Below are 47,020 nucleotides of genomic sequence, written 5' to 3'. Positions count from 1 at the left end.
AAAGTACCTGCAGTGAAGCGTAGAACCTCTTGTGTTTATGCAGATTTAAGAAAGCTTTATGTAGAAGTAAATAACTTAAAAGCGGCATAAATGCAGGCAGATATACAGCGGACTACCTGTAATGTGGAAACCAGCCGTATCCGGCATGGGAAAAGTGCGTATCCGCACGAATTCTAAGTTACTGGCGTATCCGCCGATATTTAGTCTTGCCGTTTAAAACGGCCGAGAAGCACGTGACTTTAGCCATGTGAGGTTCGCTGGCGTTGAGCATATTGTTAATACCTTTTTCCGTTTCTGCAAGCTGCTTTTTCAAAAGAGGCAGATCGGTGCTTTCTTTCTTCTGCAACTACATCAGCGTATCAATCAGTCGTTCCATGACTTCATCATTCATAATTGCTTTCATACAGTAATTGAGCGTACATATAAATTAGAGGAGACCGAGGCAGTGATGCAGGAACAGATCCGGGTAGCAAACCATCGGATCGCAGATTTGGAAAAGCAGATGGAGGGATAAGGTATGCAGATTAAAGATTATGTAAAGCCGGAATTACTTGTAGTAGCAGTAGTGCTGTACTTTATTGGGATGTGGCTGAAGCAGAGCGAGACAGTGAAAGACAAATACATCCCACTCATTAATGGGCTGATTGGCGTTGCGATTTGTGCCATCTATGTGTTCGCTACCTGTGCTTGCGGCAGTGGTCAGGATATCGCGCTGGCAGTTTTCACGGCACTTACACAGGGCGTCCTTGTGGCGGGATTGTCTACGTATGTAAACCAGATTTTTAAGCAGTCAGGAAAAGAAGAGTAGAAGGAGGTGCTCCGACTATCTCCCGCGGCAGTTCGGGGCATGGCTGCCGTTGCGGCATCGCAACAATAGGGGAAAATCGACGAAAGCCGATAGTAGGAATAAAAACCCCCAAGGAGTCGCGATCCTTGGGGGTTTTGTCGTTGCCTGTGATGGACAACTACTATCTCTTAGCCTATCGGCATTATAGCATATGCGAAAATTCTTTGCAAGATACCCCGGAAAACAAAATGTCATATTTTTCATATCATAAAGAAAAGAGGACAAATCTATGAGAGATATCACATTATGCCATCCGCGTCTCCAGCGCATTGCGTCCGCCTGGATCAAAGCCTGTGCGACCGAGGGTATCACAGTAGCCATCGGAGAGACACTGCGGACGGTGGCGGAGCAGGACGCTCTGTACGCGCAAGGACGTACCAAGCCTGGCAACATTGTAACCAATGCCAAAGGCAGTAGATATAGCAGTCAGCATCAGTGGGGGGGTGCTTTTGATTTTTATCTTAAGATGGATGTGGACGGCGATGGCAGCGTGTCAGACGATGCCTACAATGACAGCACAGGTATGTTTAAAAAGGCCGCAGAGCTGGCAAAAGCTTTAGGACTTGCCTGGGGCGGAGACTGGCGTAGCATCGTAGACAAGCCACATCTTTATCTGCCGGACTGGGGCAGCGGCACCAATATTCTTAAACAGCGTTACGGCACCTTTGAGGCGTTTAAAAAGACCTGGCCTAAAATGGATGTAGCGACAGTCAAAGCCGACAGCGATGCCGGAGCGGCGGATCTCAAGGACATCAAGAGCGGCGCACACGGCTTGAGCATCACTGCGTCCTCACTCATCATCCGGACAGCTCCGGCAGGTGCTGACTCTGGCAAGCGATACAGTAAGGATCAGCAGGTGCAGCCGATCCGGAAGTGTTTTGTCAGCGGAGCACCGTGGATCCAGACTGCGGACGGCTGGGTGTCTGGCAAGTATCTTAGTGGCTGGGTGTGCCAGGACGGGCGCTGGTGGTATCTGCTGAGTGGGTACACCTACCGGTACGATGCAGTCTGCCAGATTGACGGGCAGGCGTATGCGTTTGATTCGGATGGCTGGATGATTACCGCAGATCGGATAGCAGAGGACGGACATATACGATAAAATATGATGAAAAACACAATATAAGCGCATAATAAGGGGCTGTCATTCCTTGAAAATAAAGGAAAAACAGCCCTTTTTCGTGTGATATTTCCCCAGAAAAAGGGGTTCTTTATACTGAAATATGCTTTCGTGGTAGATGCTCCAAAAACACCGGAAACCCTTGTAAATAAAGGAAAAATCCAGCATTTACAAGGGTTTCTGCATCCATCAAAAAAAGCAGATAACGGGAATCGAACCCGCCTTTCCAGCTTGGGAAGCTAGCGTTCTACCGATGAACCATATCTGCAAATATATATTAAGTATACTGTTTTTTCTGAAAAAGTCAAGAAATTTATCTTGCCAAAAAGGGAGGAAAGTTACTGTACACGGGTAGGCACTTTTGGGATCGAAAGAGACAAATATATTCAAAACGCCCACAAAATCCCCTCTTAACACAATTTATATTTCAAAAACTCGCAGAAGGTGTTATAATAATTCCGTATAGATTAGGGCGCGGTTTTCAGGCACCCTTTTTCCGTCATAGGAAAGTGTTAAGGCACATTTTTTATTTTGTATATAAATCTGTATCGGTATGGCGGATAAACAGAAAATAACGGAGGAAACTATGGATATAATCATTATCGGATGCGGCAAGGTTGGTACGACGCTGGCGGAGCAGCTTGTCCGGGAAGATCACAATGTGGTGATGATCGATACGTCTGCGGAGCGGATGCAGCGGGTGTCAGATGATATCGATGCGATCAAGCTGGTGGGAAATGGTGCCAGCATTTCCATGCAGATCGAGGCAGGTGTGCAGACGGCGGACATGCTGATTGCCGTGACAGGGTCGGATGAGATGAACCTTCTCTGCTGCCTGATTGCGAGAAAAGTGGGGCATTGCCACACGATTGCGCGTGTGCGGAATCCGATTTACAGCAACGAGCTTACCTTTATCAAGCAGCAGCTGGGAATTTCCATGATTATTAACCCGGAATATGCGGCGGCGACGGAGATTTCGAGAATTCTGCGCTTCCCGTCAGCGATCAAGATCGATCCATTTGCCAAGGGAAAGGTAGAGCTTCTGAAATTTAAGGTAAAACCGGAGTTTAAGCTGGACGGGCTTTCGGTCATGGATATTGATAGCCAATTCCGCTGCGATGTCCTGATCGGCGGTGTTGAGCGCGGCGATGAGGTGGCGATCCCGGATGGTAAATTTGTGATTAAAAACGGGGATATGGTGTCGATTATCGCTTCCCCGGCAAATTCGGCAGAATTTTTCCGCAAGATCGGCATCCAGACGAACCAGGTCAGAAATACGATGATTGTCGGAGGCGGTACGATTGCTTATTATCTGGCGAAACTTTTGGCTGCGATGAAGATCCGGGTTAAAATTGTGGAGAAAGATAAAGCGCGTTGCGAGGTTCTGACAGAGCTTCTGGACGATGCGTTGATCCTCAACGGTGACGGAACGGACCGGCAGCTTCTTCTGGAAGAGGGGCTGATGACGGCGGAGGCATTTGTCACCCTGACGAATATGGATGAGGAAAATGTATTCCTTGCGCTGTATGCGAAGGAAAATTCCAGCGCGAAGCTGGTGACAAAGGTTAATCGGATCGCCTTTGACGAGCTGATCAGCAAGCTGGACCTGGGAAGTCTGATTTATCCGAAATACATCACGGCGGACTACATTTTACAGTATGTGCGCGCGATGCAGAATACGATCGGCAGCAATGTGGAGACGTTGTACCATATTCTCGACGGTCGGGCGGAGGCGCTGGAGTTTGTGATCCGCGAGAAGTCGGAAGTGACGGGCATTCCGCTGATGAATTTGAATCTCAAGAGCAACCTGCTGATCGGATGCATCAACCGCGGCGGCAATATCAAGATCGCGCGTGGACAGGACTGCATCCAGCAGGGCGATACAGTGATTGTCCTGACGAGCCAGAAAGGTCTGCGGGATATCCGTGACATCCTGAGAAAGTAGGCGGCATAGATGAATTATTCGATTGTATTTTATGTCATAGGCTGGATCCTGAATTTTGAGGCGGCTTTTATGGCGCTTCCGACGGCAGTGGCACTGATTTACCGTGAGTCGGAGGTATGGTGCTTTCTGGCAACGATGGCAGTATGCCTGATGGTTGGTATGATTCTGGTACGCCGGAAACCGAAAAATCAGATCTTTTATGTGGCGGAGAGCTTTGTGGCGGTTTCTCTAAGCTGGGTTTTACTCAGTGTGATGGGAGCAGTGCCGTTTGTATTAAGCGGCTATATTCCGAATCCGATCGACGCCCTGTTTGAGACGGTATCGGGCTTTACGACGACCGGTGCAAGTATTCTGAGCAATGTGGAGCAGCTGCCGAAATGCTTATTATTCTGGCGGAGTTTTACGCACTGGATCGGCGGTATGGGCGTTCTGGTATTCCTTCTGAGTGTCCTGCCGATGGTGGGCGGTTCCCATATGAATTTGATGAAGGCGGAGAGCCCAGGACCGATCGTGAGCCGTCTCGTTCCGAAGGTTCAGATGACGGCGAAGCTGTTATACCAGATTTATCTGGGAATGACGATTCTTGAGGCTGTGATTCTGATTCTTGGGAAAATGCCGATTTTTGACGCGATCACGATCACGGTCGGAACAGCAGGTACGGGTGGTTTTGCAATCCGGAATGATAGTCTGGCGAGCTACACGGCATTTCAGAAAAATGTCGTGACGGTGTTTATGATTCTGTTCGGAGTGAACTTTAACTTTTACTTCTTTCTGCTGATGCGGAAGATGGGACAGGCCTTTAAAATGCAGGAGGTCCGGGCATATTTTCTAATCATTGCATCGGCGATTGGCATCATTACAGTCAATACGGTAGCACTCTGCGGCAATGCACTGCAGGCATTCCAGGATGCGGCATTCCAGGTCGGTTCGATTATCACGACGACCGGTTATGCCACGGTGGATTTTGATAAATGGCCGCAGCTTTCAAGAACGATTATGGTACTTTTGATGTTTATCGGCGCCTGCGCGGGCAGTACCGGAGGCGGTATCAAGGTGTCGCGTGTTTTGATTCTGCTTAAATCGGTAAAAAAGGAGCTGAAACAGTACCTGCACCCGAGTGCAGTGGAGAAGATCAAAATGGATGGAAAGATCGTGGAGCATGAGGTTGTGCGCTCGACGAATGTGTTTATGGTTGCGTATGTGCTCATTTTTACGGTATCTGTTCTGCTGATTTCTCTGGATGAATACGATCTGGTGACGAATTTTACGGCGGTTACGGCTACGTTTAATAATATCGGACCGGGTCTGGCGCTGGTCGGACCGACCGGAAACTTTGGATTTTTCAGTAATTTCTCAAAAGTGGTTCTGATTTTTGATATGCTGGCAGGACGTCTGGAGATTTTCCCGGTACTTCTGCTGTTTTCAAGGGAAACCTGGAAGCGGTTCTAGGGAAGGAGAATGCGGATGGATATACTGTTCTTTTTAACGGGGTGTCTGGGACTGGCAGAGACAATTGATTTGTTCTGCGGCAAAGATTTCCTGATTTTTATATCGGATTCGATCGATCCGAAGAAATATAACCTGAAAAAGGTGTATGCGGTTGAAAAATGGCTGTTTGCGATTGATACGCTGTCGCTGTTTGGCATGGCGTTTCATCTGGGCGGCGGTACGGGCGATCTGGTGCTGGCGGCAGTTGTGCTGGTGACACTGTTCGCACATGTGTATGTGTTTAAGAGCCGGAACTTCCGGGTGTAAGTAGATAAAAGTGGGCGTGATGTGTCTGGCATGCGCCCATTTTTGCTGCCATGATGCAGAGAAAATGGCTGGTGGCTTGTTTTGGGACAGATGCTTGAAACGGCTGACAGTGTGGCTTCCGGGGAAGTGGGACACACTTTGCGTTGACAGGCATATGATATAGTATCAATGAAAAATGAAAAGGAGATTATCATATGTGTTGGTCTTGGGGTAATGGTTGTGGACACTGCGGAGGATGCGGCGGCTGTGGAAATAATGGATGGGGCTGGAATAGCTGTGGAAATAACGGAAGAAATTCCTATCGGAGAGGTTTCAACGATGGTTATGCAATCGGCTATCGGGATGGCTATGATGCCGGAAGAGACAGCCAGTCTGGCTGCGGCTGCGGCAATAATGGCGGCTGTGGCTGCGGAAACTAGAGAGGGCGATTCAATTTGCACGAGGTGTGAACTGAGGGAAAGAAAGCCGGGCGGTGAGAGCTGCCCGGCTTTCTTCCCTTCAGTTATTAAGAACTCTAAGAATACGCTAAAAATCGGGGCAACAGGATTTGAACCTGCGACCTCTCGGCCCCCAGCCGAGCGCGCTACCAAGCTACGCCATACCCCGAAAATAAATCATAGCTGTACTTTGCCAAATGTTCAGCTGACATATACCGCCATTTGTTGAAATATCATATGCGTATCATTATATCAAAATTACATCAAAAATCAACTATGACTTCTAAATTTTCGCTGCCGGATGTTTGTTTTTTGATGTAATTTTGATGGTTGAGTGGAATTTTACGAATCAATGGAATGGATCAATAGAATGAATATTTTCCCAATATTGACTCCAAATTTGAAAAATGGTATGATGAAAACGTGGATAATTAAAAGAAAAGGTCATAGCAGAGTCTTCGGCTGTGACCTTTTGTAGTAACCAACCCCAAGGAGAACATCATGATAAGTTTTGACCTCGACATGACCCTCTTAGACCACCGGACGGATCAGATCACACCGAGTGCGCTGGAGGCGATTGAAAAGCTGCGCCCGAAGTACAAGATTGTGCTGGCAACGGGGCGCGATATGGATAATTATTACAGTACATCGTACCGGGACATCGTCCGTCCGGATGCGATTGTACATATGAACGGGACGAAGATCACAGTGGGAGATAAGCTGCTGTTTGAGCACATCTTTGATCCGGAACTCCTGCGCCGGGTGCTGAGTTTCTGCGATGAAAAGGGATTCGGAATCGGCATGACGGTGGGGGATGAAGATTACTATATCCATCCGGAGATCATTGCGGCTAATGATATCCGCTTCTGGGGAAGCTGCGGGCGGCAGTTCCAGAATCCGTGGAAGATGCTCACGATGCCGGTCCGGACACTGGCGTTTGTCGGCAGCCGTGAACAGGTGAAGGAGATGGAACGGGAATTTCCGACCCTGAAATTGCCGATGTTTGCGAGCGGACATGGCGCGGATGTGGTCGAGAAAGGCAATTCCAAGGCGGACGGACTCCGCAGGCTGGCGGTGTATTTTGGAGAAAAAGAAGATCTCTCCGATACAGTGGCATTTGGCGACAGCATGAATGATATTGAGGTTGTGCAGGAAGCCGGCATCGGCGTGGCGATGGGAAATGCAGTGGATGCGCTTAAAAAAGTAGCCGATTACGTGACGGCACCGATCGGGGAAGATGGAATTTATAAAGCGTGCGAACACCTTCATTTATTTTAAAGAAGTTATTTTCCTATTTTACCTGTTCCCATTTTCCTATATAAATGATATAATAGCTACCAAACGGTTATTGTCCACAGGTGAGTTTCTTTGAGTAGAAATTCCATGCAGTACAATAACAAGAAATGACTTAAAAGGCGCGTGCCTGCAAGCTTTGACTAAAAGGATGAACTGCGGCTGCAGAAATCGGCAGTGCGGCAGGGAACCGGACACGCACCGGGAAAAAGAGAGGATGTAACAGATGGAACATTTAATTACTCCGGCTGGTTATAAACCGGTATTGGATTTGAGAGAAACACAGGTTGCTATCAAGGAAATCAAGGACTTTTTTCAGAGAGAACTGGCAAAACAGCTCAATCTGACCCGTGTGTCCGCACCGCTTTTTGTACTGCCGGAATCTGGTCTGAACGATAACTTAAACGGCGTAGAGCGCCCGGTATCCTTTGGGATTCTGGAGCAGAAAGATCGGAAGGCTGAGATTGTACATTCTCTCGCCAAATGGAAACGTCAGGCATTAAAAGAGTACGGATTTCAGGAAGGTGAAGGCCTTTACACCGACATGAGCGCGATTCGTCGTGATGAGGATACAGACAACATCCATTCCATTTATGTGGATCAGTGGGACTGGGAGAAGATCATCAGTAAAAAAGATCGTACCCGTGAGACACTGGAATCCATTGTCCGTTCGGTTTACAAGGCACTGAAAGTGACCGAGGACTATATGGCATATGAATATGAGTACATTGGACGTTATCTTCCGGAAAATATCACATTTGTGACGACCCAGGAACTGGAAGATATGTATCCGGATTGCACACCGAAGGAGCGCGAGTATAAGATTGCGAAGCTGCATGGTGCGGTATTTATTGAGCAGATTGGTGACAAGATGAAATCCGGTGAGAAGCACGATGGTCGTGCTCCGGACTATGATGACTGGAAATTAAACGGCGATATTCTGGTATATTATCCAGTTCTGGATATCGGACTGGAGCTTTCTTCCATGGGTATCCGTGTTGATGAGGATTCCCTGAAAGAGCAGCTGGTAAAGGCGGGATGTGAGGAACGCGCGGAGCTGCCATTCCAGAAAGCAGTTCTGGAGGGAGAGCTTCCGTATACAGTCGGCGGCGGTATCGGTCAGTCCCGTATCTGTATGTTCTTTCTGCGGAAAGCACATATCGGAGAGGTGCAGGCGTCGATCTGGCCGGACGGTGTGCGCGCAGAGGCAGAGGCTCACAACATTCATCTGCTGTAAAAATAAAATTGATGAAAAGCTGCCCGGGAAAGTGATTTTCTGCGGCAGTTTTTTGTGTAATAAGAAATTCATTAGAATTCCCTATTACACAAAAAGGCACATTCTTTTTATGTAATGGGAAGCCCATAGAATGAGAGGATAGGATATTTATATGGCGGATCATATCTATGATTTAATTATTATCGGTGCGGGACCGGCGGGATATACGGCAGCGCTGCGTGCGGCGGCGATGGGGATGGATGCAGTCCTGATCGAGAAAAAAGCGCTGGGCGGCTCATGCGTCAATACCGGCTGTATTCCTGCCAAGGCGCTTCTGCAGGCGACGGCAGTCTATCGGGATATGTTGAAAGCATTCCGGTTTGGCATCGTGGCGGAGAAGGTCAGCTTTGACTGGCGGCAGATGCAGATTTATAAAAATGAGTCCGTGGAATCATTCCGCTCAATGATTCAGGGAATGTTAGAAAAAGCGGAGGTGGAGATGATTCACGGCGATGCGCGCCTGCATGCGGATAATGTGGTGCGTGTGACGACCTCCAAAGGCGCATTGACGCTGAAAGGAAAAAATGTGATTCTGGCAACCGGTTCCAGCCCTGTGATTCCGGATATCCCGGGAATTGATCTGCCGCAGGTTATGACAAGCCGTGATATTCTGCGGATGGATGACTGGAATTTTGACTGTCTGACGGTCATCGGCGGCGGTGTCATCGGTGTGGAGATCGCGACGATCTTCGCGGCGCTCGGTTCCCGCGTAACGCTTTTGGAGCAGGCAAACCGTCTGCTGGAGTCGATGGATCCGATGATTTCCGAGCAGATGGAAGCAAATCTGCGTTCTAAGGGTATTGAAGTCCACTGCAATGTACAGGTCATGGAGATCAAGGATCGCGGCAACGACACGGTGTCGGTCAATTACCGTTGTGAGCGTGGCTGGAAGGAAAGCCCGGCGGACCGCGTGCTGGTGGCAGTCGGCAGACGCCCGAATATGTCGAAGGTTCTGGCGGACGATTGTCAGGTACAGCTGGAAAATGGGCGTCCGCTCATCAAGGGAACTTACCGCACGACGCAGGAAAATGTCTATGCGATCGGCGATACCGTGGCGCGGAAACGTCTTGCCCATGTGGCAGCGTCCCATGCGGCTTATCTGGTCGAAAACCTGGCGGGACGCGGACACCGGATGCAGCTTTCGGTCGTGCCGAACGGTATGTATGTCGTGCTTCCGGTTGTGCCGACCTGTATTTATACGGAGCCGGAGATTGCGGCGGTTGGATTTACGGAAAATGACGCCCGCCTTTATAATATGAAGATCAAGTGCGGTGTGGCATATATGACGGAAAATGGAAAAGCGCTTTTAGCGAGAAACAGCCGCGGTTTTGTGCGCCTGATTTTTGAGGCGTATACCAACACGCTGATCGGGGCGCAGATCATGTGTGCGCGTGCGACGGACATGATCGGAGAGATGGCAACGGCGATCGCCAATGGTCTTACGGCATATCAGCTCTCGACGGCGATGCGCGCGCATCCGACGTACAGTGAGGCGATCACGGAGGCGATCAAAGATGCGTTGAAAAATGGATAATAGAGAAACAACAGGAGGCAGAAAAATGGGACGTGAGGTTCGGGAGAGAATTGAACAGCTTCGCGAGAAGATGGCGGAGCGTGGAATGGACGCATATCTGATTCCAACATCGGATTTCCACGGCTCGGAATACGTGAGCGGGTATTTCAAATGCCGGAAATATATGACAGGCTTTACCGGTTCGGCGGGAACGGCGGTCATTACGATGGAGGACGCAGGTCTCTGGACGGATGGCAGATATTTTGTGCAGGCGGCAGCAGAGCTTTCCGGCAGCGGGGTGGAACTTTACCGCTCCGGTCAGGAGGGCGTGCCGACGACGCTGGAATTTTTGAAAAAACATATGCCGGAACAGGGTGTTCTGGGTTTTGACGGCAGAGTGGTCGATACGGCAGAGGGCGAGCGCATCGCGAAAGCACTGTCCGGGAAAAAGGTACGCATTTCGGAGGGTGAGGATCTGGTTGGGAGTATCTGGGATGACCGCCCGGCGCTTCCGATGAACCCGGTCTGGATTCTGGAAGAGAAGTATGCGGGAAAACCGGCGGAGGAGAAGATTGCAGATCTGCGCGGGGAGATGAAAAAGCGTCAGGCGACGGTGCATCTGCTGACGAGTCTTGATGATATCGCGTGGCTTTTAAATATCCGGGGTGATGACATTGTACATACGCCGGTTGTATTGTCCTACTTGATTGTGACAAAACAGGAATTATTCCTCTTTATTCATGAGAAGACGCTGAACGAAGAAGTACGTGCCTATCTGCATGGACTGGGCGTTCGGATCATGCCATATGAGGCGGTATACCAGATTGCATCCGCATTCCGCTATGAGCGCGTTTTATTGGAAAAGTCGAAGATCAATTACCGTCTGTTCCGGTGCCTGGATGCGAGCGTGAAAGTGATCGAGGCGATGAATCCGACGGCAGCGGCCAAAGCAGTCAAAAATCCAGTGGAACAGGAAAATATGCGCCGTGTGCATGTGCAGGACGGTCTGGTATTGACCCGTTTCCTGCGCTGGGTGAAGGAACATGCAGGCGAAAAAGGACTGGACGAGTGGACCGCAGGGGAATATCTGGATAAGCTGCGCCTGGAGCAAAAAAACTGCCTGGATATGAGCTTTACGACGATCTCTGCGTGGGGACCGAACGCGGCGATGTGCCATTATACGGCGTCTGAGACAGAGAAGAGCAGTGTGCCGAATAAGGGGCTGTATCTGGTCGATTCCGGCGGACAGTATTATGAGGGAACGACGGATGTGACGCGTACCATCGCGGTCGGACCGATCACGCAGGAAGAAAAACGCTGCTGTACGCTGGTGGCGTGTTCGATGCTGCGTCTGCTGGATGCGAAGTTTATGTATGGCTGCCGCGGTATCAACCTGGACTATATTGCGCGCGAACTCCTGTGGAGAAACGGTCTGGATTTCAACCATGGAACAGGGCATGGTGTCGGCTATCTGGGATGTGTGCATGAGCGCCCGAATTCCATCCGATGGAGGCTGCTCACATCGCCTGCTGAAAATGCGGTTCTGGAGGAAGGCATGGTTACCTCCGATGAGCCGGGGCTTTATCTGGAAGGAAAATTTGGCATCCGGACGGAGAATCTGATGCTTTGTGTGAAAGATGTGAAGAATGAATTTGGTCAGTTCATGAAATTTGAAAACCTGACCTGGGTTCCGATCGATCTGGACACGATCGATGTATCGCTTATGGAAGCGCGCGACCGCGAGCTTTTGAACGCGTACCATAAGGGCGTGTATGAGAAGCTGTCTCCGTATATGATGGAGGAAGAGAAGATGTGGCTGGCAGAGGCGACGCGAGCAATTTAGAAGAGGAAAACAAGGAAGATACGGCAGTAAAACATTAAAAAAGCGGTTAAAAACCGGCATAGATAAAAGATGCCGGATATAAACTGTAAATGACCATGTAAAATAAATGCGAGGCTGCGTGTATGCGCTATCATTCGTTCGACCGTGTCCGAATCTGTGAGACAACTGGAATGCAGGACGGCTATCTGCGGATCGATGTGGTAAACAGTGAAAACAATTTTCCAATTAAGGGAGCAGAGGCTTCGATCAGCTATGGAGAATCAGGACAGACGCAGGAAGTGCTTAGAACCAATTTATCCGGGCAGACGGAGGAGATTGCGGTAGCGGCGCCTCCTGCGTTGCTTTCACTGGAAGAACAGAACCGGGAAAAGCCGTATGCGGATTATACGGTGGAAGTGCGGGCAGAGGGCTATGGGCCGGTGAAGGTAAAGGGAACGGAGGTGCTGGCGGGCGTGCTGGCAGTCCAGCCGATCCGGATGATTCCGCTTCCGGCTCAGACCGGAGCGGAGGAGAATATCCAGATTCCGGACCATACCTTATATGGTTCCTATCCGCCCAAGATTGCCGAGGATGAGGTAAAACCAGTGCAGGAGAGCGGAGAGATCGTGCTGAGCCGCGTGGTGGTGCCGCAGACGATCGTCGTGCATGACGGTGCACCGACCAATGCGTCCGCAAAAGATTACTATGTGGCATACCGGGATTATATCAAGAACGTGGCATCGAGCGAGATTTATGCGACCTGGCCGCGCAGCACAATCGTCGCTAATGTGCTGGCAATCATGTCGTTTACGTTGAACCGGGTGTATACGGAGTGGTATCGGAACCAGGGCTACGATTTTACGATTACATCCTCAACGGCATTCGATCACAAATGGATTTACGGGCGCGATATTTTTGAGCCGATCTCAGAGGTGGTGGATGACATTTTTGACAACTATCTGTCCCGCCCCGGTGTGAGGCAGCCGATTCTGACGCAGTACTGCGACGGGCGGCGGGTGTCCTGCCCGGGCTGGATGACCCAGTGGGGATCCTGCAGTCTGGGAGAACAGGGATACAGCGCGATCGAGATATTGCGGCGCTTCTATGGAAATAGTATTTACATCAACACTGCGGAACAGATATCAGGAATCCCGATCTCCTATCCGGGGGAACCGCTTAAGGTGGGGTCCAGCGGCGATAAGGTGCGGCAGCTGCAGCAGCAGCTTGATGCGGTGGCGACTGTGTATACAGCGATCCCGCGGGTTACGCCGGACGGGATCTACGGACCCGGAACGGAGGCATCCGTACGGGCGTTCCAGTCGGTGTTTGGACTTCCGCAGACGGGCGTGGTGGATTTTGCTACCTGGTACAAGATTTCTCATATCTATGTGGGGATCTCGCGGATTGCGGAGCTGAATTGAGTTGGAAATGGGATTTGCGGGAGAAGAATAACGAAAAGACATATGAATTCCTATAGGTGAAATATCTGTGAGCAGGATGCATACAGGAAACAGAGACAAAGAACATAAGAGGGGGTGGATTGGATGAAAGATACCAGACGGGAAGAGGGAGTCAGACAAACCGGGGAGACTGGCCGGGCAAATGCGATCACAGAGGGAGTGATCTGGAAACAGCTTCTGCTATTTTTCTTCCCGATTTTATTTGGAACTTTTTTTCAGCAGCTCTATAATACGGCAGATGCGGTGGTAGTAGGCCGTTTTGTCGGAAAGGAAGCGCTGGCGGCGGTCGGCGGAAGCACATCGATGCTTACGAACCTGCTGGTTGGCTTTTTTGTAGGACTTTCTTCGGGTGCGACAGTTATCATCGCCCAGTTTTACGGGGCGGGACGCGGTCAGCGGGTCAGCGAGGCAGTCCACACGGCGATTGCCTTTTCGCTGCTGTGCGGTATCCTCATGACGGTTGGCGGACTCCTTTTTTCCGACACGGCGCTTCGCCTGATGGGGACGCCGGAGGATATCATGGACAATGCAAGCGGGTATCTGCACATTTATTTTGTCGGAATCACGGCGAACCTCTTATATAATATGGGTGCCGGAATCCTGCGGGCAATCGGTGATTCCAAAAGACCGTTCTATTTCCTTGTGATCAGCTGTTTTACAAACATTGCGCTCGATCTGTTGTTTGTAGTAGGACTTCGGATGGGCGTGCGTGGCGCGGCGGTGGCGACGATTCTTTCCCAGGTGGTCAGTGCGTGTCTGGTATTGGGAACGCTGATGCGTGCGGATGGCTCGTACCGGTTTGAGATCCGGAAAACGCGGATCACACCGGTGATTCTGGTGCGGATCATCCGGATTGGGTTTCCGGCTGGACTCCAGTCGGTTATGTATTCCTTTTCCAACCTCGTGATCCAGAGCAGCGTCAATGCACTGGGAACAGACACGGTGGCGGCGTGGGCTGCATATGGAAAGATCGACAGCACTTACTGGATGATCATTAATGCGCTGGGGATCTCCATCACGACCTTTGTCGGACAAAATTACGGCGCGGGGCGGCTGGACCGTGTGAAACGCAGCGTGTACGTCTGCCTGGGAATTTCCTGTATTATCACGGTGGGGCTGAGCACGATCCTGTATCTGACGGGCGGCTATATTTATCTGTTGTTCACAACGGATGCGGAGGTAATCGCGATCGGCATGAAGATTCTTCACTTCCTGGTGCCGGCATTTGTGACATACCTCTGTATTGAGATTTATTCCGGCGCACTGCGCGGTGTGGGAGACTGCTGGATTCCGATGATTATGACGGCGCTGGGCGTGTGCGTCCTGCGGGTTGTCTGGATCCTGATCGCTGTTCCGATCCGCCCGGATATCCTGACAGTAGTATTCAGCTATCCGCTGACCTGGACGATCACAACGGTTCTCTTTAATATTTATTATTATTTTTTCAGTGCGCTGAAAAAATGGAATGTGCCGCTTTCGTGGAAGAAAAAGAGGCGGGAGCTTCATAACCTGTAAATAGTTATGCATGGTTTCGAAAATGATTGACAAAACGGGGTGGTACTGGATTTTTTTCAGAAAGTGTGATATTCTTATGTTACAAAAGATAGGTGACAGTGTTTCTTCCTGGATGGATGCCGCGCAAGCGGCAGATAAAACGGAGATTCGAAACAGAGGGCAGAGGCACTTGCCGCTGGTCAGAAAGAGAGGCAGAATTATGGGCTATGAACCAATGAATGAGTCCTGGCAGATGGCGGGGGAACGCCATGAGACACTGGGACAGTATGTGGCGAAGACATATTTATGGATGTTTGCAGGGCTTCTTGTGACATTTGGCATCGCATTAGCCGGATACGTGACGGGAGCGATTTTGTATGTATTTCAGGTTCCATATGCGACCCTCGCATTGACGGGACTGGAGCTTTTGACGGTGATCTGGCTGAGTGCCCGGATTCACAAGTTATCGGTGGGAGCGGCGAGAGGGCTGTTTCTATTCTATGCAGCTTTAAACGGCGTTGTTTTCTCGATGTATTTCCTGATCTTCGGTGTTGTGGAGATGGTGTTTGTATTTGCGGCGACCGCGCTGTTCTTCGGAATGATGGCGGGCGTCAGCCTGATCTTCAAGCTGGACTTGAGCGGAATCCGTCCATTGCTCGTTGGCGGACTGCTGTTTCTGATTCTCTTTGGTCTGCTTTCAATGTTTTTAAATCTAGGCAGCTTTGAGACAGTGCTCTGCTATGCCGGTATCGTGGTATTCTTAGGCTTTACCGCTTATGATACAACCAAGATCCGGGATAATTACCAGATTTTCTCCGCGGATCCGGAGCTGCTTCAGAAAGCATCGGTATTCTCAGCGCTGCAGCTGTATCTCGATTTTATCAACCTGTTTCTGTACATTATCCGCCTGATGAACCGGAATCGGAAATAGGAAAAAATCTTTCAGGAGAACAGAAGTTCCTTTGCAGGAATAAAGAAAAGTGGAATTTTGCGGAAAACTGAATATGCAAAAATGAAATGCCGGAACGGGGGAAAGCTTTGTTCCGGCATTATTGTGTTTTTCTGCTTGAAAATCCTGTTTTTGGCATGGACGGCTTCATTCTTTTAGCAGAAAGGGAAGCATTCTGTAATAAATTTGACAGATTTTATTTAAAGTTTCTCTATTGAAGTGGATGGGGAGTATCTGTTAAACTAGGTTATAATAGGAAATGTTCTGCTGTTGGTTACACAGTGTGTGGATGAACCATATTTGTTTCGCATATGCCCCCGCCGGATCAGGCGGGGAAATGTATATAAATGGTGAACAGACAACAGGTATAAAAGGATAATCAAGGAGGTTTTTTGGCATGAATCGGAATAGAATGAACAAAAAAAGGATGGGGCGCGCGCGTGTGCTTTCACGGGCAGCGGCTGGCATGCTGGCAGCAGCGCTGTGTTTTCAGCCGATGACAGCGCTGGCAGGACCGGCGGGAGATTCTTCTCTTACATCGTCATCCTCGAATGCGGGGCCGGGCGGCGGTTCGGGCAGCTCCAATTCGGGAAGTACAGGCAGCTCTGGCGGTTCGACTTCTGTTTCCAATGGGGGTGTGAGCGCGGTCACATCGGGGCTTGGCGTGTACCGGGTGACGGAGAATGAGGGGATCGGTGCGATTGCGCGCGGCGTGGATGTGTCTTACTGGCAGCAGAATGTAAATTGGAGCCAGGTGGCATCGGATAATGTACAGTTTGCGATGCTGGCAACCCGGTTCCGCGGTAATGTGGATCCGTTTTTCGCTATGAACGCGGCAAATGCGAGCCAGGCAGGGCTGCGACTGGGCGCGTACATTTATTCGTATGCGACTTCGGTCGAAATGGCGCAGCAGGAGGCGGATTTTGTCCTGAATCTTATCAAGGATTATCCTATCTCCTTTCCGGTTGTCTTTGATGCCGAGGATGCTAATACGCTGGGAACTCTGACGCAGTCTCAGGTCAGCGATGTGATCAACGCGTTCTGTAAGCGGATTCAGGATGCAGGATATTATCCGATGGTCTATGCAAATGAATACTGGATTGCCAATAAGATCGATATGTCGAAGATTTCGTATGATATATGGGTGGCAAAATACCAGCAGAAGTATACATATTCAAAGACCTCGATGTGGCAGGCGTCCAACACCGGTTCGGTCAAGGGCGTGAACGGCAATGTGGATATTGATTATCTGTATAAAGATTATACGCAGATCATTCCGGGCAATACCTGGCGGACGATCGCGGGGAACCGTTACTATTATCAGAACCATGTGATGCAGAAATCGGCGTGGATTAACGATGGTCAGAATTGGTACTATATGAATGCGGCGGGCAATCCGTCTAAAGGATGGCTGGAGCTTTCAGGCAAAAAGTATTATCTGGAGGCGGATGGTCATATGATTACCGGCTGGAAGACACTGGACGGCGGCTGGCGTTATTTTGATGCATCGGGCGAGCAGGCGACGGGCTGGCGTGCGGTTGATGGGAGCTGGTATTTCATGGCGGACAATGGTCTGATGCAGATGGGCTGGCTGGAGACGGGCGGCAAGAAATATTATCTGAACGCATCCGGCGCGATGCAGGCGGGCTGGCAGAACCTGGGCGGAAGCTGGTATTACTTTGACGGCTCCGGCGCCATGACGACGGGCTGGCAGGCAGTCGGCGGAAAGTGGTATTACATGAACGAGTCCGGCGTGATGCAGACCGGCTGGCTGGATCTTGGCGGTAAGAAATATTACCTGGATGCCAGCGGCGCGATGTACGCAGGTATTACGTTCGAGATGGATGGAAATACCTGGCAGGCAGCGGCAGACGGAAGCTGCACGGTAGTTCTGCCGGAGGAGAATGCGGCGGGAAATGGCGGTTCGACGGATGGACAGACTCCGACAACCGGAAGCCAGTCACCGGTGCAGCCGTCTGGTCCGGCAGGGGTATAATATAAATATGATTTGAACCAGTACCCAGATATTGGAGCTGATTCAGTTAAAAAAATGAAAAAGTAAACAAATTCGAACGGAAATAACTTGCTTTTTTGCCAACCTCATTATACAATGTTAAACAGGCAAAAAAAGGACTTGCTTATGGGATGGAGGGAAACAGCATAAGTAATCTGGCATAACATGACGTTTCAAACTGCTATATCAACTGTATGTGCAAGATAAGCTGCGGCTGTTCCGGTGCGGATTTGACGAAAGATGCGAGGCTCTTCTGGCTGCAAATTAGGAAGAGCCTCGGTATGCGTTATATCGGCAAAAGCGCAGAATCGGGATGGCGGGCACAGAAGTAGTGCGAAAGCGGGGCGTTTGTCAGCAGGAAACTGTGAAAGCAGTGGTTCGCAGGCAGGCAGCTGCGCTAAGACGCAGGCAGGGAAAGGTCGGAGAATGCAGATTCCGGATTTAGTACTGCATGGAAGCAGCGTGTTTTTACATATTGTATAATGATTATATAATCAGAACCGTCGGCGGAGTTGTAGTGCTAAAAAAGGGATGTCAGTGCGGCTGGCTGCCGGAATCATTTCCGGAAACAGGGATGAGGGCAGTGTTTGTCATCAGTCAGGCACCGGACAGCGCTTATGTGAGAATCGAATAACAAGTCAGTGGTACAGATGTTTATGTATGCATGGCTATTAAAGTCGGATTCGCATAGACGGAAGTGCATGCCATTTATGTATGCAGAGGAGATTGTACAATCCTCTGCTGCCGCAGCGTGTCAGATGGAGAATTCCCGGAGTGGATGACAAGCTCTGGAAATTTTGCAAAAACACCTGCAAACACAGATAGGTGGGAAGTATCACGGATGGCGCCATGAAAGAAACATGGATGCTGTCAGGATATGATTCACGAAGAAAGAGGGACGTCCGTCAAAGCATGGAACGATCTAATTACGAGGTGACACATTTATGAAACAGAATATGAAAAGAATGCTGCTTGTACTTTGCATGGCAGTCTGCTTTTTCGCTCTGTCCGCCTGTGGTAGCGCTTCTGAAGAAGCGGTAGAGCCGATTTCTCCGGAGATCGAGCAGACCATGAGCGATGGCGCTAAGAGCTATCTGGAGCAGTTCGCCAGCTACAGTGACGAAGATCTGGCAGCACAGCTGAAACAGGCTGAGAAGCAGAAAAACACAGTCATTGAGTCTGCAATTTCTTCCTGGACCAGTTCTAAGGACGATTTAGGCAAGATGGGTGAGATTCAGAGCGTGACCGTAGAGCGCGCCGATGATGACAGCTACACAGCAGTTGTTCAGGCTTCCTTTGAGAAGAGAAACTTGACTTTCTCCCTGACCGCTGAGGAGAGCGTAAGCAGCTACGGCGGTACTTCTCTGGTACCGACTGAGTTATCCTTTGTTGTAAACTACAGCTTCGGTGAGAAGATGGAGAAGGCAGCATTAAATACCCTGATGGGTATGGGTACCGTATTCCTGGTACTGATTTTCATCAGCTTAATTATCAGCAGCTTCAAGAAGGTTAACGAGATTGAGGCAAATGTAAAGGCTAAAAAAGCAGGAGCAGAGGCACCGGCAGCAGCACCGGCACCTGTACAGACTGCAGCACCGGCAGCAGCGCCGGCACGTACCGCAGCACCAGCAGCAGGCAATGCGGCAAACGATGGAGAACTGGTAGCAGTTATCACTGCAGCGATCGCAGCAGCAACCGGCGTACCGGCAGACAGCGTAAATATCCGCTCCATTACACGTAAATAATCATCGATAAAATCTGGAGGAATTTAAAATGAAGAATTATACTATCACCGTAAATGGTACAGCATATCAGGTAACCGTAGAAGAAGGATTTGCAGGCGCAGCAGCACCGGCTCCAGCAGCAGCTCCAGCACCGGCAGCAGCTCCGGCTCCAGCAGCAGCACCGGCAGCAGGCGGCGTAACCATCACATCCCCGATGCCAGGTAAGATCCTTGGTATTAAGGCAGCAGCTGGCACAGCTGTAAAACGTGGTCAGGTTATCCTGCTTCTGGAAGCTATGAAGATGGAGAACGAGATCGTAGCTCCTCAGGACGGTACCGTTGCCAGTGTTAATGTTGCAGTAGGCGATATGGTAGAACCGGGCGCAGTTCTTGCTACATTAAACTAATCTAATTTTTATAAAACTGGCTGAAAAAATACGGGATATGTTATTCCGTTTGGAGGAATTAATATGGAATATATAACAACTACATTGTCCAATCTTCTTCAGCAGACAGCATTCTTAAACCTGACATTTGGAAACATCGTTATGATTTTCGTAGCGCTGATTTTCCTGTATCTGGCAATCGGAAAAGGATTCGAGCCGTTACTGCTTCTTCCGATTTCCTTTGGTATGCTGCTTGTAAATATCTATCCGGATATTATGAGATCGATTGAAGACTCATCGAACGGAGTTGGTGGACTTTTACATTACTTTTATTTACTGGATGAGTGGAGTATCTTACCATCCCTCATCTTCATGGGTGTCGGTGCGATGACAGACTTCGGTCCGCTGATCGCTAACCCGAAGAGCTTCCTGCTCGGTGCAGCTGCTCAGTTCGGTATCTACGGCGCTTACTTCATGGCTATCTTCATGGGATTCAACGATAAGGCTGCGGCTGCTATCTCCATCATCGGTGGTGCAGACGGCCCGACCTCTATCTTCCTGGCTGGTAAACTTGGTCAGACAGGTCTGATGGGACCGATTGCCGTAGCAGCTTACTCCTACATGGCTCTGGTTCCGATTATCCAGCCGCCGATCATGAAACTCCTTACCACCAAAGAGGAGAGAGAGATCCGTATGGAGCAGCTTCGTCCGGTATCCAAACTGGAGAAGATTCTGTTCCCGGTTGTTGTTACAATCGTTGTCTGCATGATTCTGCCGACAACTGCTCCGCTGGTTGGTATGCTTATGCTTGGTAACCTGTTCCGTGAGTCTGGTGTTGTTAAGCAGCTGACAGAGACTGCTTCCAACGCCCTGATGTACATCGTCGTTATCTTCCTGGGTACTTCCGTAGGTGCTACTACCAGTGCAGAGGCTTTCTTAAACCTGGATACCATCAAGATCGTAGTTCTGGGTCTGATTGCATTCGCTCTGGGTACTGCAGCAGGTGTTATCTTCGGTAAGATTATGTGCAAGGTAACTCATGGTAAGGTAAACCCGCTGATCGGTTCCGCAGGTGTATCTGCAGTTCCGATGGCAGCACGTGTATCCCAGAAGGTTGGTTCTGAGGCAGATCCGAGCAACTTCCTTCTGATGCACGCAATGGGACCGAACGTAGCTGGTGTTATCGGTACTGCCGTAGCAGCAGGTACATTCATGGCTATCTTTGGCGTGAAATAGGATAGAGCAGATTTATTCTGAATAATGTATTTATATAGTAGGGTGGGATTCTTCGGGATCCTGCCCTATTGTTATATGCAAACGTCGGTTGCTGTTCACAGGTAGGAATTTTCTGAACTGAAAATTCCGTACGATACAGTTCCGGCAGCAGATTTTGCCGATTTGGAATGCGTAGCATCGGCAAAATCCCGTTGCTGGGCACACGTGTGTGAACAGTAACAAACGTCGTTTTTTGTCGAATTTAATCGGTCGAAATAGTTTGCTTTTTGCTGGTGGAAGACGTAAAATGACAGTGAAGTAAGGAGGAATGGCACTAGAGAATAGAAAAGGAGAATGCATAGGATGGCGGATATGAGAGAAGAATTAGTTCAAAAGATTGAACGGGCAAGACAGCAGCTGAATCAAAATATTGACACAAAGGCAGCATATGACATAATTTATCACTACAGTGTGGAGCTTGACAAACTCTTAAATCAGTATATCGGGCTGGAGACGGAGACTGAAAGAGGGCTGGAGACGGCGCTATAAAATAAGAGTGGAAATAGAAACAAATATAGATAAGTACAGAAAACTCAGGTACATGTGTTCGAAAAAAGAACCGGTGCCTGAGTTTTCTGATTTTTTTTCGATTTAGACCTTGCCATTTTGATGGGCATGTACTAAAATAAACATAACAAGTGGTAGAAAGTGGTGAAAAGTGGAACGAAATGGATTTTCGGGACACAAAAGTGGTACACATCGGATGACGGGTGATTGATATGTTCATGGGAGAATACAATCATACAATCGATGCGAAGGGACGTTTGATCGTTCCGTCGAAGTTCAGGGAACAGCTTGGAGACGAATTTGTGGTGACAAAGGGGTTGGATGGCTGTCTTTTTGTGTACGATAACACCGAGTGGAAAAAGTTCGAAGAGAAGTTACAGGCACTCCCACTTACCAATCAGAATGCCAGAAAATTCTCCCGTTTCTTTCTGGCAGGTGCCTCGGCGTGTGAGGTGGATCGTCAGGGACGAATCCTGCTTCCTTCGGTTCTGCGGGATTTTGCAGGACTCGAGAAGGAGGTTGTCCTGGTCGGCGTCGGAAGCCGGATCGAGATCTGGAACAAGGCGACCTGGGCGGAGAAGAATGTCTATGATGACATGGAAGAGATTGCAGAAAATATGGAAGGCCTTGGCATATGATATTTAATCACAAATCAGTATTATTAAATGAGACGGTTGACAGTCTCTGTGTAAAGCCCCAGGGTATCTATGTGGATGGGACACTGGGAGGCGGCGGTCACGCGAGCGAGGTGGCGGCACGGCTGGGAGACGGCGGACGCCTGATCGGGATTGATCAGGATGCGGACGCGATTGCGGCTGCGTCAGAACGTCTGGCTCCCTTTGGAGATAAGATAACCGTTGTGCGGAGCAATTATGAGCGGATTGCACAGGTGTTAGATGAGCTGGAGATTCCGCAGGTGGATGGAATTTATCTGGATCTGGGTGTTTCTTCCTTCCAGCTTGACACAGCGGAACGGGGATTTACCTATCGCGAGGACGATGCGCCGCTGGATATGCGGATGGATCAGAGAAATGAGCAGACCGCGAAGGACATCGTCAATACCTACAGTGAGATGGAACTGTACCGGATCATCCGGGACTACGGTGAGGATCGGTTTGCGAAGAATATTGCAAAACACATCGTACAGGCACGACAGAAAAAAGAGATTGAGACGACAGGCGAGCTGACGGAGATCATCCGGGCATCGATTCCGGCAAAGGTCCGGGCGACCGGCGGTCATCCGGCAAAGCGTACGTTTCAGGCGATCCGGATCGAGTTAAACCGGGAACTGGATGTGCTGGAAGATTCGATCGATACGATGATTGAGCGCCTGGCACCGGGCGGACGGCTTTCGATCATTACGTTCCATTCTCTGGAAGATAGAATCGTAAAGAACCGTTTCCGGACGAATGAAAATCCATGCATCTGCCCGCCGGATTTTCCGGTCTGTGTCTGTGGACGCAAAAGCCGCGGCAGGGTGATTACAAGAAAACCGATTCTTCCGACCGATCAGGAGATGGAAGAAAACCCGCGTTCCAAGAGCGCAAAGCTCCGGGTATTTGAAAAATCATAAACAAAAGCATAACTGCACCGCAGAACAGAGATCGTTTCAGGTGCGGGGGAGATAAAAGAGAGAAAAAGCGAAAGAGCAGGGAGGGAACGTTATGTCTGTCAGAAGGAGACAACATGTATCGGCCTCCACGTATGTGGACGGTAATACCGTGCGAAAAGTTCAGAGAACCGTGGAGATAAGACCAGAAAGAGATGAGAGAGAGGAGTACCGGCATAAACACGCCGTGCGCCGCAACCAGGAAAAGGCGCTTTACATGAACGGACCGTATGTGCTGGCGCTGACCATCGCTGCGCTGATCACGCTGGTTTTATGTATGAATTATCTGCATAAGCAGGCGTCGATCACGACCCGTATCAGCCACATTGAGGATCTGGAGCTGAAACTGGAGAACCTGAAGTCCGAGAATGATGCACTTCAGACCCGGATTGACACGTATGTGGATCTGGATCATGTATATAAAGTGGCGACCGAAGAGCTCGGCATGGTATATGCAAATAAGGATCAGATTCTTTTATATGACAAGACGGAAAGCGAGTATGTAAGACAGTATGAGGACATCCCAAAACACTAACGGCAGACAGACCTTTCGGAAATATATGCAGGAAAAGCTGGCAATTACCGTCCTGGTAATTATGCTGGCTTTGTTTGCATTGGTGCTGGTGCTTTATAATCTGGTAAAAAGTAAGGGCGAGTCGTACAATCAGATAGTCCTGAGCCATCAGGACTATGAGAGCCGCACGATTCCCTACAAGCGCGGCAATATTATCGACCGGAACGGGACGTATCTGGCGATTAGCGAGAAAGTTTACAATCTGGTCATCGATCCGAAGCAGATTCTGGATACGGAGGAAAACTACCAGTATCTCGATGCCACGCTGGACGCGCTGGTGGAGTGCTTCGGTTACAAGCGGGACGAGCTGCAGGCGATGATCGAGGAGAAAAAAGACAGCCAGTATGTGATCTATGCGAAACAGCTTCCAGCGGAAGACAAAGAGAAGTTTGAGACTTATGAGAAGGACAAGAACAAGGAATACCGGGCGCTGCCGACGGAGGAAGGCGGCAACCAGCGTATCACGGGCGTATGGTTCGAGGAAGAATATAAGAGAACGTATCCGTACAATGAGCTGGCATGCAATGTGGTTGGTTTTGCCCTCAAGGATGGCAATGCATCTGGCGGTGTTGAACAGTATTATAATGATATCCTGAACGGTGTGAGCGGTCGTGAGTATGGTTATTTAAACGGCGATTCGAACGTCGAGCGAACGGTAAAACCGGCGCAGAACGGAAGGACGCTGGAGTTGACGATCGACGTCAACATCCAGAAGATTGTCCAGAAATATCTGGATGAGTGGCAGGCGGGCATTGGAAGTAATCTGGCGGCGGCGATCGTCATGGATCCGAACAGCGGTGAGATCCTGGCGATGGATACGACGACCCGTTACAATCTGAATGATCCGTACAATTTAAGCACCTACTATACGGATGAGGAAATCCAGGCGATGGATGAAAAGACGAAGTCCGAGGCGTGGTATAAAATGTGGAGAAACTTCTGCGTGAGCGACTCCTATGAGCCGGGTTCTCCACAGAAAGCATTTACGGTAGCCGGGGCGATCGAGGAAGGCGCGATTTCCGGAAACGAGGTCTTTGAGTGCGGCGGAAAACTGCATTTCGGAGACTGGGATATCCGGTGTGTTGCCCGAGCCGGTCACGGACCGCTGACGATCACACAGGGATTGATGAAATCCTGCAACGTCGTTATGATGCGTATTGTATCGCTGGAAGGAAAAGAGAAGTTTGTCCAGTATCAGAAGATTTTCGGATTTGGCGAGAAGACGGGCATCGACCTTCCGGGCGAGGCGTCCGGTCTGATTTATCAGGCATCCAATATGGATCCGGCATCTCTGGCGACCAACGCATTTGGACAGAACTATAACTGTACGATGGTGCAGATGGCAGCCGGATATGCGTCCTTAATCAACGGCGGTTCCTATTATGAGCCGCATGTGGTAAAAGAAATTCTGAACGACGAAGGATCCGTTGTCAAATCTGTTTCCCCAAATCTGGTGCGAGAGACGGTTTCGGAATCGACCTCGAACTTCATTAATAATGCGCTTTACCAGACAGTATCAGGTGATGGCGGTACCGCGGGCGCGGCGGCAGTTGCCGGTTACGAAGTGGCTGGTAAGACAGGTACGGCGCAGAAGCAGCCGCGTGCGGAGAAGAATTATCTGGTTTCCTTTATCGGATATGCACCGGCATACAATCCGCAGGTACTCTGCTATGTGGTAGTAGATACCCCGCATCTGCCAGGCGAGCAGCAGGCACATTCGACTTTTGCCAGCGAGATTTTCAGCAAGATCATGGCGGAAGTCCTTCCATATAAGAATGTATTCCCGGCAGGAGGCGCGGCACAGGATCTCGAGACCAATCTTTCCAGCCAGGAAGAAGGCATTATAAGCGGCACAGCGACCGAGGATCCGAATGCAGCTGAAACACCGGCAGAGACGACTCCGGCTCCGGAGGGCGGCTGGGCGAACTACGATGAGGAATTTATCGATTCCGGAGACGAGTATAGCTATCCGGATACGATGGGAAATGTGCAGGATGAATCGGCGGCGATTGGAAACGGTGAAACGGCGGAAACGGGCGATAATGCCGGAGAAACGGCAGCTTCCCAGGAAGCGCAGGCAGCGGGAGATTAGGAATTGTGCCTGCCGGGAAGAGCTATCTATCTTGCGTGGAAAATACGTAACTGTTCACAGGTAGGAATTTTCTGAACTGAAAAATCCGTACGATACAGTTCTGGCAGCAGATTTTGCCGATTTGGAATGCGTAGCATCGGCAAAATCCCGTTGCTGGGCACACGTGTGTGAACAGTAACGAAAATACAGAATAAAGAAACGGTTCGTATGATATACTGTAGCAATGAGATCAGACAGGAAGCAGTATGAATCGGAACCGGACGCATCACAGAGGAAGAACTGTCTTTTTGTGCGCCGCCATCTGCCTGTGCATGGCAGGATTGGCGGGGAGACTGTTCTTCCTCATGCTGTATAAAGCGGATTATTACAGCCAGATGGCGGAGGAGCTACATCAGCGGGAGCGCAGTATCAAAGCGCCGCGCGGGCGGATCCTTGACCGGAACGGAACGGTGATCGCCGATAACCGGACTGTGTGTACCATCTCTGTGATTCATAATCAGGTAAAAGATCCGGAGGCAGTTATCCGGGTTTTGAGCGAAGAACTGGGACTTCCGGAGGCAGAGGTGCGGAAAAAGACGGAAAAACGATCTTCCAGGGAAGTGATCAAGTCTAATGTGGAGAAAACGCGGGGCGATGCGATCCGGGCAAGGCGCCTGGAGGGAGTCAAGGTGGATGAGGACTATAAGCGATATTATCCATATGGACGTCTGGCATCGAAGGTACTGGGATTTACCGGGGGAGACAACCAGGGGATCATCGGCCTGGAAGTACAGTATGAGAAGTATTTAAAGGGCACGGACGGTAAAATCCTGACGCTCACGGACGCGGCGGGGATTGAGCTGGAAAATGAGGCGGAGAACCGCATCGAGCCGGAGGCAGGGCGGGATCTCCAGACGAGTCTGGATGTCAATATCCAGATGTACGCGGAACAGGCGGCGTACCAGACGATGCAGAAAAAGAATGCGAACCGCGTCTCGATCATCGTGATGAACCCGAAGAACGGGGAAGTCTATGCGATGGTAAATGCACCGGAGTTTTCATTGAATGAGCCGTTTGAGCTGGTGACAGATGGAAAAAACGAAGATTCAGAAACAGAAGAAGACATATCCTTGAAGGATGAAGTGCAGTCACACGCAGCATCAGCGCAAAATAAACAAGATCTCCTCAATCAGATGTGGCGCAACCCCTGTTTAAATGATACATACGAACCGGGGTCTACATTCAAAATCGTGACCGCCGCTGCGGGACTGGAGGCGGGCGTGGTCAACCTGACTGACCAGTTTTCTTGCCCGGGATTCCGGATCGTGGAAGATCGAAAGATTCGGTGTCACAAGGTGGGCGGACACGGCGGAGAGACGTTTTTACAGGGAATGATGAATTCCTGCAATCCTGTTCTGATCGATGTCGGGCAGCGGCTGGGACCGGAGCGGTACTATCAGTATTTTAAGCAGTTTGGTCTGCTGGGAAAGACTGGGATTGATCTGCCGGGTGAGGCGGGGACGATCATGCACCAGCCGGATCAGATCGGACCGGTGGAGCTGGCGACCGTCTCTTTTGGGCAGTCGTTTCAGATCACGCCGATCCAGCTCATTACAACGGCATCCTCCCTGATCAACGGGGGCACGCGCATCACACCGCACATCGGTATCCGTGCCGTGCGGGCAGATGGTCAGGCAGTCCACGTGTTTGCCTATCCAAAAGGAGAGAGAATCTTATCGGAGCAGACGAGTGAGACGCTGCGTTATATTCTGGAACAGGTGGTGGCGGAGGGGAGTGGAAAAAACGCCCGGATCGAGGGCTACCGGATCGGCGGAAAGACGGCAACCTCGGAGAAACTTCCAAGGAGCCGGAAAAAATATATTTCCTCATTTTTAGGGTTTGCACCGGCGGACGATCCGCAGGTGATCGCGCTTATCACCATCGATGAACCGGAAGGAATCTACTATGGCGGGACGATTGCCGCCCCGGTGATCCGCGATCTGTTTGAGGTCATTTTGCCGTATCTGGGGGTGGAGAAAAGAGGTTGATTATTCCCCTAAAAAGACGTATACTATTGAAGTGTATAATTTGAGGAACTATCTCTGTATACATAGGAAGATAAGTTAGAGGTGTGACATGGTAAATGAAACAATACTGGCGGTTATCATCGCATTTGTGGTCAGCGCAGTGCTGTGCCCGATCGTGATACCGTTTCTCCACAGGTTGAAATTCGGACAGCAGGTGCGCGATGACGGGCCGCAGACGCATCTGAAAAAGCAGGGAACCCCGACGATGGGCGGTCTGGTAATTCTTTCCAGCATCATCATTACGTCCCTGCTCTATATCCGGGATTATCCGAAGATCATTCCGGTGCTGTTTATGACCGTTGGATTCGGCGTGGTTGGATTTCTGGACGATTACATCAAGATCGTGATGAAACGTTCGGAGGGCTTAAATCCGATCCAGAAGCTGATCGGACAGTTTGTGATCACAGGTATTTTTGCCTATTATATTGTAACCTCACCGGACATCGGAACAGGGATGCTGATTCCATTTACCGGCAAGTATTTACAGCTTCCGGTCTGGCTGTTTGTACCGGCACTGTTCTTCATCATTCTGGGAACTGACAATGGCGTGAACTTCACAGATGGTCTGGACGGTCTGTGCACCAGTGTGACGATTCTGGTAGCAACGTTCTTTACGATCGTGGCGATCGGGGAGAACAGCGGCATTAGCCCGATTACCGGCGCAGTAGTTGGAAGTCTTCTGGGCTTTCTTCTGTTCAATGTCTATCCGGCGCGTGTGTTTATGGGCGATACCGGTTCACTGGCACTTGGTGGTTTTGTTGCTTCCAGTGCCTTTATGATGCAGATGCCGATCTTTATCGCGATCGTGGGTCTGATTTATCTGGTGGAAGTATTATCTGTTATTATTCAGGTAACCTATTTTAAGAAGACGGGCGGAAAGCGTTTTTTCAAGATGGCGCCGATCCATCACCATTTCGAGCTCTGCGGATGGTCTGAGACCAGAGTCGTAGGCGTATTTTCGATTATTACGGCAATCCTTTGCCTTATAGCATACTTAGGATTATAGGAGGAAGATTATGAGTCAGAAAGTATTAGTAGCAGGAACAGGTATCAGCGGTATTGCAGCTGCAAAGCTCCTTCTCTCAAAAGGCGGGGAGGTAGTGCTTTACGATGGCAATGAAAAACTGGATCCAGAGGAGCTGAAAAAGAAATTTGACGAAGGCGCGACGATCACGTTCGTCCTCGGAGAGCTGAAAAAGACGGATTTGTTAGGCGTGGAGCTGGCAATTTTAAGCCCGGGCATCCCGACCGATGCACCGTTTGTAGAGATGATTCGTGAAACCGGTATTCCGATCTGGGGCGAGATGCAGCTTGCATATCACTGTGCCAAAGGACGTATGGCAGCCATTACCGGCACGAACGGAAAGACAACGACGACTTCCCTGACCGGCGAGATCATGAAGTCATTCTATGACAGCGTATTTGTAGTTGGAAATATCGGTGAGCCGTTTGCATTCCACGCATTGGAGACAACGGATGAGACCGTAACCGTCGCAGAGGTATCGAGCTTCATGCTGGAGACCATGACTGATTTCCACCCGAATGTAAGCGCTATTTTAAATATTACCCCGGATCATCTGGATCGTCATAAGACGATGGAATGCTACATCGAGACGAAAGAGAGCATTACCAAGAACCAGAAAGAGGGCGATGTCTGTGTCCTGAACTATGAGGATCCGGTACTGCGTGAATTTGGTGAGACTTTAAAAGACATCAAGGTGGTATATTTTTCCAGTCTGCGTACCCTGAAACAAGGTTTCTACCTGAAAGAGGATGAGATTGTATACAACGACGGCGAGAAAGAGACCGTGATTGTCAATATCCACGATCTGAAGTTACTTGGCCGTCATAACCATGAAAATGTTATGGCAGCGGTTGCTATCAGTATGAACATGGGCGTTCCGCTGGAGAAGATTCAGAAGGTGATCAAGGAATTCAAGGCAGTTGAACACCGCATTGAGTTCGTAACCGAGCGTTTCGGCGTCAAATACTACAACGATTCCAAGGGAACCAACCCGGATGCAGCGATGCAGGCGATCAAGGCGATGCCGGGACCGACCTTATTAATTGCAGGCGGATATGATAAGCATTCCGAGTTTGACGAGTGGATCGAGAGCTTTGGCGGAAAGGTACGCTATCTGGTGCTGATCGGCCAGACCCGCGACAAGATTGCCGAGTGTGCAAAACGCCACGGCTTCAATGATATCATGTACGCGGAAGATCTGCAGGAGGCTGTACAGGTATGTGCATCCTACGCAAATCCGGGCGATAACGTCCTGCTTTCACCGGCATGTGCAAGCTGGGGGCAGTTCAAGAACTTTGAAGAGCGCGGACGCAAATTCAAAGAGTTTGTGAGAAATTTGTAATACCAAGGTTCAAAGGTCGGAAATCCGACGCAAGATTGCTTGCAGGAGGAATTGTGACTTTTGAGAATTGCGGAGTGCAAAGCACGCAGCAATTCGGTATTGGAAGAATAAAGGTTACTGGGCACGTATGCGTGAACAGTAACGAATAAAGGCTTAATGTATTTAAGGGGGCTGTCGCAGCCGGCATTTGTCTGCGGCAGCCCTGATTTGAAGGAAAAACTGCCGTTTGCAGGCAGAATTTCGAAACTGTAACAACAAAAAGCAGGGGAGTGGAAGTATGCCGGAACCGGGAAAAATTAAAAAGAAAAAACCACATCGGTTTTATGATTACAGTCTGCTATTTACCATCATTTTCCTGACGGTATTCGGACTGATCATGATTTACAGCGCGAGCTCCTATAAGGCGCAGCTTGATTACGGCAATCCGGGATATTTTATGCTTCGTCAGGCGGGCATCGCGGGTGTCAGCTTTGTTGCGATGTATATCGTCTCCAAGATAGATTATCACTGGTTTGCGCGGTTTGCGATGCTGGGATATATCGTTTCATACGTGACGCTGCTTCTGACGCGTTTTACACCTCTGGGCGTGGCATCGCATGGTAAGAAGCGCTGGCTGCGCCTGGGACCGCTTCAGTTCCAGCCGACCGAGATTGTCAAGATTTCCCTGATTCTGCTTCTGGCGGTTCTGATTGCCAATCTGGGCGTGCGGATCAACCAGCTGCGGGCAGTCGGATTTATCGTGGCGCTGTCGGCGCCGCTGGCACTTTTAGTTACGGCGAACAACTTAAGTTCTGGTATCATCATCTGCGGCATCGTGTTTGTGATGCTGTTTGTGGCGTGCAAGATCAAATGGCCGTTTTTTCTCTGCATCGGAGGCGGCGTTGGACTTCTGGCGGTCGCCCCCTATATAGGGCATTTGCTGGTAAAGCTCCATATCCTGAAGGATTATCAGCTGGGACGAATCAATGTCTGGGTCAACCCGGTGCAGTATGCACGTTCCGGCGGTTATCAGGTGCTCCAGGGTCTGTACGCGATCGGTTCCGGCGGTCTGTTTGGAAAGGGACTGGGCGAGAGTCTCCAGAAGCTCGGTTTCGTGCCGGAGGCGCAGAATGATATGATTTTTTCGATTATCTGTGAGGAATTAGGTCTGTTTGGCGCGATTTCGGTCATTTTGATTTTCATGTTTATGATTTACCGCTTCATGGTAATTGCTGGAAATGCACCGGATCTGATGGGTGCGATGATCGTGATCGGCGTGATGGCACACATCGCGATTCAGGTTATCTTAAATATCGCGGTTGTTACGAATACGATCCCGAACACGGGTGTTACGCTGCCGTTTATCAGTTACGGAGGTACGTCCGTCATGTTCCTGATGCTGGAGATGGGGATGGTGTTAAGCGTCTCGAACCAGATTAAGCTGGAGCAGTAGGAATATTTGGCGGAGTTACATATTTACTTCGGGAAATGTAGAAAATGAGAACCATTTTCTCTCGTTGGCATATAATAATACATAGATGCCGGTGGGAGGGGATTGTTTGGCTTTCATCGAGATTCACGGACCGTGCCGGATTCAGGGCGGACTCACGGTGCAGGGGTCGAAAAATGCAGTTTTGCCGATGATGGCGGCGTCGGTGTTAAACCGCGGAATTACCGTGCTTGAAAATGTCCCCAGAATACAGGATGTGTTCTGTATGATGGGGATTCTTGATTCTCTGGGATGCCGGTGTGCGTTGCACGGAAACCGTCTGGAAATCGATACTTCGAAGATGAATGGCTGGCGGATCGAGCAGAAAGCGATGGGGAAAATGCGCTCGTCCATTATGCTTTTGGGAGCGCTCCTGGGACGCTTTTGCGAGGCGGGGGTCTACAGCCCCGGCGGATGTATGATCGGAAAACGTCCAATCGACTGGCATTTGCGGGCACTCCGTGCGCTGGGCGCGGAAATACAGGAACCGGAGCCGGACGGCTTCCTGCATGCACAGACAACGGGACTTCGCGGGGCAGAGATTATTTTTCCGTTCCCGAGTGTCGGCGCGGTGGAAAATGCCCTGTTTGCCGCTGTGGCAGCGGTGGGGCGGACGGTTCTGCGGGGATGCGCGCGGGAACCGGAGATTGGACAGCTGTGCCATTTCCTAAATGGTATGGGGGCATCGATCCGGGGGATCGGGACGGATGCGCTGATCATAGAAGGCGGATTGCCGCTCCATGACAGCCGGTTTGTGATCGGCGGCGACCGGATCGTAGCCGGGACCTATCTTCTTGCCGCTGCGTCCTGCAGCGGTGAGGTGATCGTGGACGGCGTGCAGACACAGGAGCTGCGTGCATTGACCGGGGTGCTGGAGCATATGGGCGTTTCGCTTTATCAGGAACCGGAACTTATATATGTACACGGCGGACAGCGCCTGCGGGCGGTATCGGTGAAAACCGGACCGTATCCGGCGTTTCCGACCGATCTGCAGCCGTTTTTGATGGCGGCGCTGTCACGGGCAGATGGAACCAGTATGCTGCGGGAGACGGTATTTGAAAACCGGTTTGGCACAGCGGCGGAGCTTCAAAAAATGGGGGCGAACATCGAATGCAGCGGGAACATTGCCCGGATTGACGGAGTGGAAACCTTGCGGGGAGCTTTGGTGCGTGCCCGTGATCTGCGGGGCGGTGCAGCCCTGACGGTGGCAGCCCTGGGGGCGGACGGATGGACCAGAGTATCAGAATGTGAACATATTGAGCGGGGATATGAAGATATTTGCCGGGACTTGCGGGCATTAGGAGCAGAGATCCGGCGCCGGGAGGATGATGGAGATAGAGAAGATACAGATTGAAAAAAAGACAGAGGAAAAGGTATGGCGCCGCCGTGGAAAAAAACATATCTGGATCACGGCGGCAGCACTTCTTGTGGCGGCCGCGTTTTTTGTCGGTCTGTCGCTGCTTCGGATCAATACAATCCATGTCAGTGGAAACCGGCAATATACGGCAGAGCAGATAGAGGCGTCTATTTTCGATTCGCGGCTGAGCCGGAATCCGGTGTTCTGCTATCTGCAGTACCGCTTCCGGCCGCACAAGTCAATTCCGTTCGTGCAGGATTACAAGCTGGTGTTCCGCAGCCCGTCGGACGTAGAGGTGATCGTCTACGAGAAGAGTGTGGTTGGTTACGTTTCCTACATGAACAGCCGGATGTATTTTGACAAGGACGGCATCATTGTGGAGAGCACAAGCGAGACATTGCCGGGTGTGCCGAAGATTGCCGGACTTTCCTTTGGACATATCGTGCTGCATCAGCCGCTGCCGGTCGAGGATATCAGCGTTTTCAACGAGATTCTGAACCTGACGCAGGTACTGTCAGTCAACGAGGTTGCGGTGGACGAGATCCGTTTTAATAAGGAAAAGGAAGCGACGCTTCAAATCAGGAGCTTGAAGGTTGAGCTGGGAAGCAACAGTGAGATGAACGGGAAACTTTCGGAGCTGACGGATATTCTGCGGGATTATCCGGATCTGTCCGGAACCCTCTATCTGGACAGCTACGATGAATCGAATGCAAATCCGATGTACCGGTTTGATAAAAACTAGGAAGAATCGGCATAATCCGTTACTGGCACGTATGTGTGAACAGTAACATTGTGACTGGTTTATTGAAAATTTATAAAAGAAACGATTGATTTTTTGCTGAAAATCAAATATAGTATTAGGTAGGCTAGATTTAAAAGACCCTAATTTTAGTATAAAGATGATAAAACCGGAACAGATGGGAAAATGAAGGAGGAAGTATCTTGTTAGAGATAAAGATAAATGAAGCAGAGAACTCTGCCAGAATTATAGTAGTAGGTGTCGGCGGAGCCGGTAACAACGCTGTCAACCGTATGATCGATGAAGATATTGCCGGTGTAGAATTTATCGGTATCAATACAGATAAGCAGGCACTGCAGTTCTGCAAGGCGTCCACAGCTATGCAGATTGGTGAGAAGCTGACCAAGGGACTTGGTGCAGGCGCAAAGCCGGAGATCGGTGAGAAAGCAGCTGAGGAAAGCCAGGAAGAGCTGGCACAGGCTCTCAAGGGTGCAGATATGGTATTCGTTACCGCAGGTATGGGCGGCGGTACCGGTACAGGTGCAGCTCCGGTTATTGCACGTATCGCAAAAGATATGGGCATCCTGACGGTCGGCGTTGTCACAAAGCCGTTCCGTTTCGAGGCAAAGACCCGTATGAGCAACGCGCTCAATGGTATCGAAAAACTGAAAGCAGCTGTCGATACTCTGATCGTTATCCCGAATGATAAACTTCTTGAGATCGTAGACCGCCGTACCACGATGCCGGATGCACTGAAGAAAGCAGATGAGGTTCTTCAGCAGGCAGTACAGGGTATTACCGACCTGATCAATGTTCCGGGTCTTATCAATCTTGACTTTGCAGATGTTCAGACCGTTATGGTGGACAAGGGTATCGCTCATATCGGTATCGGTCATGCGAAGGGTGATGACAAAGCACTTGAGGCTGTTAAGCAGGCTGTATCCAGCCCGCTGCTTGAGACAACCATCGAGGGTGCAAGCCACGTTATCATCAATATTTCCGGCGATATCAGCCTGATCGAGGCAAATGACGCAGCCAGCTATGTACAGGAGCTTGCAGGCGACGATGCCAATATCATCTTCGGTGCGATGTACGATGAGAATGCACAGGATGAGGCGACGATCACTGTTATTGCGACTGGACTGGATTCCCACGGTGTGAACACACCGGTCGCAAAAGCGATGACTGAGTTCAAGACTCCGTTCAAGGCAAAGACGACTGGCAATACATACGCTCAGCCGGCAGCACAGACTGCAGCGGCAGCGCAGCCGACCTACAAGGCACCGACCTTCCGTGCACCATCTGCAGCAGCACCGGCACAGCCAGTCGCTCCGAAGGAAGCACCGCAGTCGGCACCGGCACAGCCGTTCCGCCCGATGCGCCAGGAAACACAGATCAATATTCCGGATTTTCTGAGAAATAAGAAATAATATAAGAGTGAGAGATGAACTGCTCTTGCTTTAGCAAAAATACAAAATATATACAGAAGCAGTTGTTTTTGGAAGAGACACGCATTAGAAGTGAAAATTTCTGATGCGTGTTTTTTTGTGTAATAGGAAATTCCTTGGAATCCCCTATTACACAAAAAGGCACATTCTTTTTTATCGTCGATTCAGACCTTCGACTTATGTCGAATCTATTCAAATTTTACGTTTTTCCCCCGATTTTTGGCGATCAAAACAGGCGTTTTGCGCCCTCGGTTTGACAAATTTTGCGGAACTTTTTTCTTATAATATCCCGTGTCGGACAGAAAGGTGGGAAGAGACAGTGACCTATCGTGTGTATGCGGATGTCATCCTGCTGCAAAATCTGGCAGCGGATTTCCTGCTTCTGTCGGTGGTGAAGAATTGCCTGCGTCTGCCGGAACGCCGGTATGGGCGGTTGGCAGGGAGTCTTCTGGGAGCCGTGTATGCGTTAGGAATGGTGTTAGCTCCGGTTCCGCTGGGATATGCCGGGCGGATGCTCCTAAGCGCCACGATGAGCGTGCTGATGGTATGGACGGCATTTTCCATCCGTAGGAAGTCGGAGGCGGCAGAAGCTGCGATCGGGCTTTACATAGCATCTATGCTGGCGGCTGGCTGCATGGAACTGGTTCAGCCGCTTGGAATACGGGCGAATCTTCTGTTCTGGCTGTTTACCACGGGGGGAAGTTTTCTGATTCCATCTGCGGTGTGGCGGTTTGGTATGCAGCGGTGTATGAAGCTGGAACACCAGTACGCGGTAACGCTTTTTAACAAAGGCAGGGAGCGGCATGTGCAGGCGATTCTCGACACAGGCAACCATCTGACGATGCCGCTTTCGGGGCGTCCGGTGCAGGTGCTGGATGCGTGTGCGGCAGAGAGATTTTTTTCCTGGGAGGACGGTGTCCAATACATCCCATTTCGGAGTGTCGGAAAGGGCGGCGGCGTGATTCCGGCATATCAGGCGGAGCGGATGGAAGTGTCCGGTCAGGGCGGTATGCGGGTGATTGAGAAGCCGTGGATTGCCATTTCACAGGAGGCGCTGTCGCAGAAAGGCGAGTATCAGATGCTGCTCAATGAAAAATATTGGTTGTGAAGAAAAACAGCCGTTATGGTCTGAACCATAGCGAACAACATAAGGGGGAAAGCATATGTTTATAAAAGTTTCAGTTCCAGGTCAGTTTCGTTTAAAAATGATGCCGTCGTTCCGGTCATTTCTGATGCACCGGGACGGGGAAGTTCATTATATCGGGGGAACCGATATCCTTCCGGCACCGTTTGACAGTGTGCGGGAGGCGGAGGTTTTAAGAAAATTTGGAACCAGTGAGGATAAAGAGGCGCGTTCGGCGCTGATCGAACACAACCTGCGCCTGGTGGTCTACATAGCAAGAAAGTTTGACAACACCAGCGTGGGCGTGGAAGATCTGATTTCGATCGGGACGATCGGTCTTATCAAGGCGATCAACACGTTTGACGTAGATAAAAATATTAAGCTGGCGACCTATGCATCCCGTTGTATTGAAAATGAGATTCTGATGTATCTCCGGAGAAATAATAAGACGAAGCTCGAGGTTTCGATCGATGAGCCGTTGAATGTGGACTGGGATGGAAATGAATTGCTTCTGTCGGATATTTTGGGAACGGATGAGGATATTATTTACCGGGATCTGGAGGATGAGACAGAGCGGAAACTGTTGAATGCGGCGATCGACCGCCTGAATCCGCGGGAACAGAAAATCGTGAAGCTGCGCTTTGGTCTGGGGAGAGAGCAGGAAGATGAAATGACCCAGAAGGAGGTTGCCGACCTTCTGGGTATCTCGCAGTCATACATATCGAGGCTGGAAAAGAAGATTATGAAACGCCTCAAAAAAGAAATTTCGCAGCAATGCGGTCTATATACCAGCCGATAAGTGCTGGAAGAAACAGACCGATCAGGATGTAAAACGGACCCATTTCATAGCGGAAGGAGACCGGGAAGTTGGAAAGCGTTTCCGGTATTTCCTTCAAAATGAAGCGGGCATAGGCAAAATCGATCAGCTTGAACAGCGTGAAATGAATCGCCATAATGTCAAAGGAATGGCGTCCTAAAAAGGCAAGGACCTTTGCCAGCGGTCTGATGCGCTCGGACAGGTCAGAGAGCGAAAGGACGAAGTAAATTCCAATGATGGAGATCGGATAAAATAAGACGCCCGGAATGTGCATGCTTGCCAGATCGATGAAAATGTGAAGCTTTGTGTTCGTCAGGTGCAGAAGCAGGGCGCTTATCAGGCAGCCGTACCAGACCGTATAGTGGCGGAAATTGGAGAAAAACTGCTGCATCAGCCAGGCGATGAGATAGACCGGAACAACGAGCAGCGCCGCCTGCAGATTGTAAGGGAGCGGGCAGCTTCTCATATTTAAGAAGACACCGGCAAGGCCAATCAGGATGCATGCAAATGCACATACAGGAAGCTTGACATTATCTTTCCGGGCGAAGCGGGCAGCTGCGCGTCCAAACCAGACGCATCCGGCAAAGAGTCCGGAGGACACCAGCCAGACCGGCAGAAACCAGAGGGCACCCTGAACCTGTTCCGGGGAGTTGAAGGAAAGACTGCTCATCCATGCCGTAAGCATTCTGGTATGGTTGTAAAGTTCCTGTCCCGCATAGAGCCTGTGCGTTACAAAAAAGTTGTGAAGCAGGACAAAAAACAGCGTGTAGAACATATACCTGGGCCATGCACCGGCGAGACGGGAGCCGAAGTAGAGAAACGGCGTATCCCCGTATTTCGTTTCATTATAAAAATAGCCTGTGATAAAGAAGAACAGTGCCAGGTGGAACAGATAGACGAACGCACCGGCGAAATATCCGGTATGCCCCAGCACGATCGCAATAATGCCCCATCCCTTTACGATATCCCAGTAGAGGGAACGGGCTTTTTTTTGTGTGTTCATGAATGGATCTCCTTGTGGTTGAATTCTATTTTCTATAAATAATATTGATCGTAAAACCCCTGAAAATATATTTTACTATGGAACGGCAGAAAAGGCAAGAAATTGGAATGAGTGAAAACGGTTCTCATTTGTCCGGGTATAAATGAGCTTTGAATTGTCCATTCTAATGTATAGGTGACAAAACAAAAATCAAAACGATTCAACCGTTTGCGTTGATCGTCCATCATACGGAGGGAATGGAAATGCCGGTCTATAAAGTGGAAATCTGCGGGGTCAATACATCCAAGCTGCCTCTTTTAAGTAATGAGGAGAAAGAAGAACTGTTTCGCCGGATTCTAAAGGGCGATCGGGAGGCAAGAGAACAGTATATCAAGGGGAATCTGCGGCTGGTGCTCAGTGTAATACAGCGCTTTTCGGGTAGCCGGGAAAATGTGGACGATCTGTTCCAGATTGGCTGTATCGGCCTCATCAAGGCGATTGATAATTTTGATATTACCCAGAATGTCCGTTTTTCGACGTATGCGGTTCCGATGATCCTGGGGGAGGTGAAACGGTATTTGAGGGATAACAATTCAATCCGGGTCAGCCGGTCGCTCCGCGATACGGCATACAAAGCGATCTATACCCGTGAAAATCTGCTGAAAAAGCAGTCAAAGGAGCCGACACTCTGCGAGATTGCCAAAGAATTGGGAGTCAGCAAAGAGGAGATTGCGTATGCGCTCGATGCTATCCAGAGCCCGGTCAGCCTGTACGAACCGGTCTATACGGACGGCGGCGATCCGCTCTACGTGATGGATCAGCTCAGTGACAAGAAAAATTCAGAGGAACATTGGGTCGAGGATCTGTCGCTGGGGGAGGCGATGCAGCGCCTGCCGGACCGGGAACGCCGCATTATTGATATGCGCTTTTTTGAGGGAAAGACCCAGACAGAGGTTGCCGAAGAAATCCATATTTCGCAGGCGCAGGTGTCACGGCTGGAGAAGAGTGCGTTAAAAAGCATGAAGCATTATTTGAGCTGAATGTTGATAGGGATTGTGTTATAGGGATTGTGTGAGATTCTTCTGATTGATTGTTTGGCGGCTCTGTGTTAAAATATAGGAGATATAGTCTGCAAAAAGAATCTGAAAATCAAGCAGATGACTGTTATCTGAACTGGGGTTGAGCGGAGTATTCCATCTGATATAGTGATAAAGGCAGCTTGGCGATGCGACACTCAGGCAGTCATGGACAGCAGACAGAGTAGAAAAGACAGGCGCAGGCGGATTGAGCCTCGCGCATGATAAAATGTACTCTCGGAGTCTTTTCTGCACTCGCTTTTGTGGCTGATTTTCCGCCAGCCGTACCCGAATTTCATCAACGTACGCACCGCGTACGCCTCAGAAATTTGGGCACAGCTGACAAAAAATCATCTCACAAAATCAAGCACAGAAAGATTCCGAGAGTACATTAAAAAGAGCCGGAGGAATTCAAATGGAGAAATTACGTGAGCTGATGAAAGAACATCAGGATAAAGCAGATAAAAAAGTGATGGGAGAGGTTCTGGAGCTGCTTCAGAGAGAGCCGGGACTGTTTGTTGTGACTGTCCATGCGACGAAAAACTTCTTCCTGGGTGCAGAGAACGGCAAGGCGGCTGCTTTCCTTTACACCAGCCGCGAGTATGCAGATGAGTTCGTGAAAGGGCTGGAGATGGTCGGTGTAGAGACGAAGGTACTGGAGATCCGCCCATTACAGCGTATTTCCTTTTTCAACGACCTCTACCGCAGCGGTTTTGAGGCAGTTGTGATCGACAAGGGACAGGAAAATCATATGTCCATGTCGCTGTTCAGCATCATCGAGAAACCAAAGGATACATCCGAGATCGTGATGAACCCGTCCCTGGTCCGTTCTGCAAATCAGTTCTATCAGGCACTGGTACAGCACCAGGCATTCCCACAGATGCAGGATCTGATGTGCAAAGAGCTTTACGGTGCGCGTCTGCTGGTTCCGGTTGCTGACCCGCAGAAGACGACGGCAGTGCCGGTTCTGACCACCGGAAAGGGTGTACGCTATTACCCGGCATTTACGGATTTAGTAGAATTTGGCAAATTTGACCGTAAACATCAGTTTGGAGCAATGGAAGTCCGCTTCCGCGATCTGAAAAAATATCTGGATTACGTGAATGGAATCGTGGTAAATCCGTTTGGATTTGCACTCCGTCTGGACGGCGAGAAGCTGGATCGGATTGAGAAAGAGAATATGAAGCTGAAGGTTGTAAAATAAATGCTGCTGTGACCGTGACCGGTAATGAATAGATGTCAGCATAATAAACTGTGGTGAAAAGGCTGTCTCTCATCAGAATGTATCATATAGATACATCTGCTGAGAGACAGCCTTTTTGATTATTCGGTTCTCCTGTTTTTTTCATATAAATGTAGTAATCCCTTCATCAACAGCGCCCCATCGTACGTGATCGTATGCGAACAGAGCGGCAGGACAATCTTGGAGATGCCGCCGGTGGCGATGATGGAAGTTTTCTCTCCGAGTTCTTCCTCGATGCGATCCAGCATACCGTCGATCATCGCGGCATTGCCAAATATGACGCCGCTTCTCATGCAGTCTATGGTATTTTTGCCAATGACACGGCGCGGCGTATCGAGGCTGATGCGCGGCAGCTGGGCAGTGCTGGCGCTCATGCTGTCGAGGGAAACGCGAAGTCCCGGCAGGATCGCGCCGCCGACATAGCGTCCGTTTTTGTCGATGACAGACATGGTCGTAGCGGTTCCCATTTCGATGATGATGATTGGCGGTTCATGCTCTGCAAGGGCACCGACTGCGTTTACGATCATATCGCTGCCGACGGATTTCGGGTTGTCCATCAGGATGTTTAAGCCGGTTTTCATGCCGGAACCGACCAGCATTGCGTTTAGTCCCGTTATTTTACGGATGGCGGCAAGAATCGTCCGGTTAAGCGGCGGAACGACCGAGGAGACGATCGCACCATCAAGCTGATCTGGGGCAATATGGTAAATTTCAAGAATACTTTTCAGCGCCACGGCATATTCCAGATTCGGTTTTCCGATGGTGGTCGTGATGCGTTCTACAAAATACGTTTTTTTTGCGTCGATCACGCCGATAATAATGTTGGTGTTTCCAACGTCGATAGCTAGAATCATAAAATAACTCCTTTATATCTCCTGCATCTCTACAATAATCAACATCTCTTATAAAATGTTGATTGTATAGTTATCGCAACGGTTTCATATGTTCAACTGTTACTATTTATTATATATCCACGTTAATAGTATGATTATATGTTTTTTAAAGAAAAGGATCAAGAAGAAGATGAAAAATGTTTTTAAGATCTGTTACCGATCGCGCGTGAGTGAACCGTAACTTGGACTTGCGTATTCGTTTAAAATAATATAGAATAAATACGTTTAGACAAAGTTAAAGAATGGTAGTAAGTTTGGAGGAAGATTTTTTTGGAAAATATAGCGGAGCAGATCAAAAAACGGCGTACATTCGCCATTATTTCCCACCCGGATGCTGGTAAGACAACCCTGACGGAGAAGTTTCTTCTCTACGGAGGTGCGATCAACCTGGCTGGTACGGTCAAGGGAAGAAAAGCGGCCAAGCACGCAGTTTCTGACTGGATGGAGATAGAGAAGGAGAGAGGTATTTCGGTTACCTCTTCCGTATTACAGTTTAATTATGAGGGATTCTGCATCAATATCCTGGATACACCAGGACATCAGGATTTCTCGGAGGATACCTACCGTACTCTGATGGCAGCCGATTCGGCGGTCATGGTCATCGATGGTTCTAAGGGTGTCGAGGCGCAGACGATCAAGCTTTTCAAGGTTTGCGTTATGCGCCACATCCCGATTTTTACCTTTATCAACAAGATGGACCGCGAGGCGCGCGATCCGTTTGAGTTGATGGATGAGATCGAGAGCGTGCTCGGCATCCGTACCTGTCCGGTCAACTGGCCGATCGGCTGCGGTAAGAATTTTAAGGGCGTGTATGACCGTGCCACAAAGAAGATCACAACTTTCACAGCAGCAATGGGCGGACAGAAGGAGGTCGCATCTCAGGAGTTCTCGTTAGAGGGCGATGAGGTTAACTCCATCATCGGTCCAGACTACCATCGGCAGCTGATGGATGATATCGAGCTTCTGGACGGCGCATGCGATGAGCTGGATATGGAGCGTGTCAGCCGCGGAAATTTATCCCCGGTATTCTTTGGTTCGGCGCTGACAAACTTTGGTGTAGAGACATTCCTGGAGCATTTCCTGAAAATGACAACCTCGCCGTTGCCGAGAAATACGACAACCGGCATGGTGGATCCGTTCTCTCCGAATTTCAGCGCGTTTGTCTTCAAGATTCAGGCAAATATGAACAAGGCGCACCGCGACCGTATCGCATTTATGCGTATCTGTTCCGGCAAATTTGAGGCAGGCATGGAAGTAACGCATGTGCAGGGCGGACGCAAGATCCGTCTCTCCCAGCCACAGCAGATGATGGCGCAGGATCGAAAGATCGTCGAGGAGGCATATGCGGGCGATATCATCGGTGTATTCGATCCGGGTATTTTCTCGATCGGTGATACACTCTGTACAGGTGAAAAGGTAGAATTTGAAGGCATTCCTACGTTCGCACCGGAACATTTTGCACGCGTGCGCCAGATGGACACGATGAAGCGCAAGCAGTTCATCAAGGGCATCAGCCAGATCGCCCAGGAAGGTGCGATCCAGATCTTCCAGGAGTTCAACACAGGTATGGAAGAGATCATCGTCGGCGTAGTCGGCGTCCTCCAGTTCGAGGTACTGACCTACCGTCTGGAAAATGAGTACAATGTAGAAGTCAAGTTGGAAAAACTTCCATACGAGTACATCCGCTGGGTAGAAAACGCTGACGAGATCGACGTAGCCAAGATCCAGGGAACTTCGGATATGAAGCGGATCAAAGACCTCAAAGACAATCCGCTGCTTCTGTTTGTCAACAGCTGGAGTGTGGGAATGGTAGAAGAGCGGAATCCGAAGCTTAAATTAAGCGAGTTTGGGCGTAACTAAAGCCATGCAGCGGAAAGCACCGTTTCAGCGAATGGAAAATTTATTTTTCAGGCGCTGAAAGGGGGATTTCTGCTATACGGCGCAGCCGGACAGGGGTGTGAAACCGCAGGTTTTGCACCTCTGGGCATGGTAAAACAAGAGAGAGTCCCTATCGCACCCCTGGACATGGTAAAACAAGAGAGAGTTCCTATCGCACCCCTGGGCATGGTGAAACAAGAGAGAGTCCCCATCGTCCCACCTGGGCATGGTGAAAATATAGAAAAAATCAGAAAAGGAGACATTTCATATGAGCAGAGTAGATGTAGTACGTGCAGCCATGGTAGAAGCCATGAAAGCAAAAGACAAAGCAAGAAAAGATTCCTTATCCATGCTGTTATCCGCACTGAAAAATGCGGAGATCGACAAGCGTTCTCCGCTGACTGAGGAAGAGGCGGACGCAGTTGTAAAGAAAGAGATCAAGCAGACGAAGGAGACTCTGGAACTGGCTCCGGCAGATCGTGCGGATATCCGCGAGGAGGCACAGGCACGTCTGGCAGTTTATCAGGAATTTGCACCGGAGGATCTGACCGAAGAGCAGATCGCAGAGGTGATCAAAAGTGTTCTGGCAGAGCTTGGCATTGAAAATCCGGCACCGTCTGACAAGGGCAAAATCATGAAAACCCTGATGCCGAAGGTAAAGGGCAAGGCAGACGGAAAGGTAGTGAACCAGGTACTGGCTGGAATTCTGTCCAAATAATAACCAAAGGAAAAGAACGAGGCGGAAGATTTATGTATAAAAAGAAAATCGAGCAGTATATCGAGGCGCACAAGCAGGAGATGTTAGATGACATATGCGCGCTGTGCAGCATCAACAGCGAGCGTTCGGCATACCAGGAGGGCGATCCGTTCGGCGAAGGTCCGAGCCGCGCACTGGCACAGGCACTCAAAATGGCGGAAGAGTATGGATTTTCCATCAACAATTACGATAATTATGTAGGAACCGCCGATTTAAACGACGGTGAGCACCAGCTAGATATTCTGGCACACTTGGATGTTGTCCCGGCAGGCGAGGGCTGGACTGTGACACAGCCGTTTGAACCGATTGTAAAAGACGGAAAGTTGTACGGACGCGGCACGGCGGATGACAAGGGACCGGCGGTAGCAGCTCTGTATGCGATGCGTGCGGTCAAAGAACTGGGAATCCCGGTGACAAAAAATGTCCGCCTGATTCTGGGAACGGATGAGGAGTGCGGCAGCAGCGATATTGAACATTATTATAAAGTGGAGAAGGAAGCGCCGATGACATTTTCCCCGGATGCTTCGTTCCCGGTTATCAATATCGAAAAAGGACGTTTCCCGGGGCATGTGACAGCTTCTTTTGAGGTATCGACGGAGAATGCGCGGATCCTGTCCATCGAGGCTGGCATCAAGATCAATGTTGTTCCGGGCAAGGCGCATGCGACAATTACAGGACTGACCGAGGAAGAGGTACGTCCGATGGCAGAGGGCGTGACGAAGGAGACTGGCGTACAGTTTGAGCTTCAGGCAGAGGAAGATGTGATCGTGATCACCGCAGTCGGTGAGGGCGCACACGCCTCGACACCAGAGGAAGGCAAAAATGCGCTGGCATCCCTGCTTCTGCTTCTGGATCGCCTGCCATTTGCATCCTGCGGACAGACGAAGCTGATTCACAGCCTGACTGAGTGCTTCCCGTGGAATGATACCGAGGGCAAGGCGCTTGGCGTGGCGATGCAGGCAGAAGGATCCGGAGCACTGTCTCTGGCATTCACGATGCTTACGATGACGGAGACACGGATGGAAGCGTACTTTGACGCACGTTTCCCGATCGGCGGCAATGATGACAACCTGTTGAAACCAGTGGAGGCAAAACTTGCGTCCCACGGCATGAAGTTAGAGTCCCCGCAGCTGCGAGAGCCGCATTTTGTAGACGGCAATTCCGAGTTTGTCAGAACACTTCTGAACGCTTATGAGCTTTATACCGGCAACAAGGGCGAGTGCAACTACACCGGCGGCGGCACATATGTGCATGACCTGAAAAACGGCGTTGCATTTGGCGCGTCGATGCCGGGCGTGGACAACCGGATGCACGGAGCAGATGAATTTGCCTATGTGAGTGATCTGGTGGCAAGCGCGAAGATTTTTGCACAGGTGATTGTGGATTTGTGTAAGTAACAGAAAATTTCGTTTTTTCCGCCGTAAGAATTAAAGAAACCTTAATTGATTCGCCGCAGGTTCTATGTTAGACTGAAATCCACAACCGAGAGGTACTGTGCATGTTTGAAGACGGCTGCAGGAACTCCGGCGAGAGGGAAAGGAGAGAACGATTATGAAAAAATCATTCCATACAGTTAAAAAGGCAGGGATTCTGACGGCGGCAGCGGTTCTGGGAACAACGGCACTGGCGGGATGCGGCAGTAAGGCAGATATGGCAGAGAGTGCAGCGGCAAGCGAGGCAGCAACTGAAGCGGCCGGAGAGGCAGAAGCATCGGATGCACAGCTTGTCATCGCAGGCGGAGACAGTGCCGGACTGATCGCGGCGGTTCAGGCGGCAGCCGAGGGCATGGATCCGTCGAAGATCCTGATTCTGGCACCGGGCGAAGAGCTGGCGGCAGATATGACGGAGATGGCACCGTATGTCAATGCAGCCGATACGGATGAGCAGTTCCAGGCGAATCTTACGGATGATTTTGAGATTTATCTGTCCGATATTATGACGGCAGGAAATAATACGAACAATTCGGATATGGCGGCATATGTATCGGAGAACAGCGAAGAGGCGAAAGACTGGCTTGCCGACACACTGGGAATGGAGTACGGCGATCTGACACAGGAGGCAGGTTCCTCGGTAGCCCGCAGTTTCCCGGCAAAAGAGGGAAATCTGAACGAGCTTGCACAGGAAGCGCTGCTTAAAAAAGTCGAAGAGCTGAAGATTCCGGTTGAATATAAGGCAGAATTAAAGAGTGTCGCTTACAATGAAGAAGGTGCCCTTGACCGCATCACTGTGACGGTGGACGGCAAGGATCAGGAGATTGACTGCCTGGCACTGGTAGCGACCGATGTTTCCCTGATTCCGGTTTTTGAGGAATCTCAGGTATACGAGGCAGATGGCAAGGCAGCAGCCCTGGTTGTCAGCAACAATGCGGAACAGCTAAACAAAGATAGCGGCGAGCTGATCAATGGTCTTTATGCAGCAGGTCCAATCCTGTCAGCGGCAGTAGACGGTGAAGGTGTGCTCTCCGGCAATGAGCTGACCGAGGCGGTTATGTTTGGTTCGACTGCAGGAACAGAAGCAGCGGTTTATGTTTCGGATAACCAGTAAAAGCTAAGCTGGTTCATATGTAATGCCATTTCTAAAACAGTAGATGATGCAGACGAAATAAATAGAAATAAAATATGGAACCTTTAAGAAGAAGGTTCAAGCAAGAAGCGGGTAAAAGCGAAAAAACTTTTACCCGCTTTTAGTATTTTACAGAAAACAGCACGGAACTGATTTG

Annotated in this window: 39 protein-coding genes and 2 tRNA genes; 37 read left to right on the top strand and 4 right to left on the bottom strand. The window is 49.9% G+C overall.

All coding sequences use genetic code 11. The features are described from left to right. The first annotated feature begins 517 nt into the window (after nucleotides 1-517). Together DXD12_RS04145 and DXD12_RS04140 are read left to right on the top strand one after the other, a co-directional pair. Nucleotides 518-808 (top strand): phage holin family protein, encoded by a 291-nt coding sequence (locus tag DXD12_RS04145; protein WP_022359091.1) that lies wholly within the window; start codon nucleotides 518-520, stop codon nucleotides 806-808. Nucleotides 809-1,076: 268 nt separating this feature from the next. Further along, nucleotides 1,077-1,946 carry a M15 family metallopeptidase gene (locus tag DXD12_RS04140; protein ID WP_118637480.1) on the top strand — a complete coding sequence of 290 codons (870 nt, stop codon included), beginning with the start codon at nucleotides 1,077-1,079 and terminating at the stop codon, nucleotides 1,944-1,946. A gap of 215 nt (nucleotides 1,947-2,161) precedes the next feature. Here the strand turns inward: DXD12_RS04140 and DXD12_RS04135 are convergent. Next, nucleotides 2,162-2,232: transfer RNA gene (locus DXD12_RS04135), tRNA-Gly, on the bottom strand. 318 nt (nucleotides 2,233-2,550) lie between these two features. Between DXD12_RS04135 and trkA the strand changes: the two genes are divergently transcribed. The 4 genes from trkA (at nucleotide 2,551) to DXD12_RS04115 (ending at nucleotide 6,083) form a co-directional block, all read left to right on the top strand. Next, nucleotides 2,551-3,909 (top strand): Trk system potassium transporter TrkA, encoded by a 1,359-nt coding sequence (gene trkA / locus DXD12_RS04130; protein WP_118637479.1) that lies wholly within the window; start codon nucleotides 2,551-2,553, stop codon nucleotides 3,907-3,909. 9 nt (nucleotides 3,910-3,918) lie between these two features. Then, complete coding sequence (locus DXD12_RS04125) at nucleotides 3,919-5,358, top strand: TrkH family potassium uptake protein (RefSeq protein ID WP_118637478.1); 1,440 nt, start codon at nucleotides 3,919-3,921, stop codon at nucleotides 5,356-5,358. 15 nt (nucleotides 5,359-5,373) lie between these two features. Next, nucleotides 5,374-5,664: a hypothetical protein gene (locus DXD12_RS04120; RefSeq protein ID WP_022359095.1), complete on the top strand. Its 291-nt coding sequence runs from the start codon at nucleotides 5,374-5,376 to the stop codon at nucleotides 5,662-5,664. Nucleotides 5,665-5,858: 194 nt separating this feature from the next. Further along, on the top strand, nucleotides 5,859-6,083 hold the full coding sequence (locus DXD12_RS04115; RefSeq protein ID WP_106999714.1) for a hypothetical protein: 225 nt from the start codon (nucleotides 5,859-5,861) through the stop codon (nucleotides 6,081-6,083). 113 nt (nucleotides 6,084-6,196) lie between these two features. Here DXD12_RS04115 and DXD12_RS04110 read toward each other — a convergent pair. Continuing rightward, nucleotides 6,197-6,270: transfer RNA gene (locus DXD12_RS04110), tRNA-Pro, on the bottom strand. 332 nt (nucleotides 6,271-6,602) lie between these two features. On the opposite strand from DXD12_RS04110, the gene DXD12_RS04105 reads away from it, so the two are divergent. The 25 genes from DXD12_RS04105 to sigE all read left to right on the top strand — a co-directional run bounded on the left by DXD12_RS04105 (nucleotide 6,603) and on the right by sigE (nucleotide 37,454). Further along, entirely contained in the window at nucleotides 6,603-7,379 is a 777-nt protein-coding gene (locus DXD12_RS04105) for an HAD family hydrolase (protein WP_118293745.1), read from the top strand. 241 nt (nucleotides 7,380-7,620) lie between these two features. Further along, nucleotides 7,621-8,631, top strand: coding sequence for an aspartate--ammonia ligase (gene asnA, locus DXD12_RS04100; protein ID WP_022360200.1), 1,011 nt, complete (start codon nucleotides 7,621-7,623; stop codon nucleotides 8,629-8,631). 151 nt (nucleotides 8,632-8,782) lie between these two features. Next, on the top strand, nucleotides 8,783-10,204 hold the full coding sequence (gene lpdA / locus DXD12_RS04095) for a dihydrolipoyl dehydrogenase (protein ID WP_117795214.1): 1,422 nt from the start codon (nucleotides 8,783-8,785) through the stop codon (nucleotides 10,202-10,204). A 25-nt stretch (nucleotides 10,205-10,229) separates the two neighbouring features. Further along, a complete protein-coding gene (locus tag DXD12_RS04090; RefSeq protein ID WP_118293744.1) occupies nucleotides 10,230-12,026 on the top strand; it encodes an aminopeptidase P family N-terminal domain-containing protein in 1,797 nt (598 codons plus the stop codon). 122 nt (nucleotides 12,027-12,148) lie between these two features. Further along, a complete protein-coding gene (locus DXD12_RS04085) occupies nucleotides 12,149-13,426 on the top strand; it encodes a peptidoglycan-binding protein (protein ID WP_270228600.1) in 1,278 nt (425 codons plus the stop codon). 123 nt (nucleotides 13,427-13,549) lie between these two features. Next, nucleotides 13,550-14,980, top strand: a complete 1,431-nt coding sequence (locus DXD12_RS04080) for an MATE family efflux transporter (RefSeq protein ID WP_118293742.1) — start codon at nucleotides 13,550-13,552, stop codon at nucleotides 14,978-14,980. A 199-nt stretch (nucleotides 14,981-15,179) separates the two neighbouring features. Further along, entirely contained in the window at nucleotides 15,180-15,890 is a 711-nt protein-coding gene (locus tag DXD12_RS04075) for a Bax inhibitor-1/YccA family protein (RefSeq protein ID WP_107000382.1), read from the top strand. Nucleotides 15,891-16,305: 415 nt separating this feature from the next. Continuing rightward, nucleotides 16,306-17,904, top strand: coding sequence for a GH25 family lysozyme (locus DXD12_RS04070; RefSeq protein ID WP_227589530.1), 1,599 nt, complete (start codon nucleotides 16,306-16,308; stop codon nucleotides 17,902-17,904). Nucleotides 17,905-18,866: 962 nt separating this feature from the next. After that, nucleotides 18,867-19,667, top strand: coding sequence for an OadG family transporter subunit (locus DXD12_RS04060; protein ID WP_022360206.1), 801 nt, complete (start codon nucleotides 18,867-18,869; stop codon nucleotides 19,665-19,667). Nucleotides 19,668-19,695: 28 nt separating this feature from the next. After that, on the top strand, nucleotides 19,696-20,052 hold the full coding sequence (locus tag DXD12_RS04055) for a biotin/lipoyl-containing protein (RefSeq protein WP_106999722.1): 357 nt from the start codon (nucleotides 19,696-19,698) through the stop codon (nucleotides 20,050-20,052). 63 nt (nucleotides 20,053-20,115) lie between these two features. After that, on the top strand, nucleotides 20,116-21,267 hold the full coding sequence (locus tag DXD12_RS04050; protein WP_022360208.1) for a sodium ion-translocating decarboxylase subunit beta: 1,152 nt from the start codon (nucleotides 20,116-20,118) through the stop codon (nucleotides 21,265-21,267). Nucleotides 21,268-21,618: 351 nt separating this feature from the next. Continuing rightward, nucleotides 21,619-21,795, top strand: a complete 177-nt coding sequence (locus DXD12_RS04045) for an aspartyl-phosphate phosphatase Spo0E family protein (protein ID WP_243105342.1) — start codon at nucleotides 21,619-21,621, stop codon at nucleotides 21,793-21,795. Nucleotides 21,796-22,025: 230 nt separating this feature from the next. Further along, nucleotides 22,026-22,451 (top strand): division/cell wall cluster transcriptional repressor MraZ, encoded by a 426-nt coding sequence (gene mraZ / locus DXD12_RS04040; RefSeq protein WP_022360210.1) that lies wholly within the window; start codon nucleotides 22,026-22,028, stop codon nucleotides 22,449-22,451. Beyond that, nucleotides 22,448-23,386, top strand: a complete 939-nt coding sequence (rsmH, locus tag DXD12_RS04035; RefSeq protein WP_022360211.1) for a 16S rRNA (cytosine(1402)-N(4))-methyltransferase RsmH — start codon at nucleotides 22,448-22,450, stop codon at nucleotides 23,384-23,386. The genes mraZ and rsmH overlap by 4 nt, the downstream gene beginning before the upstream one ends. A gap of 148 nt (nucleotides 23,387-23,534) precedes the next feature. After that, nucleotides 23,535-23,957 (top strand): cell division protein FtsL, encoded by a 423-nt coding sequence (locus DXD12_RS04030; RefSeq protein ID WP_347474442.1) that lies wholly within the window; start codon nucleotides 23,535-23,537, stop codon nucleotides 23,955-23,957. Continuing rightward, complete coding sequence (locus DXD12_RS04025; protein ID WP_243105341.1) at nucleotides 23,935-26,088, top strand: penicillin-binding protein 2; 2,154 nt, start codon at nucleotides 23,935-23,937, stop codon at nucleotides 26,086-26,088. Before DXD12_RS04030 ends, DXD12_RS04025 begins: the two co-directional genes overlap by 23 nt. Nucleotides 26,089-26,333: 245 nt before the next feature. Further along, nucleotides 26,334-28,115: a penicillin-binding transpeptidase domain-containing protein gene (locus tag DXD12_RS04020; protein WP_118637475.1), complete on the top strand. Its 1,782-nt coding sequence runs from the start codon at nucleotides 26,334-26,336 to the stop codon at nucleotides 28,113-28,115. Nucleotides 28,116-28,203: 88 nt separating this feature from the next. After that, on the top strand, nucleotides 28,204-29,160 hold the full coding sequence (gene mraY, locus DXD12_RS04015) for a phospho-N-acetylmuramoyl-pentapeptide-transferase (protein ID WP_022360215.1): 957 nt from the start codon (nucleotides 28,204-28,206) through the stop codon (nucleotides 29,158-29,160). Between the two features lie 10 nt (nucleotides 29,161-29,170). Next, nucleotides 29,171-30,520 (top strand): UDP-N-acetylmuramoyl-L-alanine--D-glutamate ligase, encoded by a 1,350-nt coding sequence (gene murD, locus DXD12_RS04010; RefSeq protein WP_106999726.1) that lies wholly within the window; start codon nucleotides 29,171-29,173, stop codon nucleotides 30,518-30,520. Between the two features lie 277 nt (nucleotides 30,521-30,797). Further along, nucleotides 30,798-31,952 (top strand): putative peptidoglycan glycosyltransferase FtsW, encoded by a 1,155-nt coding sequence (locus tag DXD12_RS04005; protein WP_117795227.1) that lies wholly within the window; start codon nucleotides 30,798-30,800, stop codon nucleotides 31,950-31,952. 106 nt (nucleotides 31,953-32,058) lie between these two features. Further along, nucleotides 32,059-33,342 carry a UDP-N-acetylglucosamine 1-carboxyvinyltransferase gene (gene murA, locus DXD12_RS04000; RefSeq protein ID WP_118637473.1) on the top strand — a complete coding sequence of 428 codons (1,284 nt, stop codon included), beginning with the start codon at nucleotides 32,059-32,061 and terminating at the stop codon, nucleotides 33,340-33,342. Further along, on the top strand, nucleotides 33,314-34,087 hold the full coding sequence (locus tag DXD12_RS03995) for a cell division protein FtsQ (RefSeq protein ID WP_207722914.1): 774 nt from the start codon (nucleotides 33,314-33,316) through the stop codon (nucleotides 34,085-34,087). Before murA ends, DXD12_RS03995 begins: the two co-directional genes overlap by 29 nt. A 200-nt stretch (nucleotides 34,088-34,287) precedes the next feature. After that, the gene (ftsZ, locus tag DXD12_RS03990) at nucleotides 34,288-35,514 is read left to right on the top strand and encodes a cell division protein FtsZ (RefSeq protein WP_022360220.1); all 1,227 of its coding nucleotides are present in this window, start codon (nucleotides 34,288-34,290) and stop codon (nucleotides 35,512-35,514) included. 337 nt (nucleotides 35,515-35,851) lie between these two features. After that, nucleotides 35,852-36,640: a sigma-E processing peptidase SpoIIGA gene (locus DXD12_RS03985; protein ID WP_182457018.1), complete on the top strand. Its 789-nt coding sequence runs from the start codon at nucleotides 35,852-35,854 to the stop codon at nucleotides 36,638-36,640. A gap of 55 nt (nucleotides 36,641-36,695) precedes the next feature. After that, on the top strand, nucleotides 36,696-37,454 hold the full coding sequence (gene sigE, locus DXD12_RS03980) for an RNA polymerase sporulation sigma factor SigE (RefSeq protein ID WP_106999729.1): 759 nt from the start codon (nucleotides 36,696-36,698) through the stop codon (nucleotides 37,452-37,454). Here sigE and DXD12_RS03975 read toward each other — a convergent pair. After that, nucleotides 37,408-38,475 (bottom strand): acyltransferase family protein, encoded by a 1,068-nt coding sequence (locus DXD12_RS03975; protein ID WP_106999730.1) that lies wholly within the window; start codon nucleotides 38,473-38,475, stop codon nucleotides 37,408-37,410. The two genes, sigE and DXD12_RS03975, sit on opposite strands and share 47 nt — an antisense overlap. Before the next feature lie 242 nt (nucleotides 38,476-38,717). On the opposite strand from DXD12_RS03975, the gene sigG reads away from it, so the two are divergent. Next, nucleotides 38,718-39,494 carry an RNA polymerase sporulation sigma factor SigG gene (gene sigG, locus DXD12_RS03970; RefSeq protein ID WP_106999731.1) on the top strand — a complete coding sequence of 259 codons (777 nt, stop codon included), beginning with the start codon at nucleotides 38,718-38,720 and terminating at the stop codon, nucleotides 39,492-39,494. A 451-nt stretch (nucleotides 39,495-39,945) separates the two neighbouring features. After that, nucleotides 39,946-40,734 (top strand): SseB family protein, encoded by a 789-nt coding sequence (locus DXD12_RS03960; protein WP_022360225.1) that lies wholly within the window; start codon nucleotides 39,946-39,948, stop codon nucleotides 40,732-40,734. Between the two features lie 119 nt (nucleotides 40,735-40,853). On the opposite strand, the gene DXD12_RS03955 is transcribed toward DXD12_RS03960, so the two are convergent. Continuing rightward, nucleotides 40,854-41,627, bottom strand: coding sequence for a type III pantothenate kinase (locus tag DXD12_RS03955; protein WP_106999733.1), 774 nt, complete (start codon nucleotides 41,625-41,627; stop codon nucleotides 40,854-40,856). 309 nt (nucleotides 41,628-41,936) lie between these two features. On the opposite strand from DXD12_RS03955, the gene DXD12_RS03950 reads away from it, so the two are divergent. The 4 genes from DXD12_RS03950 to DXD12_RS03935 all read left to right on the top strand — a co-directional run bounded on the left by DXD12_RS03950 (nucleotide 41,937) and on the right by DXD12_RS03935 (nucleotide 46,845). Next, nucleotides 41,937-43,526, top strand: a complete 1,590-nt coding sequence (locus DXD12_RS03950; protein ID WP_106999734.1) for a peptide chain release factor 3 — start codon at nucleotides 41,937-41,939, stop codon at nucleotides 43,524-43,526. A 286-nt stretch (nucleotides 43,527-43,812) separates the two neighbouring features. After that, nucleotides 43,813-44,262, top strand: a complete 450-nt coding sequence (locus DXD12_RS03945) for a GatB/YqeY domain-containing protein (RefSeq protein ID WP_022360228.1) — start codon at nucleotides 43,813-43,815, stop codon at nucleotides 44,260-44,262. A gap of 32 nt (nucleotides 44,263-44,294) precedes the next feature. Further along, entirely contained in the window at nucleotides 44,295-45,698 is a 1,404-nt protein-coding gene (pepV, locus tag DXD12_RS03940; RefSeq protein WP_118637469.1) for a dipeptidase PepV, read from the top strand. A gap of 154 nt (nucleotides 45,699-45,852) precedes the next feature. After that, nucleotides 45,853-46,845, top strand: a complete 993-nt coding sequence (locus tag DXD12_RS03935; RefSeq protein WP_118637467.1) for an FAD-binding protein — start codon at nucleotides 45,853-45,855, stop codon at nucleotides 46,843-46,845. Nucleotides 46,846-47,020: the final 175 nt, after the last annotated feature.

The organism is Clostridium sp. TF11-13AC (genome assembly GCF_003481065.1).
Taxonomy (GTDB): Bacteria; Bacillota; Clostridia; order Lachnospirales; family Lachnospiraceae; genus Otoolea; species Otoolea fessa.
This window is presented reverse-complemented; position numbering and strand designations above follow the sequence as displayed.

What these genes read in the sequence shown, in the direction of transcription:
- DXD12_RS04090 (WP_118293744.1), top strand. Translation starts at nt 10,230, where the DNA reads ATGGGACGTGAGGTTCGGGAGAGAATTGAACAGCTTCGCGAGAAGATG.
- DXD12_RS04115 (WP_106999714.1), top strand. Translation starts at nt 5,859, where the DNA reads ATGTGTTGGTCTTGGGGTAATGGTTGTGGACACTGCGGAGGATGCGGC.
- DXD12_RS04120 (WP_022359095.1), top strand. Translation starts at nt 5,374, where the DNA reads ATGGATATACTGTTCTTTTTAACGGGGTGTCTGGGACTGGCAGAGACA.
- pepV (WP_118637469.1), top strand. Translation starts at nt 44,295, where the DNA reads ATGTATAAAAAGAAAATCGAGCAGTATATCGAGGCGCACAAGCAGGAG.
- DXD12_RS04125 (WP_118637478.1), top strand. Translation starts at nt 3,919, where the DNA reads ATGAATTATTCGATTGTATTTTATGTCATAGGCTGGATCCTGAATTTT.
- trkA (WP_118637479.1), top strand. Translation starts at nt 2,551, where the DNA reads ATGGATATAATCATTATCGGATGCGGCAAGGTTGGTACGACGCTGGCG.
- sigE (WP_106999729.1), top strand. Translation starts at nt 36,696, where the DNA reads ATGTTTATAAAAGTTTCAGTTCCAGGTCAGTTTCGTTTAAAAATGATG.
- DXD12_RS04005 (WP_117795227.1), top strand. Translation starts at nt 30,798, where the DNA reads ATGCCGGAACCGGGAAAAATTAAAAAGAAAAAACCACATCGGTTTTAT.
- DXD12_RS04055 (WP_106999722.1), top strand. Translation starts at nt 19,696, where the DNA reads ATGAAGAATTATACTATCACCGTAAATGGTACAGCATATCAGGTAACC.
- DXD12_RS03945 (WP_022360228.1), top strand. Translation starts at nt 43,813, where the DNA reads ATGAGCAGAGTAGATGTAGTACGTGCAGCCATGGTAGAAGCCATGAAA.
- sigG (WP_106999731.1), top strand. Translation starts at nt 38,718, where the DNA reads ATGCCGGTCTATAAAGTGGAAATCTGCGGGGTCAATACATCCAAGCTG.
- DXD12_RS04045 (WP_243105342.1), top strand. Translation starts at nt 21,619, where the DNA reads ATGAGAGAAGAATTAGTTCAAAAGATTGAACGGGCAAGACAGCAGCTG.
- DXD12_RS04145 (WP_022359091.1), top strand. Translation starts at nt 518, where the DNA reads ATGCAGATTAAAGATTATGTAAAGCCGGAATTACTTGTAGTAGCAGTA.
- DXD12_RS03955 (WP_106999733.1), bottom strand. Translation starts at nt 41,627, where the DNA reads ATGATTCTAGCTATCGACGTTGGAAACACCAACATTATTATCGGCGTG.
- rsmH (WP_022360211.1), top strand. Translation starts at nt 22,448, where the DNA reads ATGATATTTAATCACAAATCAGTATTATTAAATGAGACGGTTGACAGT.
- mraY (WP_022360215.1), top strand. Translation starts at nt 28,204, where the DNA reads ATGGTAAATGAAACAATACTGGCGGTTATCATCGCATTTGTGGTCAGC.
- DXD12_RS03960 (WP_022360225.1), top strand. Translation starts at nt 39,946, where the DNA reads ATGGAGAAATTACGTGAGCTGATGAAAGAACATCAGGATAAAGCAGAT.
- DXD12_RS03935 (WP_118637467.1), top strand. Translation starts at nt 45,853, where the DNA reads ATGAAAAAATCATTCCATACAGTTAAAAAGGCAGGGATTCTGACGGCG.
- DXD12_RS04080 (WP_118293742.1), top strand. Translation starts at nt 13,550, where the DNA reads ATGAAAGATACCAGACGGGAAGAGGGAGTCAGACAAACCGGGGAGACT.
- mraZ (WP_022360210.1), top strand. Translation starts at nt 22,026, where the DNA reads ATGTTCATGGGAGAATACAATCATACAATCGATGCGAAGGGACGTTTG.
- DXD12_RS04075 (WP_107000382.1), top strand. Translation starts at nt 15,180, where the DNA reads ATGGGCTATGAACCAATGAATGAGTCCTGGCAGATGGCGGGGGAACGC.
- DXD12_RS04020 (WP_118637475.1), top strand. Translation starts at nt 26,334, where the DNA reads ATGAATCGGAACCGGACGCATCACAGAGGAAGAACTGTCTTTTTGTGC.
- DXD12_RS04085 (WP_270228600.1), top strand. Translation starts at nt 12,149, where the DNA reads ATGCGCTATCATTCGTTCGACCGTGTCCGAATCTGTGAGACAACTGGA.
- DXD12_RS04105 (WP_118293745.1), top strand. Translation starts at nt 6,603, where the DNA reads ATGATAAGTTTTGACCTCGACATGACCCTCTTAGACCACCGGACGGAT.
- asnA (WP_022360200.1), top strand. Translation starts at nt 7,621, where the DNA reads ATGGAACATTTAATTACTCCGGCTGGTTATAAACCGGTATTGGATTTG.
- DXD12_RS04070 (WP_227589530.1), top strand. Translation starts at nt 16,306, where the DNA reads ATGAATCGGAATAGAATGAACAAAAAAAGGATGGGGCGCGCGCGTGTG.
- lpdA (WP_117795214.1), top strand. Translation starts at nt 8,783, where the DNA reads ATGGCGGATCATATCTATGATTTAATTATTATCGGTGCGGGACCGGCG.
- DXD12_RS04025 (WP_243105341.1), top strand. Translation starts at nt 23,935, where the DNA reads ATGAGGACATCCCAAAACACTAACGGCAGACAGACCTTTCGGAAATAT.
- DXD12_RS04050 (WP_022360208.1), top strand. Translation starts at nt 20,116, where the DNA reads ATGGAATATATAACAACTACATTGTCCAATCTTCTTCAGCAGACAGCA.
- murD (WP_106999726.1), top strand. Translation starts at nt 29,171, where the DNA reads ATGAGTCAGAAAGTATTAGTAGCAGGAACAGGTATCAGCGGTATTGCA.
- DXD12_RS04140 (WP_118637480.1), top strand. Translation starts at nt 1,077, where the DNA reads ATGAGAGATATCACATTATGCCATCCGCGTCTCCAGCGCATTGCGTCC.
- DXD12_RS03995 (WP_207722914.1), top strand. Translation starts at nt 33,314, where the DNA reads ATGATGGAGATAGAGAAGATACAGATTGAAAAAAAGACAGAGGAAAAG.
- DXD12_RS03975 (WP_106999730.1), bottom strand. Translation starts at nt 38,475, where the DNA reads ATGAACACACAAAAAAAAGCCCGTTCCCTCTACTGGGATATCGTAAAG.
- DXD12_RS04060 (WP_022360206.1), top strand. Translation starts at nt 18,867, where the DNA reads ATGAAACAGAATATGAAAAGAATGCTGCTTGTACTTTGCATGGCAGTC.